Source organism: Bifidobacterium pseudocatenulatum DSM 20438 = JCM 1200 = LMG 10505, from assembly GCF_001025215.1.
GTDB classification, from domain to species: domain Bacteria; phylum Actinomycetota; class Actinomycetes; order Actinomycetales; family Bifidobacteriaceae; genus Bifidobacterium; species Bifidobacterium pseudocatenulatum.
Genome location: NZ_AP012330.1, coordinates 1,902,473 through 1,960,143 on the forward strand (window position 1 = coordinate 1,902,473; position 57,671 = coordinate 1,960,143).

Below are 57,671 nucleotides of genomic sequence, written 5' to 3' on the forward strand. Positions count from 1 at the left end.
CTCCGGACTTGAAGATGCCGGAACCGACGAACACACCTTCGGCACCCAGTTCCATCATGAGCGCGGCATCGGCCGGAGTGGCCACGCCACCGGCGGCGAAGTTGACGACCGGCAGACGACCGTTGTCGTGCACATACTTGGCGAGATCGTACGGCACGGCCAGCTGCTTGGCGGCCTCATACACCTCGTCGTCGCGAAGGGAGACGAGCTCGCGGATCTGCTTGTTCATGGTGCGCATGTGGCGCACGGCCTGGATCACGTCGCCGGTGCCCGGCTCGCCCTTGGTGCGGATCATGGAAGCGCCCTCGGCGATACGGCGCAGCGCCTCGCCCAGGTTCTTCGCGCCGCACACGAACGGCACGTCGAACTGGTTCTTGTCGATGTGGTACACGTCGTCGGCGGGACTCAGCACTTCGGATTCGTCGATGTAGTCGATTTCGATGGCCTGCAGAATGCGGGCTTCGGCAACATGGCCGATACGAACCTTTGCCATGACCGGAATGGACACGGCTTCCTGAATGCCCTTGATCATGGCCGGATCGCTCATGCGGGAAACGCCGCCGGCAGCACGAATATCGGCCGGAATACGCTCGAGAGCCATCACCGCGCATGCGCCCGCGTCCTGTGCGATCTTCGCCTGCTCCGGGGTGGTGACGTCCATGATCACGCCACCCTTGAGCATCTGCGCCAGATTCTTGTTCAGTTCGTTCCTGTTGTTGGCCATCGCCAGCCTTTCGTCGAATCGTATTCCACCCTGCTGCAGAGCGGATATCTCTTGACACAGATACTAACGATTTTTCGTTACAAAATCATGTGAACTGAATATTTGCACGTCTTAAAAAGTTGCTTTTCTTAAATTCTGACTATCATTTTCATGATTGTTTCATTTTCTTACGATTTCGATTCTGCCGACGATTCCGCAATTTCATTCGCTTTTCTTGCCTGATATGCGCCATTCGCTTTCGATTCGCGCGCACGGCTCCTTTCGACCGCACTTTCGATGCACGCTATAAGAAATACGAATGACGCATGATTTTCATACGACCACATTGCGGACGGGGGTGCAGATGGATTCGCGTATTGCGCACTACATACGCAGTATGCGATCAGCGATGCGCATGGTGGAATCGCGGTGCGACACCAGCACGACGGCGCTCCCCCGCTCGGCAAGATCATTGATCGACCCGAGAATCACCGACTCGTTATAGGCGTCAAGACGGCTCGTCGGCTCGTCGAACAGCACCAAATCGGCGTCGCGAAGGAACATGCGGGCCAATCCGATGCGTTGCTTCTCACCCTCCGAAAGGCGGCCACCCAGCTCGCCGACCCGCGTATCCAAGCCGTTCGGCAGCGCATCGACCAGTTCGAGCGCGGACGCCTTGGCGAGGGCTTCGCGCAATACGGAATCGGGAATGTCGTGCGCGAGATCCGAATCGGAGGAATCAGCGGAATTACCACCAGCATTACTGCTGGAATTACTACAGAAATTACTGCCAGAATTACTGTCAGAATCCGAAAAATCGGCGTCATTGCAGGCAATAGCGAGATTTTCGCGAATCGTTCCGTCGAACAGATACGTCTCCTGCCCCATCATCGTCTGCACGCGCCGACGCCATCCGGCGTCAACCTGCGGCAATGGAACATCCGACAGCGAAATCGTGCCGGAATCCGGATCCCAGTAGCGCATCAGCAGTTTCAACATCGTTGATTTTCCACGCCCGGACGGGCCTTGAATACCGAGAATGCCCTGCCGTGAAACATCGAGTGAAACATGGTCGAGCACCGGTTGCGAGGCGATGCCGGCACCTTGTTCGCCGGAGGATTGCGCTTCCGCGGGGCGTGCCGGACTCATGCCAGTCGCATGCTCCGACCGCCCGTTTGGCGTGCGTTCGACGGAAATACGGGCGCCGGATCCATAGCCGAATGTGACATCGCGCATTGTCATGCCCTGATATTCCGGGCGTTCGCTCCCCTGCTCGACCACAGCGGGAGCCTCATCCATCAACGCGAACAGGCGGCGTGCCGAAGCAAACGTTTGCGTCAGATTCGCCGGCAACGCACTCAACGCAAGCGTCGGCCCAAACGAGCTGGCGAGCAGCACGAAAGCCGCAACCAACGCTGGGGCGTTCGATCCCACGGAACCCATCCACATCAGGCCTTCCGACATATCGGCGGCAGTGGAAACCGCAGTGCACAACGTCATCGCAAGGAAAGCCGCAATCGCCGTGAACAGCATCACCAATACCGCGCCAAATCCTGCAAAATCGCCATTTTTCACGCTCAGACGCACACGTTTGACCCACAGCGAGCGCGTGCGACGCTGAATGGACGCAAGCCGGGCATCGCCTTGGCCGAAGCGGATGATTTCGCCGATGCCACGCATATCGTCAAGCATTTCGTCATCGAGGGCGGACGACTCCTTGCGCAGTTCCGGACCGATGCCGCGCACCGCGGATGCAAAAAGTTTCGGCAGTATGACGCCGATAATGAGGTGCGCGATGATGAGCGTCGCCGCGAGGGGCGGACTGAGGGTGAGTAGCGCGAGCGCGTAGACGACGGTAGTCACGATGGCGATGACGACCGGGCTGATGGTGTGTGCGAAGAAGATTTCCAGCAGTTCCACGTCGGTGGTGACCAGTGCGATCAGGTCGCCTTTGCCTTTGCCTGCAAGCTTGGCGGGGGCGAGACGGCGCAGGGCCGCGAAGGCTTTCGCACGGAATAGCGCAAGCAGACGGAACGCCACGTTATGGTTCATGAACTGTTCGGCGTAACGCATGCCGCCGCGGATCAACGCGCATACGGCCATGGCTGCGAGCGCCGCGAGAACGCTGAGGTTCCAGACCGGCGAGCCGACTGCAGCGAAGGCCGCCGCGATGCCGAACACCGGCAGGAAAGTGGCGGCGAGATGGCCGAGCGTGCCGCAGACGCACGCGACGATCATGTACTTGCGCTGCGGCCCAACTTCCTTCAACAGGCGCGCAATAAGGCGAGACGTGGGTATTGTCTTCGCGTCCGATTCTGCCGAATCGGACATCCGAACGCCCGTTTTCGCACCCTGTGCGTCCGTTTCTGCAGAATCGGACACTTGGAGACCCATTTCCGCACGCTGCGTGACTGATTCTGCAGAATCGGACGCTTTAAGTGCGTGGGATGCAGAGGTGGAATGGGTTGCGTTATTGCGTAGACCTATGTTTTCCACGGTTTGTTGGGCGTGGAACAGTTTGGCGTATGTTCCGTTGGCACGCATGAGTTCCGCATGCGTGCCTTGTTCCGCCACGCGCCCGTGTTCGAATACCACCACATGGTCGGCGTCGGCTGCATTCGCCATGCGGTGCGTCACCATGATCACGGTTTTGCCCCGATCCGCAAGCGCCCGAATGGTTTGCAGAATCAGGGTTTCGCTTTCCACATCGACGCTGCTGGTGGCTTCGTCGAAAATGTAGACGGCAGGCTCCCGCAGCAATGCGCGCGCAATGGCGATGCGCTGCTTCTGCCCTCCCGACAGGTTGCTTGCGCCCTGTTCGATGGCCAGGTCAAGTTCTTGCGATTGCGCACGCACGAAATCGCTGATATGCGCCGCTTCCAGCGCTTGCCACAGTTCGCTTTCGGTGGCATCCGGCTTGGCCATCAGCAGATTGTCACGCAACGTTCCTGCAAAAAGGTGGCTTTGCGCCGCCACTATGGCGATTTCCCTCGTAAGGGATTCGATGGAAAGATCGTTGATTTGGTACCGTTGCGTCGAGTTGTTTCCTGTGTTTCCGGATTGCAGCCACATACATCCTTCATATCCGGAAAGATTTCCGGAGAGCAGTTCGACGGCGGTGGATTTGCCGGATCCGGACGGACCGACGATGGCGGTCACCTGCCCGCGCCGCGCAGTGAAAGAGACGCCATGCAATGCGACGACCGAACCATCATCATCTTTCGACATGCCTGTTTTTCCAGCACCAACCACACCGGACTTTCCCCCGATTTGTCCAGTTTTTCCAGTTTCCATATCCGCCGTCACAGCCGTATCCGCAGCCACACTCACAGCCGCCGCAGCATCCGTATTCACGTCCACATATCGGAACGACACGTCATCAAAGCACACGTCCACACCGTTATCAGAAGCGCCGAATTCCGGCATTTCCTGCATCCCATGCGCAGGAATCGGCGTATCAAGCAATGCGAAAATACGCTTGGTCGAAGTCATGCCGTTCATCGCAACATGGAAGAACGACCCCAATTGGCGCAGCGGAATGAAGAAATCCGCGGAAAGAAGCACTATCAGCAGCACGCCGGCAAGCGGCAATGCGGCACCACTCGCATACTGCCAGATCGATACGCCCACGCCGGCCGCGGCACCCCCGTATGCGACGACGTCCATGGCGGTGAGCGAGCGCAGCTGAATTTGCAGAACATTCATGGTCATTACGCGGAATTGTTCCGCTTGCTCGCCCATTTTCTTGGCGGCATGCGCATCCGCGTCAAAAGTTTTCAGCGTTTCAAGACCTTGTACATTGTCAAGAAACACAGATCCCATGTCGGTGTATTTTCCCCAATATTTTTTGAATACTCGGGCTGCGCGCATTGCGACCATGCCAACAATCAATACAATCAAAGGCGCGCATACAAGCAATGTAACAGCCGTCGGCATATTAATCGGCGCAACTATAAAAAATAATGTTACCGGTGCGAGAATCGCATAAAACAGTTGCGGTAGGAATAATTCGAAGAAGCTTTGGATTTGTTCGATGCCTTCACCGGCAGATTGCACCACGTCGGCAGTGCTGATATGTTGCGAATATGATGGTCCGATCGCAAGCATTTTATTAAAAAGCTGTTCACGTAACGCGAGTTTGACACGCTCAGCCGCTTCCGCGCCGAAATAGGCCGCTGCGCGCATCATCAGAAAACGCAGTACCGCACAGACCACGATCGCCAGCACGCATCCGACGTATGTTTCCGCACTGAATCCGCCGTAGCCAAAGCCGATGAACAGGCGGGAAATCAGGCCACTATCACCCATGGAGAACATGGGGTCGAACGCCGATTCCACCACGGCAAGCGCCGGCGAAAGCATGACCACCACCGTCACCACGAACACGACGTTGGCCAGCAGTCCGACCCATTGGCAGAGCACTTTCGCCGCAACCAACCGCCCCACGCCGGGAGCGAGGGAAAACAGCCTCTTGTCAAACATAAACACCTTCCGTCCAATGAGCGCACTCGCGTTGCCAGCTCGCCTACGGCCCAAAGCGCAATCGCCATGCATCCAACAAACGAATCGCAACAGGCCAATACGGGAAAACCGGTGCGTGGCAAACCGTTTTCAGCCTATCCAAGGCAGCTCGCAATCGTCAAGGGCGCATTGCATACAGCGAACCGTCGCAATCGAATTGCCATAATCGACCTCAAATCAGCAACGTTGAAAAGAGAAAGGCTGGATGTTCGCCGTTGAGCAGGCAGCCCTCTGACGCAAGGGGTAAATTGCGTCACTCGTGAGTGTACTCGATAAAAAACGCTCGCACCACCATTTCTTCGCATTTCGCTGGTTTTACGGTCCTTTCGGGGATATATGGGAAGCATGGCGACTCCCCCGCAACCGTTACGTCAAGCCTTTTTTTCGAACGGATACAGCGCGACACCAAACACTTGATTTTTGACGGAATAGCACCATTTGTCAGTTCATACAAAGTTGATGAAATATTTCTTGTCGCTTCTCACAATGCAGACTTACGGCCCCGTAACTTAGAATGTGCAAGGTGCGCAAGGGGTAGGAAACGCGGACACACGGTTTGTATCGCTCCCGCACGCATCACAAGCAGAAATACGCGGAAACAACGCAAAAACCGCGAGAAAGAGAACGCTTCATGCTCACCGAGTACACCACCCCGGGCGAATCCGTTGAGGTGCGCGACGACGAATCCATCTATTCCCTGCTTACTGGACGCATAGCGCGCACTGGCGAAGATACCGTGATCGCGGAACACAAAACCGCCCCCGGCCAATGGACGAAGGTCACTACCGGCGAATTCCACAATGCCGTGCTCGCCGCCGCAAAAGGCCTCATCGCATTCGGCATCAACAAGGGCGATGCCGTCACCATCTTCTCCACCACCCGCTACGAGTGGGGCGTGCTCGACTTCGCACTGGCCGCCATCGGCGCGGTGAACGTGCCGATCTACGACACTGATTCCGCGGCGCAGGCCGAGCGTATCCTCAACGATTCGGATGTGAAACTGGCCATCGCCGACAATCGCGAGCGCTTCGACCGTCTCGACTCCGTAATCGACCGCTGCCCGTCTCTCAAGCACATTCTGATGCTCGATTCCAACGCCATGGGCGCGTTGGAAGGCTTGGGCGTCACCGTGTCCGACGAGGAGCTGGAAGCGCGCATCGATTCGGTGCATGCAGACGATCTGGCCACCATCGTGTACACGTCCGGTTCGACGGGAGCTCCAAAGGGTGCCGAGCTTTCGCACCGCAATTTCATATCGATCACGCGCGCAGGCAGTCTGGCGTTGCATGAGATCGTTCTCGAAGATCATCCGCGACTGCTTCTCTTCCTGCCGCTCGCCCACTGTTTCGCACGGTTCATCCAGTACGCGTCGATTGCTTCCGACGACGGCGTGGTTGGTTATCTGCCGGACACAAAGACGCTGCTGCCCGATTTGCGTTCCTTCGAACCGACATATCTGCTGGGCGTACCACGAGTGTTCGAGAAGGTGTATAACGCGGCCTCCCGCAAGGCCGGCACGGGTTGGAAGGGACGCCTGTTCCTCAAGGCTGCCGAAGCCGCACGCGATTGGTCGCGCATGCAGCAGGCCGGCGAACGCCCGACCGCCAAGCAGATCGCGCAGCATCTTTCGTATGAGGCTTCCGTATACCGTACCGTGCGTAGCGCTCTCGGCCCGCGCATCCGCTACGTGGCATGCGGTGGTGCTCCTCTGGACGTGTCTCTGGCGCATTTCTTCAACGGTATCGGCCTGCCGATGATTCAGGGTTACGGTATGACGGAAACCGCTGCGCCGTTCGCCGCGACCCGCGTCACCGACAATGTGATCGGCACTGTCGGCCAACCGGCTCCGGGATCGTCTGTGCGCATTTCCGATGATGGCGAACTTCAGGTGAAGGGCCCGAACGTGTTCAGGGGCTACCACAACCTGCCTGAGAAGACGGCGGAAGCGTTCACCGAGGATGGGTGGCTGAAAACGGGTGATTTGGCGTCGATTGACGACGAGGGACGTATTACGATCACCGGCCGTAAGAAGGACATCATCATCACCGCCGGCGGCAAGAACGTTTCTCCGATTCCGATGGAGCAGGAGATTGTGAAATGTCCGATTGTGGAGCATGTGGTAGTTGTCGGCGACAATCGTCCGTTCATCGGTGCGCTGATCACGTTGGATCCGGAAGGATTGGAGGCTTGGCTGCCTTCCATTGGACTGTCTGCCGATACGCCGTTGGATCGCGTGGCTGCGACCGCCGCCGTTCACGACGAAATCCAGAAGTACGTCGACAAGGCGAACGCGACCGTTTCCCGCGCCGAATCCGTACGTAAGTTCGTAGTGCTGGATACCCAGTTCACGCAGGAAAACAAGTGCCTGACCCCGTCGCTGAAAGTGGTGCGTCCGGCAGTGAACCGCGTGTTCGCACAGGTGATCGATCAGCAGCTGTACTCCGGCAAGCGCTGAATCGCATAATACATAAAAGCGTGGGGTACGAGAGAACGTTTGTATTCTCTCGTACCCCACGCTTTTGTTCTGTCTGTACAACTTTCAAGGAATGCAAACGAGCGCCGGTGATCGGAAGCGATCCGACCCGCCGGCGCTCATATGGCAGAGATTAGTGATGAATCCAGAATGGCTAACGACACTCCATCAGCCATTGTCAGTAAAGCGACAATCAGTGACGGTTCCGTCAGTGCATAACGCGTGCGGTAACGGTGCGACAGAAGGCGAACGAGGGTACGTCGAGTCTTCTGCTGTGCCGTTAACGCTCCGTTATGTTAGTGACGGTTGTTGAGGCGGTGGTACATTTCGGAGATCTCAAGGTCGCGCTCGAATTCTGCGGCCTTGGTGTTCGCGTCGATGGTGGCGAGTTCGACACCGGCGATGCGGGCGAAGTCTTCCCAAGCCTCGCGACCGACGGAGGTGGTCATGCAGGTGTGGTGGGAGGCGCCGGAACGCAGCCAGCACTCGGCGGAGGTCTTGAGGTCCGGCTGCGGCTTCCACAGGCCACGGGCGCACGGCAACTGCTTGAGCTCTCCGAGCGGCTCGACCACGTCGACCAGGTTCATGGTCAGGCGGAAACGTTCGCGCACGTCAGACATGGACACGACGACGGCGTCCTTCTTCGGGGCGACAGTGAAGACCAGGCGCACCGGATCGGCCTTGCCACCGATGCCGAGCGGGTGGATTTCCAGCTTCGGCTTGGCGATGGTGCCGACGGACGGGGAGACTTCGAGCATGTGGGAGCCCATGATCATCTCGTTGCCCGGGGTGAAGTTGTAGGAGTAGTCTTCCATGAGGGAAGCGCCACCTTCGAGGCCGTAGCCCATCACTGCGCCGATGCGCACGAGCACTGCGGTCTTCCAGTCGCCTTCGGCGGAGAAGCCGAAGCCGTACTCGGACGGGAAGCGCTGCGGGCCAACGCCCGGCAGCTGCGGGAGAGCACCCAAGTCTTCGAAGTTGTCAACGCCGGCGGTGCAGCCATTGGCGCGCATCATGTTGACCATGGCGGCTTCTTCCTTGGCCGCGATGAACAGGGAATCGTACTTGGCGTCGAGCAGAGCCGGATCAACGTCGTACTTAACCTTGTAGTCTTCGATGATGCTCTTGACCTGATCGTCCTTGACGGCTTCGTAGGCTGCGACGAGCTCGTTGACGGCCCAAGTGTTGATGGATGCGCCGAACACGCGCTCGGCTTCGGTCTTGTCGCCTTCGGTGACGGCCACGTTGCGCATGTTGTCGCCCCAACGCATGACCTTCATGTTGTTGGAAGCATCCCAGCCGGCGCAGGCGCGTGCCCAGGTGCCGATTTCTTCGGCAACGGCCGGATCGGTGTAGTGGCCGACCACGATCTTGCGGTTGATGCCCAGACGGGTCAGGATGTAACCGAACTCACGGTCGCCGTGTGCGGCCTGGTTCAGGTTCATGAAGTCCATGTCGATGGTTTCCCACGGGATTTCGAAGTGGTGCTGCGTGTTGAGCTGCAGCAGCGGCTTGGTGAGCACTTCGAGGCCGCGGATCCACATCTTGGCCGGGGAGAAGGTGTGGCACCAGGTGATCACGCCGATGACGTTCGGGTTGGCGGAGGCTTCGACCATGAAGGCCTTGACGCCGTCGGAGGACTTCAGGGTCGGCTTAAGCACCACCTTGACCGGAATCTTGCCGGTTGCGTTGAGCGCGTCGACGATTTCGCCGGACTGCTCGGCCACCTGACGCAGCGCTTCTTCGCCGTACAGATCCTGGGATCCGACGCCGAACCAGACTTCCTTGCCTTCAAACGGGTTTTCCATTGCCATGTGATTGTTCCTTTACTTCGTTGTTTATGGAGTTTTTAATTATTTATTGCGATTGCGAACTCGCGCTTCGCGTTGTTCTGTTGCGTAGCGCGAGTTCGTACGATTGTGAAATTATGTAGGATTACGGAATCGTAGGATTGCAGCTCAGTGCTGGCCGTAGACGTTGGTGTAACGATCGTTCAGCTTCGCGATATCCTCATCCGAAATCGGAATGATCTCACCCAACTGCCTCGCCGCCCACATCGTATGAGCGACCTCCTCCGTCATCGCCGCGGCCTTCACCGCCGACTCCGCGTCCTTGCCGATGGTGAACGGACCATGGTTCTGCATCAGCACCGCAGGAGACTTCGGATACTCCCTGAGCGTCTCGACCACGCCCTCGCCGATCGCCTCGGAACCGATCAGACGGAACGGACCCACCGGAACAGGACCGCCGAACTCGTCGCCCATCATCGTCAGACCGCACGGAATGTTCTGCCCCGTCGCCGCCCACGCCGTCGCATACGTCGAATGCGTATGCACCACGCCGTACACGTCCGGCATATGACGGTAGATGTACGCATGCGACGCCGTATCGGAGGAAGGAGCCTCCGAACCGTCCACCACGTTGCCGTCCAGATCGCACACCACCATGCTCGACGGCGTCAGGTACTCGTAACGCAGGCCCGACGGCTTGATCACCATCAGATCCGCCGTATGCAGACGCTGCGACACGTTGCCAGCCGTCCACACCACCAGGTTCCACTTGATCAGCTGCTCGTGCAAGGTCGCCACGACCTCGCGCACCTGCTTGACCTCGGCACGAACCTCAGGACCATAATCAGCCAAAGTAGCCATAATCATTTCCTTTCAAATTGAAATAAGTTTTTAAAATATTTATTTACTTGGTTTCCAGCGGAATGCTTTCGATTGCAACATGCTCAATCGGCAGTCCCTTGCGGAAGCGATCGAAGAATTCCTCGAATCCTGCGACATCGCCTTCATCCGGATTTTCCGTGGTCGAAGCGGCATCGGCGAACACACGAGCGTCAAGGAATTCGTCGAGCGGCTGGTCGGCGTGCCACAGGTAGTCGGCTAGCACGGCCATGCCCCATGCGCCGCCTTCGGCAGCGGTGGACATTACCTTGATCGGCGTATCGAATGCGGCTGCGAGAATCTTCTGGGCAACCTTCGGGGTGGTGAAGATGCCACCGTGGCCGACGAGGGAGTCAACGGCAACGCCTTCGTCCTTGGTCATCACATCCATGCCGATCTTCACCGGGGAGAATGCGCTGAACAGCTGGGCGCGCATGAAGTTGCCGAGGCTCATGCGGGCTTCCGGACCGCGCGCGAACAGCGGGCGGCCTTCGGGCAGTCCTGCGAGGAATTCGCCGGAGCGGAACGGGTAGTTGATGAGTCCGCCGCAGTTGGAGTCAACATCGTCCGCGATGGCGGCGCGGAACAGCGTGCCATACAGGGTGCCGGCGTCGACCGGAGTGCCGATTGCAGCTGCGAACTGTCCGAACAGACCAACCCATGCGTTGAGGTCGGAGGTGAAGTTGTTGGCGTGGCTCATGCCTGCGAGATCGCCTGCCGGAGTGGTGACGAGGTCCACTTCCGGGTGCAGGCGTTCCAGCTTGCGTTCGAGTACAACCATGGCGAAGATGGAGGTGCCGGCGGAAACGTTGCCGGTGCGCACGCGTACGGAGTTGGTGGCCACCATACCGGTGCCAGCATCGCCCTCCGGCGGAGCGAATGTGATTCCCGGCTGCAGCGTGCCTGTCGGATCGAGCAGCTTGGCGCCCTCTTCGGTCAGCGTGCCCGCAGGAGTGCCTGCAACCAGCGGTTCCGGCAGCAGGTCGGCAAGCTTCCACGGCTGGGCTGCGACTTCCGGAATCGCATTGAACTTCTCAATGAATTCGGTTTCGTAGGTGTGCGTGGTAGGGTCGATCGGGAACATGCCGGATGCGTCGCCAACGCCGAGCACCTTCTTGCCGGTGAGCTTCCAGTGCACGTAGCCGGCGAGGGTGGTGAAGAAATCGACCTTGCCGATGTGCTCTTCGTTGTTGAGCACGGCCTGGTACAGGTGTGCGATGGACCAGCGTTCCGGAATGTTGTACTGGAACAGTTCGGAAAGCTTCTCGTGTGCTTCGGAAGTGTTGGTGTTCTGCCAGGTGCGGAACGGCACCAGCAGTTCGCCATCTTTGCCGAAGGCGAGGTAGCCGTGCATCATGGCGGAGAAGCCGATGCGTCCCACGCGGGTGAGCTTTTCGCCGTAAGCGTTTTCGACATCTTCGGCGAGCGCCGCGTATGCGGTCTGCAGCCCGGTCCAGATTTCTTCCTGCGAATAGCTCCACAGGCCGTCTTCCAAGTGGCTGGCCCAGCCGTAGTCGCCGGCTGCGATGGTGGTGTACGTGTCGTCGATGAGCACGGCCTTGATTCGGGTGGAGCCGAATTCGATGCCCAGACTCGTCTTGCCAGCGCGGATTTTCTCGGCGGTCAGCGCGATGCGATCGTCAAGTCCCTGCTCTTGCGCCATAGTTTCAAACTCCTTGCATCCGAGCGCCTCACAACCACATTGTCGACGGAATGTTAGCGCTCACTGTTAACGCTCACTATTCTAAACAGAAAGTGGCGACTATACAAGTTCGACGTGTCACGCAATCGTAAACGTACTACCGGCAGATCGTCAGCCGATTTTCTTGATATACCGGCATTACGAAATCCGGCAATCGCAGCACATGCGGCAAAAAGAGATACGAGAATCACAAGAAATACAAAAATCGCAGGAAATATTCAGCGACGGCTGGCGGTGCCCAAAGAAGTGCGGCCGATCACCTTCGCGGGAATCAGGCCGACGCCATGCTGCGACGAGGCGAACGAATTCTCATCGCCCTCCCCCAGCAAAAACAGCGTCTCACGCATGGCGGCAACGCCAAGCTGTTCAAAATCCGGGCGAACCGTGGACAGCGGCGGGTACATGTTGTCCATGGCGGGCATGTCGTCGAAACCGACCAAGCTCACATCCTGCGGAATACGCATGCCATGTTCATGCAGCGCACGAGACACACCAACCGCCTGGCTGTCGTTCGCACACACCATGCACGTCGGCAGATTTCCGCCGGTACGACCGATGTTTTCGAGAATATGGTTCATCTTGCCATACGCTTCGGTCGATTCCCAGGTTTCGCATTGCACGGTGACGGAACTCACCGCATTGGCCGCACACAGCTTATTCCACGCCATCAAACGCGTGGCGGCGTCACGCCATTCCTTCGGACCTGCGAAATAAAGCACGGAACGATGCCCATGCTCGACCACCAAATGCATCACGTCGGCCATGGCCGACCATTGGTCCACTCCCACTACGGATACTCGGCGACGGTCGGCCGGTTTCATCAAGCGCAAACCATCCTGCACGCTGATGCTGCCGTGCGTGGAGGTGACGATGACGCGCGGCTGCGTGATCTGCGCACGGCAGGCGGCGGAAAACATAACATCCGTCGGCGTGAGGAAAATGAACGCGTCCACGTTCATCTCATCGAACGTTGAGCACAATTCGTCGAATTCCGCCTGCGAGCAGAGCGCCTCGTGCACCATGCTCACCGACATGAACAGTCCATGCTGCCTCGCCATCGCCTCAATCGAGGAAATCGCGGAAATCGGACCATAAAAGCGTTGCCCGCCCGCAACCAAGCCGATGGTGCGGGAGCGATGCGAAGCGAGGGCACGCGCGGAATTGCTGGGACGGTATCCAAGCGCGTCGATGGCTTTCTGTACTTTTTCGCGGGTGGCATCAGACACGTCGGGGGAATGATTGATGACGCGCGACACCGTTTGATGGCTGACACCAGCCATTTTCGCCACTTCGAACATCGAGGGGCGTTTGTTTGCCGCATTGCGCTTGCCTGCCATGCTCCGTCGCCTTCCGCACACTACCGTTGTTACTTTCGACTATTCTACACGCAACTTCGGTTAGCGCTAACAGACGCTATTTTTCAGCCATTTGAGCGAGTCGCGCAGCGAAATTCGGCCAGTCGGTACGCATGGCGGTCAACAGTTTACGATTGGGGACTTCCTCAATCGGCACCCATTCGATTTCCATGCTTTCGTCGTCGTTGGCCTTCGGCTCCACGCGGTGCCCCGGCTTTTCGAAAGCGAACACGGTGGTGTAGGCCCACGGTCCGTGGTCTTCGCAGTATGATCCGACCACGTCGATATCTTCCGGCGTGATGTTGGCTTCCTCGTACGATTCGCGCAGCGCGCCCTCGATCGGGCTTTCACCGTCGGCGGTGGCACCTCCTGGAATGCCCCATGTGCCACCTTCCGCGCTCCACACCGCGCGATGTTGCATGACAACGTGCGTCACTTCGCCGGTCTGTTCGCTTCGGCGGGCCAAGAGCACGCCGGACGCGCCGTTCGTGCCCCAATGCTTGCGGCCGCAATCGCAATCAATCCAACCATCACCCGGCTGATGCACGTTTTCCTTGGGAGGAAGCGGCTTCGCGGCACCGGTTCGCGAATCGTGTTCGACGTTCGGTTCTTGATCGGCTCGCGTCACATTCCACAGATCGGTCCATTCCACGCCGAGCTCGGCGGCCAAACGGCGCGCCAGCGGAAGGCTCAGGCCGATAATGCCGTGCGGATCGCCTTCGATGGAGTCGATGAATGCTCCGCCGAAGCCCTCAAGCGTGAAGGAACCAGCCACTTCCAACGGTTCTCCGGTGGCGATGTACCGTTCGATATCGGTGTCGGAATATTCGCAGAAGTGCAGCGTTGCCCTGCTCGCGCCTCGCGCGATACGCCCGGTGGCGAAGTCGATCAGGCAATGGCCCGTCCACAATTCACCGGTGGCGCCACGCATGGCACGCAGTCGTTCCCGAGCCACCTCAGCGCTATGCGGCTTGCCGTAACATTCGCCGTCAAGCAGGAACATGGAATCGCAGCCAAGAATCAGCGGACCGACTTTCGCACGGGTCAGGCTCGGCTTGCCATCAACGAAATCAGCAATCGATTCGGTGATCGTAGGAATGGTGACTCCCGAAAAATCGCGGGTCTTCACATCGGAGGCGGACTGCACTTCGTCCGCACGCAACGTAACACGATGATGTTCTAAAGATGCGGAATCCCCAGTATTTTCAGCATTATCCGAATGTTCGGAAGATTCGGCAACGGCTTTCAGCGGAAATCCGACCACACGATCGCCGTGCGCCGCCGCAGCGGTGGCGGCAACGTTCCGATACGCCTGATGTACGGCTTCGGCTTTGGCCGTAGCGAGAATCATCACCCGCTGTTCCACGCTCAGATCGCTTACGGCAACGCCCATGGCGGCCGCCTCACGTTCGAGCGCCGCCGGCTCGTCCACGTTCGATACGCGAATCGTGGGGCAAATGCCCGCCGAGAAAAGCACGTCACGGCGAGGCTTGGATTTGGAAGCGAGAATCAGCGGAATGGAGTTGTTCATGCGCGTTCCACCTGCACACCCTTGGTGTCGACGCCCAAATGCAGCACACGCCAATGACCGGAAGCGAGCTCTTCGGAAGCAAGCTGTCCCAGCTGTTCGCGAGCGTCGCCATGATGCAGCACGAGCACGCATGGGCCAGCGCCGGAAACCATGGAAGCAAAACCATGGGAACGCAGCTTTTCGATCAACGTCCACGACGGTTCCATCAAAGGAGCGCGATACGGCTGATGCAGACGATCCTGCGTGGCGGCGAACAGCAACGCGTTGACGTCCTGACGCTGACCAGTCGCCAGCATCGCAGGATTCATGGCGGCCGGCAGCAGGCTCACGCGAGACACATTGTGCACGGCATCCTTGAACGCCAGCTGGCCCGGCAGCGCCTGGCGTGCCTTTTCGGTGGACAGCTCATAATCCGGCACGAACACGGCGGCGGTCAGATCGTCGGCAACGCGATAGTTGATGGTATGGAAGCCCTTATGCAGCGGTTCGCCGCCCGGAATCGGCACGGAACCGACACCTTCGGGGGTTTCCATGTCCCAAGACATGGTGAGCCCGCCGTACACGGCCGGAGCCACGTTGTCCGGATGGCCTTCGATGGCCGCAGCAAGCTCAAACACGGCATCACGGTTGAGTTCGTCGTCCTGCGCGAAGGCGGCCGCGGCTGCGATGCCCGCCACAATGGCCTCTGCGGAAGAGCCCATGCCTCGTGCCTGAGGAATGTTGTTGTGAGCCTGAAGAATGAAGCCCACACGGCCCAGACCAAAGGTCTGGCATGCGCGGCGGAACGTGGAAACCACCAAGTGGGTTTCGTCACGCGGGAGAGTATCGGCGCCTTCGCCTTCGATCATCACCTGAGCCGCAGTGTTCACCGGATCGGCGCTCAGCGTGAATTCAAGTTCGTCGTGGTAGTCCAGAGCAAGTCCGACCGTATCAAAGCCAGAACCAAGATTGGCGCTGGTAGCCGGAACACGCACACGCACTTTACGAGTAACTGGAGTCATATCTCGTCGTCCTTCGTCACATCTTCTTTACAAATGTAGCACCGTATACCCGAAAGGGTACAAGAGTCAAATTCAAGCCCATAATCAGCGGGCGATTGAGTAAACAATCGGCAAGCAATTGCCCAACACAGCAGCCGGAATATGAATAAAGAGACGGCCGCCCAATCGCAACGATTTGAGCAGCCGTCTCATAACTGTTAGTTGAGCACGCGGAGGATGGAAGGCTCGCCAACCACGCAGTCGAGTGCGCACACGTCTTTCACGGTTTCACGCAGGGTAAGCTCGTCGGTCATGTGCGTGACAAGGCGCAGCTGCTGCAGTTCGCCGTCGTAGCCCGGATCCTTCAGCGTGGGCTTGAGATCCTGGTTCACACCATTGATGGACACGCCATGCTCGGCGAACCTGGCCGCAATGGCCGCAAGTACGCCCGGATTGTCGTGAATCACGAAACGCACCGCGAACTCGGCCTTGGAAGCCTCGATCGGAGCCTTCTTCAAATCCTTATACAACGGAATGGTCGGGCCAGTGCAGCCCTGTGCGATGTGACGCGCCTCGGTCACCACATCGCCGACCACTGCGGAAGCGGTCGGAGCGCCGCCAGCGCCACGACCGTAGAACATCAGATCGTCAGCCGCTTCGGCCTTCACAAACACCGCGTTAAAGGAACCATGCACGGAAGCCAGCGGATGCTCGTTGGAAATCAGCGCCGGATACACGCGGGCAGACACACCGGCCTCGCCATTCTCCACCACGGCCAGCAGCTTGATGACCTTGTTTTCGGCGGTTGCGGCAGCAATATCGTCGGCGGTGATCTTGGTGATGCCCTCAACGGACACATCATCGATGGTCACGTTGGTGTGGAAGCCGAGCGTGGCCATGATGGCCGCCTTGTTGGCCGCATCGTAGCCTTCGATGTCCCCGGTCGGATCCGCTTCGGCGTATCCCTTGGCCTGAGCGTCCTTCAGCACGTCGTCGAAATCAAGACCCTTGGTGGTCATTTCGTCGAGAATGTAGTTCGTGGTGCCGTTGACGATGCCGAGCATGCTCGTCACCTTGTCTCCGACGAGGGATTCACGCAGTGGCTTGAGGAACGGAATAGCACCGCCCACGGAAGCCTCGAAGTAGATATCGACGCCCTTGGCTTCGGCGGCGGCATAGATTTCTGGACCATACTTGGCCAACAGCGCCTTGTTGGCGGTAACCACGGAAGCGCCGGATTCGATGGCCGCAAGCACGAACTTGCGGGCCACGCCGGTTCCACCGATCAGTTCGACCACAATGTCAGCATTGGTGGCCACGCTCATGGTGTCGGTGGTCACCACGGACTTGTCGATCCACGGGAACGGGTCGGTTTCCGACGGATCAAGGCAGGCGACGCCGGTCAGTTCGATCGGTCGTCCGATGCGTGCGGCGAGCTCATCCTTCTGCTCCACCAGCAGGCGTGCGGTCTGAGAGCCGACCGTGCCCGCGCCCAACAATCCAACGCGAATCGGCGCAACATCTTCCTGTACCAAGGCATCCTCCCTTGAATGTGAAGTATTGGTGTAACCCTGCCTATTGTACGGTCCCGATATGACGTAAGACCGCGAAATCATACGAAAATGGACGGTTTCCGAGCTTTGCCCCGAAAACCGCCCATACTGCATCCACGCTGCATCCGTAATTTGAGACGAATCGCCATGAACAATACGAAACACGAGCGAAACGCCACGAATCGCTATTCGCTCACATCCCAATCCAGCAGATCATCGACCGTCTGACGGCGAATCATCACATGCGCGTCTTGCTCGGATACGGCAACAACCGCAGGAATCAGCGCCTGATTGTAGTTGCTGGCCATCGTGCGACCGTATGCACCCGTAACAGGCACCGCCAGCACGTCACCACGCTGAATATCGGCAGGAAGACGCACCTCGTTGACGATGATATCGCCCGATTCGCAGTGCATGCCGACCACACGGCACAGCTTGGTTTCGCTGGAACCCTCACGATTGGCGATTCTCGCAGTGTAATCCGATCCATACAATGCCGGACGAATATTGTCGCTCATGCCGCCGTCGACAGACACGTACACGCGTTCCGTAACCGGATTGCCAGCCTTGTCTTTCGCGGTTCCGGCAAGCTGCACCGGCTTGACCGTGCCCACACGATACAGGGTGACGCCGGTCGGGGCGACCGTCCAACGGCCCGGCTCGAACGAGATGACCGGAGCGGGCATGCCGAGCGCACGGTTCACGGTGGTGACCGCATCGGCAAGGCGGGCAAGTTCCGTATCGAGATCCATGGAATCCTCGCCATCGGTGTAGGCCACGGAATAGCCGCCGCCCAAGTCGACCTCCGGCAGGGTGTATGCGTCGGTGGCGTAGAAGGTCTTGCGCAGCAGCATCATGCGCTTCGCGGCCTGGATAAAGGCGTCCGCATCGTGAATGTTCGATCCGATATGCGAATGCACACCGACCAGTTCGAGCACGTCCTGATGGCGGTAGATCTCCTTCAATACGGCGAGCGCGGGGCCATCAGCCACCATGGTCATGGCTTCGGCGAGTTTGCGGTCGCCTTCGGAAACCTTCTCGTGGCTCATGTCATACGGGTATTTGATGTCGTACTGCAGTTGGCGTTCTGCGCTTTCGCCCGGAGTGGCTTCGCTTTCGCCTAGGCGTGCGTTCGACCCTGCGGGGGTCACGTCAGCCAAATCGTCGAGCACGTTCAGCTTGCTTGCATCGGCACCAACCGGCAGCAAGGCGACACCGAACTTCTGGTCCTCATGCGCGGTAGACACGAATTCGTGGCCGCCCGCATGAATGCCGGACGTAACACGCAACATCACGCGAGCGCGCTTGCCGAGACGCTTGGCGATTTCGGCGATGCGGGCCGGCTCGTTCGGCTCGTCCACCACGATTTTGGCGAAGCCTTCGGTAATGGCGAGTTCGATTTCCGCATCGGACTTGTTGTTGCCGTGCAGCACGAGTCGCCGTCCGGGAACGCCCGCGGCGAGCGCGATGCGCATCTCGCCCATGGTGCAGGTGTCGATCAGCATGCCGGATTCGGTGACGATACGGCAGATTTCCTTGGAAAGCAGTGCTTTTCCGGCGAAGCTGACGTGGGTTACGGTGTTGTTGAACGCATTTGCCGCGGATTTGACGAATTTGGCGGCGCGGGCTCGCACGTCATCGGTGTCGATGACGTAGAGCGGCGAACCAAATTCGTTCAGCAGGCTTTCGGCAGTGCGGCCATGGAACGTGATTTCACCTTGCTCGTTCACGTTGGAGCCGGCCGGCCAGATGGGGGTGACTGCCATGGCGATCACATCCTGTCTGGGGCTGCAACGCCAAGCAGGTCAAGGCCTTCGGCGATAACCGTCTTAACGGCGTCATTGAGCTTCAAACGTGCGGCTGCACGAGCCGGTTCCGGAGCCTTGGCGATGCGCAGGGCTTCAGCCTGTTCGCCGCGAGCTTCCGGATCGGTGAGCTCCATAGGCACCACGCGTTCCACGTTGTACCACTTGTGGTAGGTGGCGGCGAGGTCTTCCAAGTAATGGGCTACGCGATGCGGGGCGCGCAGGTCTCCGGCTTCGCGCAGCAGGGCCGGCCACTGGGCGAGCGCGGCAAGCACTTCGCCGTCGGCGGCGGTGTCGAGCAGGCTCACGTCGGCACCCTCGTAGGTGATGCCGGCAGCAGCCGCATTGCGATCCACATTGCAGGAGCGGGCGTGCGCGTACTGCACGTAGTACACCGGATTCTCGTTGGAATGCGAAGCGAGCAGGTTCAGGTCGATGTCGACCGGGGAATTGTAGTCGGTGCGTGCCAACGAATAACGGGAGGCATCCACGCCGATAGCGTCGGTCAGATCGTCGATGGTCACCACATTGCCGGCGCGCTTCGACATGCGCACTGCCTTGCCGTCCTTCAGCACGTTGACGAGCTGGCCGATAAGAATCTGCATGTTTTCGCCAGGTTCGTCGCCGAATGCGGCGCACATGGCCATCATGCGGCCGATATAGCCGTGATGGTCGGCACCCAGCATGTAAATGGCGATGTCTGCCGGATCGTTGTCACGATGACGCTTGTTGCGATAGTAAGCAATATCAGCTGCGAAATACGCGTAGTTGCCGTCGGACTTGATAATCACACGATCCTTGTCGTCACCATGCTTGGTGGATTCGAACCAGGTTGCGCCATCCTTTTCGTAAATGTCGCCGCGTTCACGCAGATCGGCGATCGCCTTGTCGACTTCACCATCGGAATACAAGCTGTTCTCATGGAACCACACGTCGAAATTCACACGGAAATCCTTCATGGATTTGCGGATTTCGTCGAACATCATCGGCACTGCACGCTTGCGGAATTCCTCACGCTGTTCGGAATCGCCCTCACCCAGCGGATTGCCATCGTTGTCAACGCCACCGTCGACGCGCGGCAGGTCGAGAATCGCAATACCGTCGGCATTTGCCTCATCGATGACGCGACGTGCGATCTCATCGATATAAGCGCCCTTGTAACCGTCGATCGGGGTTTCCTCACCGTGGGCGGCCGCGACCAGCGACTTGGCGAAACGGTTGATCTGCTCGCCGTGATCGTTGAAATAGTATTCGCGCACCACCTTGGCGCCGTTCGCCTCAAGCACGCGGGCCATGGAGTCGCCGACCGCGGCCCAACGGGTGCCGCCGATATGGATCGGACCGGTCGGATTGGCGGACACGAATTCAAGATTCAGGGTCTTGCCGGAAAGATGGTCGTTCTTGCCGTAGTTCGCACCCTCGTTAAGCACAGTGTCAACCACGGCTGCGGCGGACGCGGAATCAAGCACAATGTTAATGAAGCCGGGGCCGGCCACTTCCACGGACTTGATGCCATCGGCATTGGCGAGTTCCGCGGCGAACAGTTCGGCGAAATCGTGAGGCTTCATGCCGGCCTTCTTGGCCAGCTGCATGGCCGCGTTCGACGCCCAATCGCCGTGCGCGCGGTCCTTCGGACGCATGACGGCGAATTTGGCCTGCGGAGGGATGAGATCGGTGGTCAGGGTGCCTGCCTTGCCTTCATTCACAAGGTTGTTGGCAATATTGAAAATCAGTTCACTAAGCGCTTCTGGACTCATTCCTCCAAGTCTACCGATTATGCAGACAGAATCAGCCTTGCGTATCGCCCCGCGTATCATCCTGCAGTTCGCCATGCTTCCTGCGCCAAGCCACCGAAGCGTAATAGCCGATATAGCAGATCGCAACGAACGGAATCATATACAGCAATGTGGAACGCTGCGACGAATCGCAAATCACCAAAACCAACGCGCCGATGCACATCACAATCGCAGCAATCGGCACGAACGGGAAACCGGGGGCACGATACTTCAAATCGTCAGCCGAATGCCCTTGATCAAGCCACTGCTTGCGGAAACGCAAGTGGCAGACGGAAACCGACGCCCACACCACCAGTGTGGCCAAGCCGGAAACCGCAACCAACGCCAAATACACCGTCGAAGCGGCAACCACGGAAGACAACAACGCCAACAGCGATCCAGCCATGCTGAACAGCACCGCGAACACGGGCACACCATGGAAATTCGTCTTGCCGAGCACGCGCGGGATCATACCCTCCTGCGCAAGCGACCAGACCATGCGCGAGCACACGTACAAGCCGGAATTCGCAGCGGAAAGCACTGCCGTCAACACCACGAAATTCATCACATCGCCGGCAAACGGCATGCCGATCGACTGGAACACGAGCACAAACGGACTCGTGTCGACGCCTGACCGATGCCACGGAATCAGCGCGGACATCACCGCAATCGAACCGATGAAAAAAATCGCAAGACGCAACACCGTGGTATGCACGGCCTTCGGAATCGCCTGCGCCGGATCCTTCGTCTCCCCCGCCGCGACACCAACAACCTCAGTGCCCGAAAATGCGAACACCACCGTCAGCAGCGTCGAAAAAATCGGCAGCACACCATTGGGGAACCAGCCGTCATTATAGAAATTCTCAAACAGCGGTGCGTGATCGTAACCGGCAATCGGAATCGCACCAAACATGGCAAGCAAGCCGATCACAATGAACACGATAATCGCAAACACCTTAATGGATGCGAACCAGAATTCCGACTCGCCATACAGCCTCACCGACAGAATATTGAGCATGAACACCACCGCAATGAAGGCGGCGGACCAAATCCACGCGGGCGAATCAGGAAACCAACGTTGCATCAGCAGACCGGCTGCCGTGAATTCCGAAGCGAGCGCCACCGCCCAATTCAGCCAATACAGCACGGCGATGGTGAACGCGGTGCCGGGGCCGATGAAACGCTTCGCATACAGGTGAAAGCTGCCCGCATACGGCATGGCCACCGACAGTTCGCCAAGGCTGAGCATCACAAAATACACAAGCATGGATCCGATGCCATACGCGATGATCGCGCCAAGAGGGCCGGCTTGGTGAATCGTGTAGCCGGAGCTGAGGAACAAGCCCGTACCGATCACACCACCTAGCGAAATCATGGTCAGATGGCGGGTTTCCATCTTGCGTTCAAGACCGCCCTGCTTGGCTTCAGCGGATTCAGCGGCGTCAGTGTCTGCAGTGGATGCGTTGACTTGCGATTCGGCCATGCGCGACTGCTCCTTCATATTTGGATGGGCGCGTTCTTGCGTTCTTGCGTTTGCATGCGTTTGCACAATACCCAATCGCATTACTATACGGAAATCGGTGGAATCATGTTGCCTGCCGTTCACTTTTAGCGGCAATCCTGAGATTGCATAAACAAAAACAGGCTCGCATGCAGCGTAAGAAACCGCATACGAGCCTGAAAAAGGATTTTCTGGAGATTTGCAATCAGCGCACTGAAATCAGAGCACAGCGATGGCGTCGATCTCAACGAGAGCGCCCTTCGGAATGTTGTTGCCGCCGAACGCGACGCGGGCCGGCTTCACGGAGCCGATGAAGGTCTGCGCATACACGTCGTCGATCTCGTGGAAGTCTTCGACGTTCTTCATGTAGATGGTGGCGCGGCAGACGTGTTCGATGCCGGTGCCTGCGGCGTCAAGAATATGCTTGATGTTCTTCAGTGCCTGGGCTGCCTGCTCGCCGGCGGTTTCGCCAGCCAGTTCGCCGGTGACTGGGTCGATGCCCAGCTGGCCGGAGACGAACACGAAACCGTTGGCCTTCACGGCCTGGCTGTATGCGCCCAGCGCCGCCGGGGCTTCAGAAGTCGCAACCGCTTCCATCTTCTCGCTCATAATGTTCTCCTTTGAAGAATGTGTTATGCATGTTGCTTGCGTTCAGGCCGCGGCAAACCACGACAACGCAATCTCAAGCAATCACTGTACCCATGGAATCGACACGCATTGTCCCATGTTCCAAATACCGGCTCCCTGCCCCGGCTCTTCACTTGTCTTTGTGGTGGGCTTGATGGGGATCGAACCCACGACCTTCTGTTCCGGAGACAGACGCTCTATCCACTGAGCTACAAACCCGTGCGTCAAACTACTTTACACTGCCTTGAGATGAAAGCGACACTTTTTACGGAAAAACGATCTTCGAATCTCGGATCATTATTGCGAAAACATAGCTACGGCGGGTCTTTCGACAGCACACCCAACCCTAGAGGGGAAATAACGGGCATAGAACGGGGAAGGAACGAGAGATAGCGTGCGCCACAACGAAATTTGTAGCAACATAACACCATTTGAAGCGTCTTTTCCACTAAACTGAAAATATGGTTGAGGATTCAGGCAGAAATATAGGCGATTTCGAATACACGCGCCGTTTTTTCTGCCGTGCCCTGCCGACGCAGTTGGATGATAACGACAGTCCGACGCTGATCATACAAAGTTATTACGTGCATCAGGATAATTACGCGCTGCGCGTGCGATTGAAAACAAAGTCCGTCCGCATTGCCATGACTCCGGACCTCGACCCGCTGGCTGTGCTCGAAAAGTATCGCGACGAATTCCGGCTTGGATCAGTCACCGTGAAAGGGCCGTCCGTGGGAGGCACGCGATATGAGGCGAGCCGCGATTTGGATTCGCGCATCGCAGGGGAGCTCATCAAACGCGGCGGACACGTGACCATCAAAAACCGTTTCACCGACTGGATCGATGAGGACGGCTGGAACATCGACGTGTTCGGAGGCACCAACGCTCCCCTGATCATTGCGGAAGCGGAACGTATCGGGCCGGTCACCAATCTGGTGATCCCGAAATTCTGCACCACCGAAATCACCGACCAATCGCGGTTCAGCAATGAAGGGCTTGCCGCGAATCCATATTCACGATGGAAATCCGAATTCGAAGACGAACTGGAAGCAGACGGACCGCAATTCCTCGACTATTTCGGCACCAACCGTATGGAATAAGTCTTTTTTAAAAAAAAACAACCGTAGGCCGTAAAGAACGATGTAGTTGCGCAGCCTACGGTTGAGCGGTACCTAAACGGTACCTAAAGTCAATAAACGAGTCAGTACATGAGCGTGGCGAGGCGACGGCGGGCGCGCTTCAAACGCTCGTCGGTCGGCTCAGGAATCGTGAAATATTCCAGCAGACGCTTGCGCACCGGTTCAATATCGGCCTTATGGCCGGCCGCAACGAAATCCAGCAAACGATCGAACGCATCCTGAATCTGACCGCCGATCATATCAATGTCAGCGACGGCAAGCTGTGCTTCAACATCATCGGGATTGTCGGCAGCGGCGGCACGCACCTCACGCACGTTCGCATTGGCGGAACGGGCCAACAGCAACGCCTTCGCACGCTCGCGGGCGGCACGCGCATCGTTCGGATCGGCTTCAAGCACCTTCTCGTACGCGGCTGCGGCGCCAGCGTAATCGCCCTGCTGTGCCAGCATATACGCCTCCTGATGCTCCGGAGGCACCTGCTCCTGGGCGCCGGCAGCGGAAGCCGAGTTTGCCGCATCGGAATTCGGATCGCCGGAATACGGCGCGGAACCGGTCACACCGGCCTGCTGCGCGGCTGCGACCAGATTCGGAATCACCGTATCCACGATCTGCTGCATTTCCTCAGCGGACGGCAAGCCCTGCAAAATCGGCATCGGACGGCCGTTGATCAACGCGAACAATGCAGGCGCGCCCTGCACTTGGAACGCCTGCGCGATCGACGAATTCGACGCGATATCGATACGAGACAGCTGAATCTGGCCGTTCAGCTGGTTCACGGCATCGCCCAGCTGGCGTGCCATGTCGAACAGGCGATCATCGGTCGGCACCCACAGCAGCAACAGGATCGGGAACGTGGCCGACGTCTGCACCATGGCCTGGAACGTGTTCTCCGTGGTGTCGATCACATAACCGCCTGCGGCCGGAGCGCCTCCAGCCTGCCCCGGCTCAGCCTTCACCTGATGCTTCAACGCTTCAAGATCGACGGCTCCCGCCAAGGAAACTCCCGGATTAAACGGCCTTTGACCTGCCATGCTTGCCTCCTAGATATCAACAATCAACAACATTAAGCGCCCGGCGTAACACGCATTGCAAACGTTCGCCCCAAGCTTACGCGCATTCGTGCGACTGCCACGATCACAGTGCCTCAACACGAACCGGCTGGCGCTCGGAACCGACTGCAGTGATCTTCGCGTCAGAATTTGCCGGAGGCACGTACAGCGCGACCACATTCACATACGTGGTTTTCATGGTGCTGGTGGCCTGACCGTCGCCAAACAGCGCTTTTTCCGCATCGGAAGCGGGCTGCGACTCACGGCCGGAGCCAGCTGAACGCGTCCATTCGGAATTGATCTGCGCCACCACCAGATCGCCACCATCCGCGGAACGCATAACGCTGATGGCATCGTCAACCGGTGTGAACACCTGCTGCTGCGATCCCTCGTTCAACTCCATGGCCTTCTGCACCTGTTCGGTCAGATCGGCAAGCTTCGTACGCAAATCGTCGTCGGCAAACTTCTGCGCATACTGGCTGGACGCACCATTCTGCAACACGTCGGCATACGCGGCGACCGCATCCTTCGGGGTCATGACCAGACCGGTGTCTTTTTCCGTTCCCTGCTCGCTACCGGTTTTGGAAATCTCAAAACTCGGCATTTTCACGCCCGAAAACAGTCGTGCCACACCCCACAACTTGTAGTTCTGACGTGCGGAATCCTGGCGGAACACCAGCAGACGCTTGGACTGCTGGTCATCCGTGGTGGAAGTGATGGAAAACACCGAACGCGGCCATCCACTGTCCGTGGAAATCACGGCCTGCGCAAGATCAGTTGGAATCGTGGTCTTGCGGTCAAGATTGCCCGTGACCTGCGCCACATGAAGTTCGCTAGTGCGAATCTCAAGTTCCGGCCCCTCCAAAATCGAACCGAGGGCGTCGATATTGCGATCGTTATTGCACTGGTCAAGCGTTTTGAGAATATTCGTACGGATGGTTTTCTCTTGCTTGGCGGTCAGATTCGGCGCATCTTGACGTTGCGTGGTTTTCGGCTGCGGCAGCTGCCCCTCGCATCCGCACATGCCAACGACCATTCCCAATGCGAGTACGGCCGCCGCGATTACGTTGAAACGCTTCTTCATCACTTGGCCTCCTCGTTGTCAGGTTCGTCGGACTTGTCGTTGTCGGATTCGTCGTTTTCGGATGTTTCGTTGGATCCGACCGACTCGGTCGTTACGGCCATTTCGTCAACTTCGTTGGGCACGTTGATTTCATCGGATACCGCGAATTCTACAGATCCCGAGGCCGCTGCGGCCGCACTGCTTTCCTCTTGTGCGAGACGTGCGAAATATGCGGCAAGCTCGTCTTGCGAAATCACGGAAGTCTGTTCGAAATCGTCGTTTTCTTCAACACCATCAGCGGCAGCGTTCTGCTGATCGGCAACGAGATTGCGCGCGCCGGGATCGACAATCGTAGGCTGCGCAACTTCGTTTTGGCTATTTTCCGAACCACTCGCGCGATGCCCAGCATGACGGCGACGCTTACGCTTCGGCCCGCTCTTTTCGCTACGGGCGGCACTCGCTTCGGCGTTCTTCACCCATGCGGCAACCTCGTCATCGTCACCCTGCGTGGAACCGATGCCGTCAACCATGGCAAACGCGCGCTTGTTGCGACGCTTATGCGGAGGCATGGCAAACACGGAAGCCGAAAGCACCGCAAGTATTGCCAGCAATCCGCCGGAAAGATAGAACGGCATGGCGAAATTCAGCATCGAACGACGGTTCCAATCAAGTGTGACCGAACCTCCCTTGCGATTGCCATAATCGATAATCGCAACGGAATCCTCGGCATTATTCGTATTAGCACCCTTGAACTGCATATCAACGGAACCGGCATTGCATTTGACGGTGCGCCACATGTCGGAATCCTGGAAGGCGACCTGGCCTTCGGAATTATCGGCGGTGCCCTGAGCCGTGGTCTTCAGCGTGGACAGGGTGGACCAGTCGGACAGTCCGGTGACGCGCGTGTATTTGGATCCCGCGATCCATCCGGCGATATCGCGGGCGGAACCGATGGCGATGCACACGTTCGCGGATTTGTCGCGCGACTTCGCCGAAATGGTGACGCGATCGTCAACCAATTGCAGCACATTCGGATCGGTGACCACATACTGCGATCCCGTAACCGAGGCGGACGCCGTGACCTGTGCCGAGGGCTTCCAAATCGTCGCGTTCAAGACGCCAAGCACGATGCAAGCAATGGCAAGCAAGCCGAAAATAGGCGTGACAATGCCGCGCATAATCTTGGCGTGTCGCGTGGGACCCGCCTTGGACTGCGGCTTTTCCTGTTCTTCCTGCAATAAAGTCATAGCATTCACTATTCTACATTGCCTCTCTGCAAAAGCCTGAAAAAACTATGAAAATCAATGATTGCCACTAAAGTGGAACCTATGCGCAAATCTACTCTTTTCAAAGCCGTCGCAGCCGCCTGCACAACGATCATGTGCTTGGGTTTCGCGGCATGCGGAAGTTCCGACACGAAGTCTGATTCCTCCTCCGATTCATCTTCGTCTTCTTCCGATTCCTCGTCGAAGATGAATCAGATCGCCGGTGTGACCGCCACAGGTGAGCCCGGTGAGAAGCCGACCGTCTCCTTCAAAACCCCTATGACGGTGGAAGACAACAGCTACGTCGTATTGCAGAAAGGCAATGGCGACCAGATTGAAGACGGCGACCGCATATGCACGCAGGGTATCGCCATCAATGTCAAGGATGGTTCCGAACTCATGAGCACCTGGGAGAAAAACACCCCCGATTGCTCTACGATGGTCACCTCCGACACCAGTCAGATGACTGAGGATTATTACAACATTTTCAAGGATCAGAAGCTTAACGCCACGCTTGCGTTCGGTGTGAACGATTCGAATTCCGCTGGCACCTCCTATTTGATGGTGCTCACGATCGTGTCGAAGTCGAAGGATCTGACGAAGGCAACGGGCACGAAGGTGCTTGACGTTCCTGCCGATCTGCCGAAGGTGACGCTTGCGAAGGATGGCAAGCCGTCGATCGATATGAACGGATACAAGGGTTCCGACACGTTGATCTCGCAGGATTTGATCAGGGGCGAAGGCGCCGAGGTCAAGGATACGCAGACCGTGATCGCGCACTATACCGGATGGCTGCTTGACGGCACACAGTTCGATTCCTCGTGGGATCGCGGTGCTTCGTCGAGCTTCTCGCTTGATGAGGTGATCACCGGTTGGAAGCAGGGCTTGGCAGGGCATACCGTCGGCTCGCAGGTGCTGCTGGTCGTGCCGCCGGACCTTGGCTATGGAGACAAGGATTCCGGCAAGATTCCAGCGAACTCCACGTTGGTCTTCGTAGTCGACATCCTCGCCGCCTACTGATCTACATCACGATTCGCTTATAAAAACTCCCTGCATAACAACAGGGAGTTTTTTATAAGCTAGAAGAGTCGTAGGGAGTCGTCTTCGGCACCTTTCATTTCGTCATAGTCGAGGATCAGGCAGTCGAAGCCGCGGTCCTGAGCGAGCACGCGGGCTTGCGGCGTGATGGTCTGCGCGGCGAAAATGCCACGCACGGGGGCCAACAGCGGGTCTCGGTTCAACAGCTCGCAGTAACGGGTGAGCTGCTCCACGCCATCGATGCCGCCGTTACGTTTGATTTCGATGGCAACATGCTTGCCACTGCCGTCGATGGCCATAATGTCGACCGGTCCGATGGCGGTCGGGTATTCGCGGCGCACCAATGTCGCACCTTCTCCGATGCGTTCGATCTGTTCGGCCAGATACTTCTGCAGATGGTCTTCGACACCGTCTTTGATCAGCCCCGGATCTTCGCCCAAATCGTATGTTTCGTCGGAATAAATATGCTGCAATGTCACTTCGAGCACGTCATTGGATTTATCCGCCGAAGCACGAATGACTTTCTGCGGAACCTCCGTAGTCACGTCGTCGTCGGCATGTTCCGGAGTGATGTCTTTGATGGTGCAGGGCGCCGCCATCCAGTTGAGTGGCTTGTACGAACCAAGTTCGGAGAAAATCAGCAGACTGTTATCGGCTTTGATAAGCAACACACGCTTGGCGAGCGGCAAGGACGCATTCAAACGCCCGGAATATTCGGCAGAGCAATCAGCAACAATAATTCGCACGAGGCACTACCCTACCATGATTGTCGTAAGCCATGAATCCCACGATATGTACAATCCTATTTTTGTTTTGATTAATCTTTTTTGAAAAAAAACAGTCCGTCTGCTGCAACTACAGAATCGCAATCATATGCAATTGCTGCAATCGCAACAGACGGACCGTCAGAAGTATGCTACCGAGTGCTACTCTGCCATCTTGACGTCACGTCCACGCTCAACCGCAACGGTGAGCTTGTTCGAATCGAAGGAGATGAAACCGTCGGTCACTTCGAAGGAGCGACGGCTGCCATCCGGATCCACCACAACGATGGTTCCTTCCTTGATTACGGTCAATACAGGCTCGTGGTTGGGCAGGATGCCCATTCCGCCTTCAAAGGCAGGAATGGTGACGGACTTCGCCGTACCGTGCCACACGGGGTGGTCGGCGGCGACGATGTTCACCTGCATTGTCAATCCGGCCATCACGCACCGTATTCCTTCTGCATGTCGTGCCACTTCTTCTCGAGATCGTCGATGCCGCCGATACCGGAGAATGCCTGCTCCGGAACGTCGTCGTACACGCCGTCGCAAATGCGGGTGAACGCTTCGATGGTCTCATCGGCCGGCACGTAGGAGCCCGGACGACCGGTGAACTTTTCAGCGACGTAGAAGTTCTGGCCGAGGAACTGCTCGATCTTACGAGCGCGGTTCACGGTGGTCTTGTCTTCTTCGCCGAGTTCGTCGATACCGATCAGAGCGATGATGTCCTGCAGCTCCTTGTTACGCTGCAGAATCGCCTTGACGCGGTTCGCGCAATCGTAGTGAGCCTGGCCCACGTAACGCGGATCAAGGATTCGCGAGGTGGAGCTCAGCGGGTCCACTGCCGGATAGATACCCTTGGAAGCGATGTCACGGGAAAGCTCGGTGGTTGCATCCAAGTGGGCGAAGGTCGTTGCAGGAGCCGGGTCGGTGTAATCATCGGCCGGCACATAGATGGCCTGCAGCGAGGTGATGGAGTGACCGCGGGTCGAAGTGATGCGCTCCTGCAGGGCACCCATTTCGTCAGCCAGGTTCGGCTGGTAGCCCACTGCGGACGGCATACGGCCGAGCAGGGTGGACACCTCGGAACCAGCCTGGGTGAAACGGAAGATGTTATCGATGAACAGCAGCACGTCCTGATTTTGCACGTCACGGAAGTACTCTGCCATGGTCAGTGCGGTCAGCGGCACGCGCAGACGGGTACCCGGCTGCTCATCCATCTGGCCGAAGACCAGTGCGGTCTTCTCAAGAACGCCAGCCTCATCCATTTCGCCGATCAGATCGTTACCCTCACGGGTACGCTCGCCGACGCCTGCGAACACGGACACACCGCCGTGGTTCTGGGCGACTCGCTGGATCATTTCCTGAATAAGCACGGTCTTGCCGACGCCTGCGCCACCGAACAGACCGATCTTGCCGCCCTGCACGTACGGGGTCAGCAAATCGATGACCTTGATACCGGTTTCGAACATCTGGGTCTTGGATTCCAGCTGATCGAATGCCGGCGGGTTGCGGTGGATAGGCCAACGCTCGGTGACCGTGATGGTTTCGTCATCCTTCTTGTTGAGGATGTTGCCGGACACGTCGAACACGTGACCCTTGGTGACATCGCCAACAGGAACGGAGATCGGACCGCCGGTGTCGAGCACGGTGGCGCCACGAACGAGGCCGTCGGTCGGCTTCAGCGCCACGGTACGCACGGTAGAGTCGCCAAGGTGCTGTTCGACCTCAAGCGTGATCTTCTTCGTGGTTTCGCCCTCTTCGTTGGCGGTGTTGGTCAGCTCAACGGTAAGTGCGTTGTAAATGTCGGGCAGGTGGCCCACCGGGAATTCGACGTCGATAACCGAACCCTGGATACGCGTGACGCGTCCAGTGGTCGGCTCTGCAGCCGTCTCGGGAGCCGCTGTGGTCTGATTCTCAGCCATATGCGTTCCTACTCTTCCTTCTTATTCAGCGCGTCGGCGCTGCCGATGATTTCGGTAAGTTCCTGGGTAATCGAAGCCTGTCGCGAAGCGTTGAGCTTGCGGGTCAGGTCGTCGATCAGGCTGCGGGCGTTGTCTGTAGCCGTATGCATGGCGTTCTGTCGGCTTGCAGTCTCGGATGCCGCCGCGGTGAGCAGGCATTCATGAATACGGGACTGGATGTACTTCGGCAGAATCGCGTCAAGCACTTCGTCGACGCTCGGCTCGAACGCATAAAGCGGGGTCGCGGCATCGGCATCGGATTCGGGCACAGGGCCGGAGTCCTGCTGTTCCGGAAGCACGAGTTCAACGGGCAGCATACGCAGCACGCGCACCTTCTGAACGACCATATTCACGAATTCGGTGAACACAATGTAAAGTTCGGAAACTCCACCTTCGCTCGCCGGCTTCATGTAGGCGTCCATCAGTGCCTTCGAGATGGACTCTGCGACTTCCACGCCGGGCTGGTCGGTATCGCCTTCCCAAGTACCGGCAACATCACGATTGCGGTACTTGTAGTACGTCACACCGCGACGACCATACACATACAGTTCCGGCTGCTTGCCTGCCGCATCGAGGCGGGCCAGCAGCGATTCCGTTTCGCGGATGATCGAGGAGGTGTACGGACCCGCCATACCACGATCCGAGGTGAGGGCGAGGACAGCCACGCGAGGGTTGTCCTCGTCCTTCTTCACGATCGGATGGTCGATATGGGTGTGGGCCACCAGCGCTTGCACGGCGTCGAAAATCGCATCGGTATACGGCTTCGCGTTCAAGGCGACGTCACGTGCCTTGGCGATATGCGAAGACGCGATCATCTCCTGCGCGTTGAAGATTTTCTCCAACGACGCGGTGGAGGCGATCCTAGATTTCAATGCGAGTTGCGAGCCCATGGATCACTTCTCTCCTGCGACGATCTTTTCCTGCTCGACCGGGGTGGCGTTCTTGACGTTAGGCTTCTTCTCGACCAGCGGCTTGCCCGCGCTGGTCACGAAAGTCTCACGGAACGCTTCCACAGCCTTGTCGAGGGCAGCCTCGGTGTCGGCGGTGAAATCTTCGGTCTCGCGGATGGTCTTGAGAATATCGGTGTTGTGGTCCAGGTAGTCCAGCATGGCCTTCTCGAACGGCAGCACGTCGTTCAGCGGCAGATCATCCATCTTGCCATGGGTGCCGGCCCACACGGAGACGACTTCCTGTTCCATGGAATACGGGGAGAACTGCGGCTGCTTGAGCAGCTCGGTCAAGTGGGAACCACGGTTCAGCTGGGCCTTCGAAGCCGCATCCAGATCGGAAGCGAACATGGCGAAGGATTCCAGGGAACGGTACTGGGCCAAGGAGATCTTCAGCGTGCCGGAGACCTTCTTCAACGCCTTGGTCTGTGCCGCGCCACCAACTCGGGACACGGAGATGCCGACGTCGACAGCCGGACGCTGGTTCGCGTTGAACAGGTCGGACTGCAGGAAGATCTGACCGTCGGTGATGGAGATCACGTTGGTCGGAATGTATGCGGACACGTCGTTTGCCTTGGTTTCGACGATCGGCAGGCCGGTCATCGAACCGCCGCCGAGGTCATCGGAAACCTTGGCGCAGCGTTCGAGCAGACGGGAATGCAGGTAGAACACATCGCCCGGGTATGCCTCACGTCCCGGCGGGCGGCGCAGCAGCAGGGAGATCGAACGGTAGGCTTCAGCCTGCTTCGACAGATCGTCGAAGACGATGAGCACGTGCTTGCCGTTGTACATCCAGTGCTGTCCGATGGCGGAACCGGTGTACGGTGCGATGTACTTGAAACCTGCGGAATCGGAAGCCGGGGAGGCCACGATAGTGGTGTACTCCATGGCGCCGGACTCTTCGAGGGACTGCTTCACCGATGCGATGGTGGAGCCCTTCTGGCCGATAGCCACGTAGATGCAGCGGACCTGCTTCTTCGGATCACCGGATTCCCAATTACGCTTCTGGTTGATGATCGTATCGATTGCGATAGCGGTCTTACCGGTCTGGCGGTCGCCAATGATGAGCTGGCGCTGGCCACGGCCGATAGGCGTCATTGCGTCGATGGCCTTCAGACCGGTGGACATTGGCTCGTCAACCGGATGACGATGCATAACGTCAGGTGCCTGGGCCTCGAGAATACGACGGCCTTCGGTCTTGATCTCGCCAAGACCATCAATCGGGTTGCCTAGCGGGTCCACGACGCGGCCAAGGTAGCCGTCGCCGACGGGCACGGAGAGCACTTCGCCGGTACGACGCACTTCCTGGCCTTCCTCGATACCTGCGAAGTCGCCGAGAATAACCACGCCGATCTCGCGGGCGTCAAGGTTGAACGCCAGGCCAAGCGTGCCGTCTTCGAAGGTCAGCAGCTCATTGGCCATGCAACCAGGCAGTCCCGTCACGTGCGCAATGCCGTCGCCAGCAGTCGCGACATAACCGACTTCCTGAGTCGGGGTATCCGACGGCTTGTACGACTCGACGAACTCATCGAGCGCCTTGCGTATCGTGGTGGGATCAATGGTAAGTTCTGCCATGATCACTCCTTATTGTTGTTTATAAATTCAGTCAAGTCTTGTTTCAGGCTTGTTCACCGTGCGGCGAACCGTCAGGCGGTTGCCTTCACCGTGCGCTGAAGATGCTGCAGCTGTGCGACCACCGTGTTGTCGGTGACCTCGTCGCCCACCTGGATGCGCATGCCACCCATGACGGTCGGATCGACCACCGAGTTGATGTGCACCGGATGACCGGTCTTCGCCGAGTAAATGGCGATGAGCTTTTCCACCTGCTCCTTGCTCAACGGCGTTGCCGTGGTAACAGTGACCATCGATTCGCCCATATGGCGGGAGAATTTGTTGATCAGCCACTGAATGGTCTGCAAGTAGCGGCGATTGCGCAGATTGCAGGTCGCGTGTTCGGCCAGGCGCTTGGTCACCTTGGTGAAATCCGCGTCTCCAATCAGGCTGTACAGCAGCTTGACACGGGCTTCACTGGAAACGGTTGCGTCATACAGCTTGGTACGCACGACCGGAAGGTTGAGCAGTGCGGAATGCAACTCTGCAAGCTCGATGGAGACCTGCAAAGTCGTATTGGTGTAATCCGCGTAGTACATCATGCCATCAACGCCGAAATCCTCAACGGCATTGGCGATATCAGACACGCGGCTCCAACGGCGAGACACCAGATCGGACATGATCTCCATCACGAGCGGATGGGCCTGGTCTCCGATCAGAGTCTTGACTACCGCAACCTTGTCTTCGACTGGGCGCGACGGGTCGGTGAGGGCACGTTCAAGCTGGATATTGTGGTCAAGCGCGCTGGTGATCGTGAACAGTTCGTTCCCGATACGCCATGCGTCCTCACCGCTGTCACGCAGCTTGGGGGCCAGCGAGTCACGCGATACGCGGTCTGCGATACGCGATGCTTCTCCTCGCATTGGTCACCTCCCTTTCTTGAAGGTTTCGATCACTTCTTGTCGCTGTCCAAGTCGGCGATCATCTGGTCGATCATCGACGACTGCACATCGTCATTCTCGAGCTTGCTACCCAGGATCTTGCCGGCCAGTGCCGTTGCCAGCACGCCGACCTCACCCTTGAGGCTCACCAGAGCCTGCTGCTGCTGCGATTCGATGGAACGCTGGGCGGTGGCGGTGATCTGCGCCGCATCGTTTTCGGCACGAGTGCGCGCGTCAGCGATGATATGCGATGCCTCCGTACGTGCGTCGTCACGGATCTTGGATGCCTCGACGCGAGCTTTGCTCAGCTGAGCCTCATACTTCGCCTTGGCTTCATCGGCATCTTTCTGGGCCTGTTCGGCCTTGGCGATGCCACCTTCGATCTTGGCAGCGCGCTCATCGAACACGGCCTGGAACTTCGGCAGGAAGAACTTGTAGAAGAACACGGCGACGATGATCAGAATGACCAACGACCAGAAAATGTCGTAGCTTTTCGGAAGGAACAATTCCATTTCGCTAGCTGCGGTCACCATAGTGTCTTCCTCCTTTCATGTTCGTTTGCGTCTTCGGTGTTACCTTGAATCAAGTCTTACTTGATGAAGGCGAGCACGAAGCCGAGCAGTGCCAGCACCTCGACGAATGCCAGACCCAGGAACATGAGGGTCTGCAGACGGCTGCCGAGCTCAGGCTGGCGAGCGGTGCCTTCGATGGTCTTGCCGATCAGGATGCCCAGACCGATGCCAGGGCCGATGGCGGCGAGGCCGTAGCCAACGACGTTCAGGTTGCCGGCAACCTCAGCGAGGGTAACGATATCCATGATTGTTTCCTTTCTGGTTATTGCTTGACAAGAAGCAACAATTAAAAAGCCGGCGGTCAGTCGATCTCCGGATAGCTCATATTGATGTATGCGGTGGTCAGGATGGCGAAGATGTAAGCCTGCAGGCAAGCGACCAGCGCTTCGAACAGGAACATGAACATGCCAGCCGCGAAGGTGACGACGCCGAATGGCATGAACACCTTGTTCACCACATCAATGAGGAAGTACTGCGTGGCCGAAAGGCACAGCGCAAGAATCAAGTGGCCCGAAACCATGTTGGCGAACAGTCGGATCGTCAACGAGAACGGACGGATAATCAGCAGCTCAAGCAGCTGAATCGGGGACAGCAGAATGTAGATCGGGGCCGGAACACCCTTCGGGAAGATCTCATCCCTCAGGAAGTGGCCGAGGCCCTTTTCACGAATGCCTGCAATCCAGTATTGGCAGAAGCACCACATGGCGAATACCAGCGGCAGCGTAATGGTTGCGCTTGCCGCGATATTGAAGCCTGGGATGATGCCACACAGATTGAAGACCAACAACGTGCAGAACACGGTGGTGATCATCGGCACATAACGCTTGCCGCGCAGCTCGCCCATCACCTGATAGACGATGTTGTCACGGACGAATTCGATCAACCATTCGACTGCTCCCTGCCAACGGCTGGGGATGAGCTTTGCACGGCTTGCCGTAATTCCGAGAACCAGCAACATGATGACGGTCGCAAGGATGCGAACGAGGATGATGCGGTTGATGGCGAACGGCGTGCCCTGAAAAACGAACGGATCGGGAAGGAAGTCATCGACACTGGGCATTTCGGGACCATCAGCGATGGTCAGCATGCCCTTTCCCAATGCACCAATCATTCACGCCTCCTGCTCTTGTGTCAGCTGTTAGTTTAACCCAACAACCGAGTCGAATGTGACGTTCTGGTTACTTAACCAAAGCGTACTTCGAAGTGCGCGTCGACGCGAACGGAGTCCCGTGCGACGCATTCGACTCCGAATGGCTGGATAGGATTATTAGCCCGTGTCTAGACAACATCCACACACTTGGGCTTTTCCATACTCCCATTTGGTTTTACCGGCGTTTCGCAGCAAGCTGTACTAACTAGACACAGCTTTGTGAATCGTCGGATAGCCGACGCAACCAATAGTTTGTTTTACGAAAACAGCATATTGATAAAACGTTTCACCAAGTATATCACATATAACACAGGTGCTGTATATAAAGAAAGAGGGGCCGCATACGCAAGCCCCCACCAGTAAACAGCCGTAAAGTCACGCGCCAATCACGGCCGCACGTCAATCACATCAATATGCGGATCAATCCACAAATCAATCGTGAATCACGCCATAACCGTCACGCACGAACGGCGCAAACGCGTCGACACGCGGCGAACCCGGCTGATGACGAATCGAACGATCCGTGCCAAGACGCTTCTGCGCACGAAGCTGCGGAACCTCGCTCAAATCGTATGGCGTGGTCTGATACACCCAATTCAGCCAATTGCGCCACAGGAGATTGGCATGGGCGCGCCACGCGAACACCGGCTCCAACTGCGGATCATCATGCGGGAAATAGTTTTCGGGGAACGGCACATTCGTCATGCCCTTCTTCATATCACGCTCATACTCCTCGGCCAAGGTGTACTTGCCGTACTCCCAATGGCCAAGCGCGAACACTTCCGAAAAATCACGGGTGGCGATCAGCCCAGGACCGGACTTCGGACCCCACGTGAGCACCTGCAACTCCGGATTGCGCGCGATATCACCCTCGTCCACCCCCGCAAGGCGAGAATGCGGCTGCAGGCAAATCTCATCGAAGCCGTTCGTCAAAAAGCAGTATTCATCCTGCAAATACTGCGGAAACACGCCAAAAATCTTCTCTGGCAAATTCTCTTTACGCACGTTATAGCGATAATTGAGCGCACCCATCGCGCCCCAGCACAAATACATAGTGGAGAACACATGCGCGGAAGCCCAGTCAAGAATCTGCTTGAACTCATCCCAATAATCGACCTGTTCGAAATCAAGATGCTCAACAGGGGCACCCGTCACCACGAAGCCGTCGTAATAGTTGTCTTGGAACGCCTCAATGGTCTCATAGAACTTCACCAGATGGTCGGCGCTCACATGCGTACCCTCGTGCGTGGAGGTCTTCATGAAATCGATCTCCACCTGCAGCGGACTTTTCGAGATCAAACGCAGCAGCTGCGTTTCCGTCTCGATTTTCTTCGGCATGAGATTTAAGATCACCAGCTTGAGCGGACGCACGCGCTGGCGCTCCGCTTCAGGCTTTTCAAGCGCGAAAATACGCTCGGAGTCGAGAATGTCTCTGGCCGGAAGGCCGCTGGGGATCTTGATAGGCATGCTTCTATTATGGTGCGGGCTCGGATATGGCGCACTTCCCTGCCCCCACGATCAGCCGAAACCGTTATAGGAAAAATGAATAACGCGCTATTTGCAACGCGGTTTTGCATGGCCGGACTGATGCGACACGCCGATTTGACATATTTGGAAGTAATCGTAAAGTTAATAGAGCTGTCTTAAAGACAAGCCGACGCGGGGTGGAGCAGCTCGGTAGCTCGCTGGGCTCATAACCCAGAGGTCCATGGTTCAAATCCATGCCCCGCTACTGATGAAAGCTAGGAATTGCAACAATTCCTAGCTTTTTTGTTTTCCGTCAAATCTCACCAAAACCAATTTCCGGACAAAATCTGGACAAAATCCGACAAAAACCGGGTATATCAGCCGAGTTCATCAATCGCATGTGCCGAAAGTATGGAGAAAATGCGCCGGATCCGCCAATCGCATGTGCCGAAAGCGAAGATTGCCGCTCAAGGCTGAAAATCCAACGTTCTCCAAGGTTGCACGCGCTACGTTGACCTCGCCAACCACATATCACCAGATATAAGGAGAACAAGGCAATGCATTATATGAATCAAGCGAACGCGCACAACGCGACGCAGGACACCACAATGCAAGACAGCGCAACGCACGATACGGCAACAAAGGCAACGCAGGACACCGCGCCGCTGAAAGGCATCACCGTGATTGACTGGACGCAGGTGCAGTCCGGCCCGTCGTGCACGCAGATGCTCGCATGGATGGGCGCCGACGTCATCAAGGTGGAGAAGGTGCAGGGCGGAGATCCGACACGTAATGAAATGAACGACGTGGATGGCTCGTACTCCCTGTACTTCCTTCAGCTCAATGCCAACAAGAAATCCATCACGCTGAACATGAGAGATCCGGAAGGCAAGAAAATCCTCGCCGAACTCCTGAAGAAAGCCGACGTGTTCGTAGAGAATATCGGCCCGGGAGACGTGGAAAAGCTTGGTTTCGGATGGAATGACGTACATGCGATCAATCCGCGTCTGATCATGGCGTCGCTGAAGGGCTTCAACAAGGGCAGCCGGTTCGAGCATGTCAAGGCGTTCGAGCCGGTCGCGCAGTCCGCGGGCGGTGCCGCTTCCACCACCGGCTGGTATGACGGCGAGCGCAATGTGCCCACGCAGTCCGGCGCCGCATTGGGCGATTCCAACAGCGGAATGCATCTGCTGATCGCCATTCTTTCGGCGCTGTTGCAGCGCGAGCATACCGGTGAGGGTTGCTATGTGTACCAGTCGATGCAGAATGCGGTGCTGAACTTGTGCCGTGTCAAGCTGCGCGACCAGTTGATTCTCGACCGTTTGGGCAAGCTTTCCTACTATGACTGCTACCCGAATTATGAGTGGGGCAAGCAAGGCAAAGCCATTCCGCGCGCAGCGAATGCGGAGGGTGGTTTGGTGCTTGGCTGGTGCTACCGCGCGAAAGGCTGGGAGCATGACCCGAACGCTTACGTATATATAGTGGTTCAACAGTCCAAGAAGGGCTTCGAGAATTTCTGCCATGCGATGGGATTCGAGGATTGGCTGACCGACCCGCGTTTCAATACCGCCAATGCGCGTGACGAGCATAAAACCGAGGTGTACCAGCGTGTTGAGGCGTACACCATGCAGTTCGACAAGTACACGCTGACCAAGGAATTGGGTGCGAAGGGCGTGCCGGTCGGCCCGGTGTTGGATTGGTATGAGTTGGAGAACGATCCTGATTTGAATGGGGATGGCACGATTGTGACCATTGACCAGCAGGATGCGCGCGGCGATTTCAAGACGATCGGCATGCCGTTTACGATGAGTAATTTCGTGCCGGATTACCAGCGTGCGCCGAAGCTGGGCGAGCATAACCGTGAGATTCTGCATGCGTTGGGATATGACGACGATCAGATCGCTTCGCTGCGTGATTCCGGTGTGATCGGCGGCAACGATGGCGTGCAGGCTGATTTGAAGTAACGCACGTTAGCGCGCACTGGCGCACGAATAAGGGCGGATCACAAGATTCGCCCTTATTTGTTATGCGTCACATCCATTGCAGTCCACGCCCCGCACTTCCGCACACAACCACATGTCTTACGTCTTACGGTTTACCGTCACAAAAAGCGCATGCAGTAACGGAACGTTGGAATTTCAACGTTCCGTTACTATATGCGCTTCGTGAGCTACAGTGAGGATACTGAATCAGCCCACGCAGAAGGGGACGAGCCAGATCCACAGCAGACAGGTGGCCGCGAATGCCACCGTGGCGACGGCCGTGGTCGAGGCGCCTTCTTTTACATAAATGTTGTAACGGCTGGAAATAATGATGCCTGAGAACGCCGGCGGCAACGCGACCGCCATCACCAGCATCGAAATCTTGTTCATGTCACCGCCCATGCCACACAACAGCGCCACGCCAAGGAACACTGCAGGCGTCAGAATCAGGCGGAAGAACGTGTTCCAGATGGTTTCCCAACCGAGCGAGAATTTCACCGTGGAAAGCGCGAGGCCCGCGGAAAGCACGGCCACACCGGAATTCGCTTTGGCGATCAGATCGAAGGTCGGCGCCACCTGGCTTGGCACATGAATGCCCACCAACACTAGGAAAATGGCCAATAACGACGCCCAGCAGATCGGTTGCTTCAGTGCGTCGAGCAACGCCTGCAGATTGCCGTTGCGGTTCTTTCCCGTATTCGACGTGCCATGCACCATAAGTTCGGCGGTTTTGTCGGTTGCGGCATCTCGCGCCGGGTCAAGCGTGATATCGCCTTTTGCATTGGCCTTTGCATTGACCGCGTTTTCGGCCTGCACGCTAAACTTCGCTCGGTCTTTGGCCTGGCCGAGGTTGATCAGATACATGCCGATCGGAATGGTCACCACGTTGACCACGATGGAAATAATGGCTATGACGAGATTCGTGCTGACGGTGTTGCCGTAAATCGGATCAAGCACAGCGAATCCAAGGAAACCAATCGTCGGAGATCCTGCGATCAGAGCACAGACGGCCGCCTCCTGAATGCTGCGGTGGAACAGCAACCGGCACAGATAATAGCTCACCATAAACATGACGATGACGCCGATGAAACTGATGGCGGTCAATGTTGCGTCTTTCGCAAGCATTGCACGGGTCGATTTGATGATGGACACAAATAACGCCGCAGGAAGCGCGATATTCAACACAAGTTTATTAAGTCCCTGCCGCTGATCGTCATCAAAATAACTGAATTTTCCACAAATATACCCTAATGCCATAATGACAATAATTGGCACGATGTCGTCAACAAGTATGTTTATCACTGTCGTTCTTTCTTTATATTTTTTCTATCTGCAATCTTCTGCAATATTGTTTGATTGCTGATATTGCAGATACGTTGATCGGATCATTGGTTTTCAGGCAGAAAAAGTGGGCGCACGCATTCCACCGTTCGCACGCCCACATGTCATACCGACAACCGATGCGCTACATGCGAGCGCCGGTCGCGTAGTCGTACATGGTGACTTCGGAATCAACGAGGGCTCCGACCACCGGCTTCGGATTCAACGCTCCGATATTGCCGGATTCCTTGCCCGCATACTGCGCGATCTGCACATGCACGAAGCTTGGCTTGCCTGATTCGACCGCCTCGCCGACCATGCGTTCGACTTCTTCCGGAGTGCTGGCATAGTAACCTTTACCCCCGAACGCTTCGAGGACCTTCTCGTAATGCGCGTTGTAAGTAAGCGTCAGCGGCGACGGATCACCGTCCGCTCCAAGGTTTTCGAAGTCGCCGCGGTAGATACCGCCGTTGTTGAGCACCACGAAGGTGATGGGCAGCTGGTAGCGGCAGGCCACCTCCACTTCCATACCATCGAAGCCGAATGCGGAATCGCCGCCGATGTACAGCACTTTCTTGCCAGTGGAAAGCGCCGCGCCAATCGCATAGCCGGTGCCGCAGCCCATCACACCCCACGTGCCGCAGTCCAAACGATGGCGCGGTTCGAGCATGTCGATGATGTTGCGGCAATCATCGAGCGAATTGGCTCCCTCATTGGTGAGAATGAGATCTTCATGGTGTTTGTTGTACACCTTTTTGATGGCTCCCAAGGCGTTGAAATGGCTCATGGGCAGCTGATCGGATTGTTCGCGGGTTTCAAATTTCGCCACGTTTTTCGCGCTGGCTTCCTTCAGCATGTTCAGCCAGGTTTCGTCAGCTTTGAACGGGTATTCTTCCAGAGATCCGTTGAGCAGCGTCATGGCGGAACGAATATCCCCCACGATTGGTACGTCGATACTGCGCGTGTTTTCGATTTCTTCCGGATTGATGTCGATTTGGATGAATTTCACATGTTCGTTCCACGTTTTGCCCTGGCCGAACGACAGCATCCAGTTGAGTCGCGCGCCGACCAGCAATACCACGTCGGCGTTGCGTAGCGCGATGGAACGGCAGCTTGCCGTGCTGTGTGGGTCGGTATCGGGCACTACGCCTTTGGCCATGGACATTGGCTGGAATGGAATATCCGTTTTCTTGACGAATTCGCGGATTTCCTCTTCGGCGCGGGCGATTGCGGCGCCTTTGCCGATCACCATGAGCGGACGTTCGGCCTGCCGCAGCAATGCGAGCGCCGCGTCGATGGATTTGCGTGCCGGCACCATGGCGGGGGCCGGGTCGGTTGCCGTCCACATCAGGCGGTCGGCTTCGCTTTGGCTCAGGGTCTGCGCCACGGTGTCATCGGGGAAATCGATGTACACCGCGCCTGGGCGTCCTGAAGAGGCGATATGCATGGCACGGGCCACCGCGAGCGGAATATCTTCGATGCGGTCGATGCGCAGCGAAGCCTTGCAGAACTGCTTGGCGTAGTTCATCTGGTCGAGGCCTTCGTATTCGCCTTCCTCAAGGTCGACCACATGGCGGGTTGAGGAGCCGCCGATCATGATGACCGGATAGCCGTTCACCGTGGCTTCCAGCAGTGCCGGTAGACCGTTGAGGAATCCTGGAGCGGATACCGTCAACGTGACAGCCGGCCGACCGGTGATGAATCCGTCGGCCGCGGCCGCGTTCACAGCGTCCTCCTCATGGCGCATGCCCACGAATCGCATACCCATGCCCTGCGCGATGCGCGCGAAATCGGTGACGGGAATGCCGACCACGCCATACATGTTTCGTATGCCGTTGGCCATCAGCACCCGCGCCAGATAATGCGGCGCATCGGTGACCTTCCGATCATCGGCTCCCTGCCGTTCGGCATCCGCACGCATGCTCGCGACCATCGTTTCATCTGCATGTTCTTCTGTCATCGCAACCTCCATTCGTATCGACGACGCCATGATTGTAGATACGTGAAAATGGGAGTTCGTCAGCAGAAAAATATGTTCGTCTGCGGCTTAATTTCAACGTTTTCAGCATGATATAGCCGTATTCTCACGCACATGCGGAATATATTGCAGCTGAAATATCGCAACTCTCATCGAGAAGCATCACCTCCGCGAGACGACATCATCGCCGCATATCATCGTCGCCGTACCGCATACAGCATGAACGCCCCGCAGCACATCACGGCAGCCGCCAAACCCAACACCAGCCCCATCGGACTTCCTGTCTGCGGCATTTCCTGCTCGGGGGCATAAAGGTTGTCGACATTGAACGTCAGCAGGCTATCCTCACGTTCCACCACATCGTTCAGCACCATCATTTTCTGCGCGGTGACGGCCTCATCCAATCCCACGGACTGGTATCCGACCTTGATATTGACCTCGCCGGCACCCGTTGCATGCCAATACACGGTGGTTCCCTCCAGTTCGGCCCAGCCGACTGCCGTGGGCTCGTCGTCCTCGTCGAACACGGCCGGACCTTCGATCGTCGCCGTGAATACGCCCTCGATCGGCTGTCCACTCGAATCCAGCAACTGCACGAACAGGCTTCCGGACCGCAATCCCTGCCGATCATCACGCGTCACCCTCGAAGAAACCGGCAGCTTGTTCGCGGCCTCCTCCCAAAGCTCGTTGACCTTGCTTTCCAGCCCGTCCATCACCGAGAAGAGGTATTGCTCATGCCTGACCCACACCTTTTGGTCGTCATAGTTGCGGTGCACCAGCACGCCGATCGCCGCATACGTGAGCACCGGTTCCCCGTCATGTTGATATTCGGACAGCAGCCATGCGAGGCGCCGCGCCGCTTCCGTATTTTCCACGGTGGTGGTTTCGGTGACCTTATAGTCGGTCATGCTTTCGATTTGCCGGCAATAATAGAATTTGCCCGATCTCGATTCCGCGTTCACCCCGATCACATACGGTTTTCCATCGAGAAAATAGTTGTAATGCTTGCCGTTCGCGCGCAGCAGCTGTTCGGCGGCCAGCGCGGCCGGGCAGGTCATTCCCACGATTATGATGCAGGCCGCCAATACCGCGGCCAGAATCGCAAGCGTATGTCGTTTCATCGCATTCATCGCATCGTCCTTTCGATATGCACATCGTTGTTGTCGTAATTCAACAGGCTTGCATACTTGCGATTGCCACATGGCCTTTTTCAAGGGTTGTGGTCGGAGGACGTTCTTTTTGCCGTTTTTGTGGACAACTTCGCTTGTCAGCAAACGTAACTTATCCACAAAAAACGTTTTACCAATCGTAGGTAAACAAGTTATCCACAAAGGGTGGAAATCGCTGGTCGGAAGATAGTTCACCCAAATCCACCTTTTCTCCTCTATAATCGGCGGTATGGCAGAAGAAGATAAGAGCGCGGAACCGCGCACCACCGCAACCAAGCAACCAGCCGTCAAGAAGACGACCGCCAAAAGCGCGGCCGCCAAAACGGCATCGGCAACGTCTCAGACGCCTAGCAAGCGCACCGCCGCAGCCAAAAAGTCCACGGCATCCACCGCTCGCAAGCGCACCACCAAAGCGAAGGCCGCCGCACCGCAAACGGTCGGCGAAGCCCCAGCCCCCGTCATCGAACGCACCAGCCCCGAACAGTTCGGCCGCGTGAACGTGCTCGACATCACCCCGAACGTTGAGAACGGCCTGTTCCCGGCACGCGTGGAGCTCGGCGAAGCATTCAACGTCACCGCCCAAGTGTTCATCGAAGGCCGCACCAAGGCAGGAGCGACCGTGTCCGTGCGTAACGCACGCGGCCGCGAGGTTGAACGTTTCGCCATGACCTGCACCAATCCGGGCCTCGACCGCTGGGAAGCCATGGTCAAGATCGGCGAACACAGCGATCTGAAGCCGTGGGATGCCGATTATGCCGCCGTCAAGCGTCAGCTGGGCAAATGGCAGATCGTGATCGAAGGCTGGGAAGACACCTACCAGTCTTGGCTGCACGACGCCGCCATCAAGGTTAAAGTGAATGACGACGTGGAGAATGCGCTGGAATCCGGCGCACAGCTGCTCGCACGTTGGGCTGACGCGAAGGATTCCAAGCTTTCCGCAGCCGACAAGAAGGTGCTGCGCGACGCCGCCAAGACCATGGAAAACAAGTCGCTGAGCGCCGAAGAGCGTCTCGCCGCAGTCCAGAGCAGCGACATCGAGCAGCTGCACGAAACCAACCCGTTGCGCGACGGCCTGTCCGAGTCGAATCCGCAGCGTTTCCGTGTGGAACGCCCGAAGTCCAGCTTCGCCTCCTGGTATCAGTTCTTCCCACGTTCCGAAGGAGCCTACTACGGTGAAGACGGCAAGATCGTTCCCGGCAACCTCAAGACGTCGATCGCCGGCTTGGAACGCGCCGCAGCCGAAGGCTTCAACATTGTGTATTTGCCGCCGATCTTCCCGATTGGCGTGACCAACCGCAAGGGACGCAACAATTCCCTGGTAGCCGGCCCGAACGATCCGGGCTCCCCGTTCGGCATCGGCTCCGAACTGGGTGGCCACGACACCGTTGACCCGCAGCTTGGCACCATGGACGATTTCAAGGCATTCTGCGAGCGCGCCCACGAGCTGGGCTTGGAAATCGCGCTTGATTTCGCTTTGCAGTGCTCGCCTGACCATCCGTGGGTCAAGGCGCATCCGAACTGGTTCCGCACCAAGCCGGACGGCACCATCGCATTCGCAGAGAATCCACCGAAGAAGTATCAGGACATTTACCCGATCGACTTCAATGCCGACATGGAAGGCATCGAAAAGGAAGTCGAACGCATTATGGATCTGTGGGTCAAGGCGGGTGTGACGATCTTCCGCGTTGACAATCCTCACACCAAGCCGGTGCGTTTCTGGCAGGATGTGATTGCCGCCGTTACGAAGAAGCATCCGGAAGTGCTGTTCCTTGCCGAGGCGTTCACCCGCCCGGGCATGATGCGCGCGCTGAGCTATGTGGGCTTCACGCAGTCGCACTGCTACTTCCCGTGGCGTAACACCAAGGAAGAGCTCGAAGAGTACCTCGAAGAGACCAACGGCAATGGCGGCTTCTACCAGCACAACACGTTCTGGCCCACCACTCCGGATATTCTCACCGCCTACGTGCGCGACAACGGCATTGCCGGCCATGCGGTGCGTGCGGTGCTCGCCGCTATGGGCAGCCCGAGCTGGGGTATTTACAACGGCTACGAGCTGATCGAAAACAAGCAGCGTCCGGGCTTCGAAGAGCAGATCGACAACGAGAAGTACGAAGTCAAGGTGCGCGATTGGGACAGCACCGAAAAGTACGGCATCGCCGAACTGCTGACCTCGCTCAACAAGATCCGTGACACTCACCCGGCTTGCCGCAGCTACCACAACCTGCACATTCTGCCGAGCGACGACGCGGGCGTGATCGCATTCCTGCGTCAGACTCCGGCCGAACTGACCGGTACCGGCAAGGCAGATACGATGATCGTGATCGTGAACCTCGACGGACACAACGCGCACCAGTCCATTGTGCACATCGAGCTTGGCGACTTCGGTTTCGCCACCGACAAGCCGCTCAAGGTGCATGATGAGCTGACCGGCCGCGACTTCGAATGGGGTTACGACAACTACGTTTCGCTCGCCCCTTGGGCCGACGTGGCACACGTGCTCACCGTAGTCGAAGACTGATTGAGTCTCAATCGATCTGATTAATCTCGGTCAGCTCGACTAGAAATTCGTTTCGATTCATACCACAATACCGGTTCCACTTCGGTGGAAAGCGGTATTGTGGTTACTGATAATGCAAACTGCCCAATCTCAAGGAGAAATGACATGGCAGAAACCTTCAACGTCGTGGTGGAAATTCCGCGCGGCTCCAAGAACAAGTACGAAGTGGACCACGAGACCGGCCGCGTGTTCCTGGACCGCACCCTGTTCACTTCCATGGGTTACCCGGATGACTATGGCTACATCGACGGCACTCTGGGCGAGGATGGCGATCCGCTCGACGCGCTCGTCATGATCCCGAACTCCGTGTTCCCGGGCTGCGTGGTGGAATGCCGCGCCGTTGGCCTGTACCACATGGTCGACGAGGCTGGCGGAGATGACAAGGTGCTGTGCGTGCCGGCTGACGTACGTTTCGACGACATCAAGGATGTCGAAGACGTTTCCGAGTACCACAAGGCTGAAATCAAGCACTTCTTCGAGCAGTACAAGGCTCTGGAGCCGGGCAAGGAAGTGCTGCCGGGCGATTACTGGACCGGTGCCGCCAAGGCCGAGGAAGAAATCGTGGCCGCCCGCAAGCGCCTCGAAGAATCCGAGAAGTGATTTCCACGCCTTTCTAGATAGCTTTAGGTAGCAATCCGAGGAAAGCCCGTTGACGTACGCACTCGCACACGTCAACGGGCTTTTGCATACCTTCCAACGTCCAGATTCCGCCAGTCACTGGAAGAAAATGCCCGCAAATCAACTTCTCAGCGGGCAGATTCCTCCACCGATTGGAGGAAAACGGACAAAACCATACCCTCCAAGTGCCCAGATTCCTCCAGCGAGTGGAAGAAACAGCCCGCAGACGGGATACACTCATACTGCACGCGCATATTCGCCGGGGCCGCTATAGTGGAACACGTAATTCACGGCATGCGAACAGTATTCGCAGAATTCAAAGCCCGCTGGCTGGCGCGGCAGTTCTATGTCGGTACCCCTAGGCGTAGGCGGACGTGAGACTCCGTCGAGGCCCATCCCGTGGGAAACCGGCGGGATGAACCTATATACCAGCTATGTTGATTCAAACATTACTTATTGCCGTTTCCGTATCGATGGACACATTCGCCGTTTCCATCGGCAAAGGTCTCACCGTCAAAAAACTACGCGGCCTCGACGCGTTCAAAACCGCCCTCTGGTTCGGCGGATTTCAGGCGCTTTTCCCACTGCTCGGCTATTTCGCCGCCTCCACGTTCAGCAAATACGTGACCGCCGTCGACCATTGGATCATTTTCGGCCTGCTCGCCCTCATCGGCGGCAACATGGTGCGTGAAGCATTCGAAGAGGATGAAGAGAACGCCAAGGAAACCGCTGATTTCGATTGGAAGCACATGCTTCCGCTCGCCGTGGCCTGCAGCATCGACGCATTCGCCGTCGGCGTCAGTTTCGCATTCATGTCGTTGAACATTTGGATTTCAGTGATCATCATCGGCATCACCACCGGCCTGTTCTCCGCAGCCGGTCTGTATATCGGTCGCGCGTTCGGCTCGCGCTGGCAGAAGCCCGCACAGATCGCAGGTGGCGTCGTGCTTATTCTGATCGGCGTGAAAGTATTGCTGGAACATCTCGGATTCCTCGCATAATAATCGCAAATCAGATATACAAATAAATATACAAACTTACAGTAAAAGCCCGTAATCGCACATGATTATGGGCTTTTACATTACCGCTTGCCGCAAATACTTGCGATTATTTTCCTGCGCTTTCGCGTTTTCTCGCGATTGCAGGAATCACACTATTAGAACATGACGGTCGCGTACGATGCGATACCGACCACAATTCCGGAAATCATAACCGGCAGCAGCGCAATGCCGATCCACGGATTCTTGGATTGCGGATCGGGATCGGCATCACGATTCCACCAATACGAACACGCGTCAAGCGCGATAATCAGCAACAACGCCACAATCACCGCAACAGCCCACGCCGTCGTCGAGCCATAATCGGTGGAAGCCGCGTTTTCGCCGGAACGAATCGGCAGCAGCGTCGATAGGAAGCACCAGCCCGCGCTGCCAATCATGGCAACGCCTTCCACAACATTGTGCGACAGCGAACGAATCAGATGCGTACGGTTCTCACGCGCCATCTGACGCCCGAACGAAACCACAATCAGCAGGATCAGCAGACCGCCGACGCCGGCGATCCAGCCTTCCTGCATCCAAAACGTGTCTTCGTCACCCAAACCGGCAGGGAAAATCGCACGTCCGAGCATCATCGTCGTGGCACACACCACGGAAAGCAAGCCCGCAATCACGGAAATCGCATGCCCCGCAACACCATCGCGGAACGGGTTGAACACGGCAAGCAGCGCAATCATCGCCACGGAAGCCACAACCGTGAACGACACGATTGCGGGCTCTTCCGCATTCCCATAGGAAATGCCGGGAATCAGAGCAAGCACAACCAGCACCACATATGCGGCGATTTGGACGGCAAACACCTTGCCGAACGAGGCTTTCTGAGCCGACTTGACGGCAACTTTTTCAGAGGCGGTCATTTCGTCCCCTTTTCATGATTTTCCATAATGTGGTCATTACGTATGCGATACCATTAAATGTAGCCGCAAGTGTCCACATAGTTCAGATAAAATTAATGAAACGCCGACAACACACAACAAGAGTACAATCGCGGCAACGATACAAAACCAGTACAAGAGACAAAGGGAGCTAACGTGACGGATCTGACGCTTATGACGTTCGCTAGCGACCCAGCTACCGTGCTTCCTTCTCTGGCGCTGCTTTCCCACCGCGTACGCGTGCTACCAATGGACGCGGCAAGTCTGGTGAAAATGCCGGAAAACACCATTCTTTTTCTGGATGCGCGAGATGATCTGGCCACGGCGAAAACATTGTGCCGCCTGATTCATGCATCCGGACTGTCCACGCCGATCGTGCTCGTCCTCACCGAGGGTGGCTTCACCGTGGTCAATTCGCAGTGGGGCATCGCCGACGTGGTGGTGGCGTCCGCTTCCCCGGCCGAAGTTGAGGGGCGTCTTCGCTTGGTATCCGAGCGCGGCAACTCGCCGGTCAATGCGGTTTCCGGTTCCGGAGAATCGGGCGTGCAGAACGAAGACGGCATGATCCACTCCGGCGACCTGGTGGTGGACACCAACGGCTATACGGCAAGTCTGCATGGGCATCCGATCGACTTGGCATACAAGGAGTTCGAGCTTCTCAAGTACCTCGTGCAGCATCCGGGACGCGTGTTCACCCGCGCGCAGCTGCTGCAGGAAGTGTGGGGCTATGACTATTACGGCGGCACCCGCACCGTCGACGTGCATATCCGTCGTCTTCGCGCCAAGCTGGGCGGCGAATACGAGCATGTGATCGGTACCGTGCGCAATGTCGGCTATCGTTTTGATCCTCCGGAAGAAGAGGAAGGCGAGGCGGCAGCCAAGGACGCCGCAGCCCACAACGCTTCGAGCGAAAACTGATTGTCGCACTATTCGCATTGCAAGCATTGCCTGCGATTTGCGATGCTTGCGATTGCCACGATACTTGCGATCTGACTGTCGGCTATCTCACTTTCGTACGCGCGATTGCATATTCATGCGACGGTAGACTGGTGCCATGCCCCGGGAATCGAAACAAGCGCGACTGTCACGCATGCATCAGGAATACGCCGTATTGTGCGAGGAGATTCCGCATCCGAAATGCGCGCTGAATTTTTCAAACCCGTTTGAGCTGCTGGTGGCGACCGTGCTAAGCGCGCAAACCACCGACAAACGCGTGAATATGGTCACACCGGAATTATTCGGCGAATATCCGGGACCGGCCGCACTTGCGAGCGCCAATCCCGAACACGTGGAAAGCATCATTCATTCCATCGGATTTCATCATACGAAGGCAAAGAACATCATCGGACTTTCTTACGCATTGTGCGAACGGTTCGACGGCGAGGTGCCGCAAACCATGGATGCTTTGACAAGTCTGCCCGGGGTCGGGCGCAAAACCGCGAACGTGGTGCTTGGCAATGCTTTTGGCGTGCCGGGATTCCCTGTCGACACGCATGTGATCCGTGTGACCGGGCGGCTGCGCTGGCGTTCGGACTGGGCGAGCGGCTCCCCCGACCCCAAAGCCATCGAACGAGAGATCACCGCCTGCTTCCCGCCCGAAGAGTGGACGGACCTGTCTCACAGGCTGATATTGCATGGTCGTGCCATATGCCATGCGCGCAAGCCCGACTGCCTCAACTGCCCCCTTAACGACACCTGTCCGAGCGCATTCGCAGCGTAACGCGCATGCCCGCTGTAGCCTGTGCCAACTAGACTCAGCACCATGGAAGACACCATGGAAGAAGAAAACGGGCGGGAAGCCAAGCTGAAAGCCGAAATCACGCGATGGCTGATCTTTTTCGGCGTCGCCATCATGCTCAGCGTCATGACCTGGCTGGGCTGGTCGCTGACGAACCGCAAAAATCCGATTACCTCCTTCACCACGCTCGTTTCCGACTCCTCCGTGGCCATCGGCATTCAGGGCAGCGCGCCGGAATCGCTCGACATCCGCACCGAACAGGGCACCGCGCTGGAGCAGGCGCTGCTCGAAAACGTGTACGAAACCCTGGTGTCACGCAGCGAAACCAACAAACTGCAGCCGTCAATCGCGAAATCATGGCAGATTTCCGACGACGGACTGACCTACACGTTCACGCTCAACAGCAACATGACCTTCGCCAACGGACACAAGCTCGACTCGTCCGACGTGGTCTGGTCGCTGCAAAACGTCATCAACAACAATTACGTGGGATCCGACCAACTTGGTAGTCTCAAGGAAATCACCAATCCCGACGAAAAAACGGTGGTCATCACCCTCAATCAGCCGAATCCGTGCCTTCTGCGCGCGTTGAGCGGGCGTGCCGGCATTGTTTACGATGAGGAAAGCACGGCGAATTACGGCAAGAAAGCCGTGGGATCGGGACCGTTCACCGTGGAAGCCTCGTCGAAAACACAGATCGTGCTGCAGCGCAACGACTCGTATTGGGGCACCAAAGCCGCCGCATCGCAAATAACGCTGTATTACTACGCTTCCGAAGATTCGCTGGTCAGCGCCATGGAAGCCAAGAAAATCAGCATGGCATTGCCGTTGAGCGCGTCTGCCGCCGATGAGCTCAACCAGCAAAGCGGCATCAACTCCGACAGCGGCATCAGCTTCGACAAAGTGATGCTCGCCTTCAATAACGGCACCGAAAGCCCGTTCTCCGACGAGCAGATCCGCAAAATGACGAGATACGCCATCGACGCGCAGACCATCGCCAAAGACGCTCCGGACGCCTATTCGCCGCTCGGAGGCCCGATAAGCCCGCTGGAAGACGGGTATGAGGATCTGAGCGAACTGTTCCCCTACAATCTTGAGCAGGGCCAGCAGATGCGCAGCTATTTCGGCGCATACTATATCGCCGATATCGATCTGCTGGTGCCCAAGGAATATGAGCAGATCGGCAACACCGTGAAATCGGCGATCGAACAGCTCAATATCGGCGTCAATCTGGAAGTGCTCGATTCCGCGGCGCAAGTCACGGAACGCATGAACGCGGGCACCTACAATATCGCGCTCACCACCATGAGCGGCGAAAACGATGCGAGCGTATTCACCGACGGCCAGAGCGTGTTCCATTATGAGAACGGCGATGTGCAGCAGGCATATGCGGACGCGATGGCGGCCACCAATGATGACGATTATCAGGCACGCATGCGCACGTATGCACGCGCCGTCAGCGAAAACGCGGCAAGCGACTGGCTGTACACGCGCAAGAATTTCATGGCGGTAAGCGACCAATTGCAGGGATATCCGAAAAATCTGACCGACCGTCTGCTGCCGTTGAGCAGAGTGAAGTTGCAGTGATTTTCCCGCGATTGTCAATCAATCGCCGAACACTGCGGACAATCCGTGTGTTGCGCTGATTTTCTTGCGATTTCGGCATTCGGCTGCAGTTCCGTAAGTTGTCACATTCGCTTTCTAGACTAGCGTTTATGACTGAAAGCCAAGATAATACCATCAACGCGAACCTCACGCCGCTGCCCGACAAGGTCGGCGTGGACGGTCTCGAAGACAAGTGGCGCGAAGTCTGGGACGAAAGCGAAGTCTACAAGTTCCAGGGCACCCGCGACCGCAAGGCCGTGTATTCCATCGATACCCCGCCGCCCACCGTTTCCGGCCACCTGCACGTGGGCCACGTGTTCTCGTACACGCATACCGATGTGATCGCGCGATTCAAGCGCATGAACGGCTACGACGTGTTCTACCCGATGGGCTGGGATGACAACGGCCTGCCAACCGAACGCCGTGTGCAGAACTATTACGGCGTGCGTGTGGACACCTCCCTCAAGTACGATCCTGATTTCGTGCCGCCGTTCGAAGGCACCGATGGCAAGAAGATCGACGCCAAGGATCAGGTTCCGATCTCCCGTAAGAACTTCATCGAACTGTGCGAGAAGCTCACCGCCCAGGATGAGAAGCAGTTCGAGGCGCTGTGGCGTTCCCTCGGCCTGTCCATCGACTGGACGCAGACCTACCACACCATCGGCGAGCACCCGCAGCGCGTGGCCCAGAAGGCGTTCCTGCGCAATCTGGCCCGCGGCGAAGCGTATCAGAAAGACGCTCCGGGCCTGTGGGATGTGACCTTCCAGACCGCAGTGGCCCAGGCCGAGCTGGAATCCCGCGAATATCCGGGCTTCTACCACAAGGTGGCGTTCCGCTTCGAAGACGGCACTCCGATCTACATCGAAACCACCCGTCCGGAACTGCTGGCAGCCTGCGGCGCACTGATCGCGCACCCGGATGACGAGCGTTACAAGCCGTATTTCGGCCAGTACGTCTACTCCCCGCTGTTCCACGTGAAGGTGCCGATTCTGGCGCACAAGGCCGCGGAAATGGACAAGGGCGCAGGTATCGCCATGTGCTGTACGTTCGGTGACGTGACCGACGTTGAGTGGTGGCGTGATCTGAACCTGCCGCTGCGTTCCATCATCCAGCGCAACGGACGCATCGTGATGGACACCCCGGACTGGATCGAAGACGAGGAAGGCAAGCGCATCTTCCAGGAAACCGCCGGCAAGACGACATTCTCCGCACGCAAGATCATCGTCGACGCACTGCGCGAATCCGGCGATCTTGACGGCGAACCGACTCCGACCAAGCGTATGACGAACTTCTACGAGAAGGGTGACAAGCCGCTCGAAATCGTCACTTCCCGCCAGTGGTACCTCAAGAACGGCGGCACCGATCAGAAGCTGAACGCCGAACTGATCGAACGCGGTCGCGAACTGAACTTCCATCCTGATTTCATGCGCGTGCGTTACGAAAACTGGGTGAACGGCCTGAATGGCGATTGGCTGATCTCCCGTCAGCGCTTCTTCGGCGTGCCGTTCCCGCTGTGGTATCCGGTGAAGGAAGATGGCACCGCCGATTACGATCATCCGATCGTGCCGAGCGAGGACCGCCTGCCGATCGATCCGACCGACGATGTGCCGGAAGGCTACAGCGAGGACCAGCGCGACGTGCCCGGTGGCTTCACCGCCGAACCTGACATCATGGATACGTGGGCGACCTCGTCGCTCACCCCGCAGATCGTGACCCGCTGGGAAGAGCCAGGCGAAGAGAACCAGGCGATTTTCAACGCCACCTTCCCGATGGATCTGCGTCCGCAGGGTCAGGACATCATCCGCACCTGGCTGTTCTCCACCGTGGATCGCGCGCATCTCGAGAACAAGTGTCTGCCGTGGGCCAATGCCACCCTGTCTGGATGGATTCTTGATCCGGATCACAAGAAGATGTCGAAGTCCAAGGGCAACGTAGTTGTGCCAGACAAGCCGATCAAGCAGTTCGGCGCCGACGCGGTGCGTTATTGGGCCGCTGCGGCACGTTTGGGCCTGGATGCCACCTACGACGAAGGCCAGATGAAGATCGGCCGCCGTTTGGCCATCAAGCTGCTCAACGCCACCAAGTTCGCACTGGCCATCGGCCGTGAGGATGAGAACCACCATGTGGGCGCTCCGGCAACCGCAAGCTGGAACCCTGCCGACGTGACCGAGCCGCTGGACCGCGCAGCCATGGCCAAGATGGCCCTCGTAGTGCGCGAAGCCACCGAAAGCCTCAACAACTACGAGCATTCCAAGGCTTTGGAAGTCATCGAAAACTACTTCTGGCAGTTCTGCGACGATTACATCGAGCTGGTCAAGAACCGTGCATACGGCACCGCAGACTCCACCGGCCATGTGCCGAGCGAGAAGGCCGTGAAGTCCGCTCGCACCGCGCTGGGACTGGGCTTGGATGCCTTCGCACGCCTGCTGGCACCGTACCTGCCGTACGCCACCGAAGAAGTGTGGAGCTGGATGCATGAGGGCGAAGGCTCCGTGCACCACGCCGCATGGCCGAAGGCTGAAACGTACGATGCGGCCGCAGCAGCCGTCTCCCCGGAGCTGCTCACCCATGCCGGTGAAGCTCTGGCCGCGCTGCGTGGCATCAAGTCGAAGGCCAAGGTTTCAATGAAGACCCCGATCCTTTCCGTGCAGCTGGGCGTTTCCGATGAAGCGCGCGAATCCATCGAAAGCGCATTGGGCGATATCGCCGAGGCCGGTCGCGTGGTCGGACGCATCTCCTTCATGGGAGCGGCCGCCGCACTGAAGGCCGTCAAGGAAACCGCCGAAGCAGCCAAGGAAGCCGTCAAGGAGGCCAAGGCTGATGCCGAAGCCGCCATCGACGTGATTGTGGCCGACAGCGAACTTGGAGAGCCGCCGGCTAAAAAGCCGAAGAACTAATGGCAACTGTAGGTGAAACCGGCAGCCTTCGTGGCAAAGCCGTTCACTTCACCTACAGACAGTCCACAGGACTGTCTGCTTAACGGCTCAGCCGGCTAAAAAGCCTAAGAGGGGATCTTCCGCGATTGGAAGGCCCCCTCTTTGTGTATCTGGATCCTATGTTCATACTTTTTTATAAAACGGGAACTGCAAGCAGATATTGAGATTGCGCGGCCTTAGCAGGCTGCGATTGCACAGGCATATCCGGATACAGCTTCTGCAAAGCCTGCTGCAATATTTCGGCAGCGGCCGCAATTTCAACGGTCTCGTCAATCAAATCGCTATTATCAGGCACAATCAACGTGCGATTTCCGGAACCAGCAATGCCGTATGCTGCAATCGGCAACGCACTTGTCATCAACATTTCGGAAGATGCGGTTTTTCCTGTTGTTCCAGTATTTTCAGATGCGGAATCTACCGAATCGCCATCGCTGGATTTCTTTGATTCCACTCCCCCGACTTTCGCAACGTTCTTCGACGTGGTATCGGCAGCCGCGCCAAATGACGATCGCAGGCCGCCCGCGTAGCTCATCACATCATCCATGCTGATGGCGTTCTTGTCGTCCACCAAGCTGGCCGCAGTACCGTCGGAAGCGTTCTGCTGATTGGCCGCATCCGCCTGCGCGCGTTCCTCTTTGCGTTGGGCCTTGATACGCGCCCGCTCGGCACGGCCCGCAAGCGACGTCTCCGAAGCCGAGGCAAGTCCCATAGACCCCTTCAACGTAACTTCCGAACCATCGACAGTATCGTCGGAACTGGTCGAATCATCACCTGCATCAAGCTGATCCGCAAAACGAAGCACGATCTGGTGGAACGCACTGGCCTGACCCGTGTGCTCGCTCGCATCCGCCAACGCCTGCATCGCATCGTCAACCCTGCTTGAAGCCGACTTCAACTTCTCATTGCCGTCAATGCTGTTGCGCACATCCGCAATCGCCTGAGATTCCAAGTTTTGCGCCGAACCTGCGGAAGCCCCCAATTCCTTAAGCCGAGCGGTGTACGCGTCGGTGAAATCCATGGAATACGGAATCATCGCCGAAGAAAGCTGCGACTGGCCGGCACTGTAATCCTTGGCGCCACGCTGCTGCTCCTCGCCCGCACGCTTGTTGAGTTCCGCCACCAAACCGGATGTGCCACGCTGTTCGATGGTGCGAATCACCTCGTTCACCGCGTCGGCGGCACCCGTATGTCGGTATGCGGCGCTCACATCGTTGACCGCGTTGGCCAGATCGACCACGGACTGCGCCACCGCAGTATCGCCGTTCAATTCGGCCGCGGTGCCGAGAATGGCGGTAAGTTGCGTGGTATCGCCAATCGATCCGGAAAGATGCGTCGTATACGAGCCGACGTACGCGTCGATATACCCGTTGAACGCCTGCTCATGTTCCTGCTCACGCTGGGCGATGGTCGTTTCGGCAAGCTCCTTTTCATGATCGCGCAGTTGTTCGAGCTGCGCGATGAGCTCATGGTTGCGTTGCGATCCGACATTCGTCAAACCATCCACCAATGTGGATGCGCGATCGGTCAAACTGGTGAGATTGCCATAGCAGCCAGTTCTTTCGGAATCGCAGGCAACAGCGGCGACAGACAGCGAACTCATGGTGAAGTTTTTCGCAGTCACATACGTATGAATCGTAAGATCCTCACCCGGCTTGCCTACCGCAGCGACCAATGTCGACGAATTGCCGGCAGACACAAGCACGCCTTCGTCTGAGGTCGCGTCATTGCCGACG

General features: G+C 57.5%; 42 protein-coding genes, 2 tRNA genes and 2 pseudogenes (2 of these 46 running past the window's edge). 13 read left to right on the top strand and 33 right to left on the bottom strand.

The genetic code is table 11. The features are described 5' to 3' along the window. Both pdxS and BBPC_RS07835 read right to left on the bottom strand, forming a co-directional pair. Positions 1–724: the 5' portion of a pyridoxal 5'-phosphate synthase lyase subunit PdxS gene (pdxS, locus tag BBPC_RS07830; RefSeq protein ID WP_004223372.1), read on the bottom strand. Its footprint begins 152 nt before the window's first position; only the first 724 of its 876 coding nucleotides appear in the window; its start codon is at positions 722–724; the stop codon falls past the left edge of the window. A 363-nt stretch (positions 725–1,087) separates the two neighbouring features. Beyond that, positions 1,088–5,185 carry an ABC transporter ATP-binding protein/permease gene (locus BBPC_RS07835; protein WP_033524298.1) on the bottom strand — a complete coding sequence of 1,366 codons (4,098 nt, stop codon included), beginning with the start codon at positions 5,183–5,185 and terminating at the stop codon, positions 1,088–1,090. A 66-nt stretch (positions 5,186–5,251) separates the two neighbouring features. Between BBPC_RS07835 and BBPC_RS09870 the strand changes: the two genes are divergently transcribed. After that, complete coding sequence (locus BBPC_RS09870; protein ID WP_004223368.1) at positions 5,252–5,443, top strand: hypothetical protein; 192 nt, start codon at positions 5,252–5,254, stop codon at positions 5,441–5,443. 412 nt (positions 5,444–5,855) lie between these two features. Continuing rightward, positions 5,856–7,679 carry an AMP-dependent synthetase/ligase gene (locus BBPC_RS07840; RefSeq protein ID WP_004223362.1) on the top strand — a complete coding sequence of 608 codons (1,824 nt, stop codon included), beginning with the start codon at positions 5,856–5,858 and terminating at the stop codon, positions 7,677–7,679. 314 nt (positions 7,680–7,993) lie between these two features. Here BBPC_RS07840 and araA read toward each other — a convergent pair whose 3' ends face one another. The 13 genes and pseudogenes from araA to BBPC_RS07900 form a co-directional block, all read right to left on the bottom strand. Further along, entirely contained in the window at positions 7,994–9,511 is a 1,518-nt protein-coding gene (araA, locus tag BBPC_RS07845; protein WP_004223359.1) for an L-arabinose isomerase, read from the bottom strand. Between the two features lie 144 nt (positions 9,512–9,655). Continuing rightward, positions 9,656–10,348: an L-ribulose-5-phosphate 4-epimerase gene (locus BBPC_RS07850; RefSeq protein WP_022245565.1), complete on the bottom strand. Its 693-nt coding sequence runs from the start codon at positions 10,346–10,348 to the stop codon at positions 9,656–9,658. Positions 10,349–10,391: 43 nt separating this feature from the next. Further along, the gene (locus BBPC_RS07855) at positions 10,392–12,029 is read right to left on the bottom strand and encodes a xylulokinase (RefSeq protein ID WP_004223353.1); all 1,638 of its coding nucleotides are present in this window, start codon (positions 12,027–12,029) and stop codon (positions 10,392–10,394) included. A gap of 257 nt (positions 12,030–12,286) precedes the next feature. Further along, a complete protein-coding gene (locus BBPC_RS07860; protein WP_004223347.1) occupies positions 12,287–13,405 on the bottom strand; it encodes a LacI family DNA-binding transcriptional regulator in 1,119 nt (372 codons plus the stop codon). A 76-nt stretch (positions 13,406–13,481) separates the two neighbouring features. Continuing rightward, a pseudogene (locus BBPC_RS07865) lies at positions 13,482–14,552 on the bottom strand (Maf family protein); the annotation flags it as partial. A gap of 110 nt (positions 14,553–14,662) precedes the next feature. Next, a pseudogene (locus tag BBPC_RS10290) lies at positions 14,663–14,954 on the bottom strand (Maf family protein); the annotation flags it as partial. Next, the gene (gene thrB / locus BBPC_RS07870) at positions 14,951–15,955 is read right to left on the bottom strand and encodes a homoserine kinase (protein ID WP_004223341.1); all 1,005 of its coding nucleotides are present in this window, start codon (positions 15,953–15,955) and stop codon (positions 14,951–14,953) included. The pseudogene BBPC_RS10290 and the gene thrB, both read right to left, overlap by 4 nt. Positions 15,956–16,152: 197 nt before the next feature. Next, a complete protein-coding gene (locus BBPC_RS07875) occupies positions 16,153–17,469 on the bottom strand; it encodes a homoserine dehydrogenase (RefSeq protein ID WP_033524299.1) in 1,317 nt (438 codons plus the stop codon). A 203-nt stretch (positions 17,470–17,672) separates the two neighbouring features. Continuing rightward, entirely contained in the window at positions 17,673–19,253 is a 1,581-nt protein-coding gene (locus BBPC_RS07880; protein ID WP_033524313.1) for a diaminopimelate decarboxylase family protein, read from the bottom strand. 5 nt (positions 19,254–19,258) lie between these two features. Beyond that, positions 19,259–21,049, bottom strand: coding sequence for an arginine--tRNA ligase (gene argS / locus BBPC_RS07885; RefSeq protein WP_033524300.1), 1,791 nt, complete (start codon positions 21,047–21,049; stop codon positions 19,259–19,261). Between the two features lie 31 nt (positions 21,050–21,080). Then, positions 21,081–22,463, bottom strand: coding sequence for an amino acid permease (locus BBPC_RS07890; RefSeq protein WP_095279597.1), 1,383 nt, complete (start codon positions 22,461–22,463; stop codon positions 21,081–21,083). Positions 22,464–22,787: 324 nt separating this feature from the next. Continuing rightward, positions 22,788–23,177 carry a Rid family detoxifying hydrolase gene (locus tag BBPC_RS07895; RefSeq protein WP_004223323.1) on the bottom strand — a complete coding sequence of 130 codons (390 nt, stop codon included), beginning with the start codon at positions 23,175–23,177 and terminating at the stop codon, positions 22,788–22,790. A gap of 161 nt (positions 23,178–23,338) precedes the next feature. Then, positions 23,339–23,414: transfer RNA gene (locus BBPC_RS07900), tRNA-Arg, on the bottom strand. Between the two features lie 242 nt (positions 23,415–23,656). Here BBPC_RS07900 and BBPC_RS07905 point away from each other — a divergent pair. Continuing rightward, entirely contained in the window at positions 23,657–24,295 is a 639-nt protein-coding gene (locus BBPC_RS07905) for a CYTH domain-containing protein (protein ID WP_004223320.1), read from the top strand. A gap of 101 nt (positions 24,296–24,396) precedes the next feature. On the opposite strand, the gene BBPC_RS07910 is transcribed toward BBPC_RS07905, so the two are convergent. The 3 genes from BBPC_RS07910 to BBPC_RS07920 form a co-directional block, all read right to left on the bottom strand. Then, on the bottom strand, positions 24,397–25,365 hold the full coding sequence (locus BBPC_RS07910; protein WP_004223317.1) for a tetratricopeptide repeat protein: 969 nt from the start codon (positions 25,363–25,365) through the stop codon (positions 24,397–24,399). Positions 25,366–25,468: 103 nt separating this feature from the next. Then, positions 25,469–26,467 (bottom strand): hypothetical protein, encoded by a 999-nt coding sequence (locus tag BBPC_RS07915; RefSeq protein WP_004223315.1) that lies wholly within the window; start codon positions 26,465–26,467, stop codon positions 25,469–25,471. Continuing rightward, positions 26,467–27,693 (bottom strand): hypothetical protein, encoded by a 1,227-nt coding sequence (locus BBPC_RS07920; RefSeq protein WP_004223306.1) that lies wholly within the window; start codon positions 27,691–27,693, stop codon positions 26,467–26,469. Before BBPC_RS07920 ends, BBPC_RS07915 begins: the two co-directional genes overlap by 1 nt. Positions 27,694–27,774: 81 nt before the next feature. Between BBPC_RS07920 and BBPC_RS07925 the strand changes: the two genes are divergently transcribed. Then, the gene (locus BBPC_RS07925) at positions 27,775–28,731 is read left to right on the top strand and encodes an FKBP-type peptidyl-prolyl cis-trans isomerase (protein ID WP_022245573.1); all 957 of its coding nucleotides are present in this window, start codon (positions 27,775–27,777) and stop codon (positions 28,729–28,731) included. Between the two features lie 59 nt (positions 28,732–28,790). Here BBPC_RS07925 and nucS read toward each other — a convergent pair whose 3' ends face one another. From nucS to BBPC_RS07975, 10 genes are all read right to left on the bottom strand, one after another. After that, positions 28,791–29,495: an endonuclease NucS gene (nucS, locus tag BBPC_RS07930; RefSeq protein WP_022245574.1), complete on the bottom strand. Its 705-nt coding sequence runs from the start codon at positions 29,493–29,495 to the stop codon at positions 28,791–28,793. Positions 29,496–29,675: 180 nt separating this feature from the next. Beyond that, on the bottom strand, positions 29,676–29,954 hold the full coding sequence (locus BBPC_RS07935) for a F0F1 ATP synthase subunit epsilon (RefSeq protein ID WP_004223302.1): 279 nt from the start codon (positions 29,952–29,954) through the stop codon (positions 29,676–29,678). Then, complete coding sequence (gene atpD / locus BBPC_RS07940) at positions 29,954–31,435, bottom strand: F0F1 ATP synthase subunit beta (RefSeq protein WP_004223301.1); 1,482 nt, start codon at positions 31,433–31,435, stop codon at positions 29,954–29,956. Before atpD ends, BBPC_RS07935 begins: the two co-directional genes overlap by 1 nt. 8 nt (positions 31,436–31,443) lie before the next feature. Then, positions 31,444–32,364 (bottom strand): F0F1 ATP synthase subunit gamma, encoded by a 921-nt coding sequence (locus BBPC_RS07945; RefSeq protein ID WP_004223300.1) that lies wholly within the window; start codon positions 32,362–32,364, stop codon positions 31,444–31,446. A gap of 3 nt (positions 32,365–32,367) precedes the next feature. Next, positions 32,368–33,996 (bottom strand): F0F1 ATP synthase subunit alpha, encoded by a 1,629-nt coding sequence (gene atpA, locus BBPC_RS07950; protein ID WP_004223299.1) that lies wholly within the window; start codon positions 33,994–33,996, stop codon positions 32,368–32,370. Positions 33,997–34,067: 71 nt separating this feature from the next. Continuing rightward, entirely contained in the window at positions 34,068–34,895 is an 828-nt protein-coding gene (locus BBPC_RS07955) for a F0F1 ATP synthase subunit delta (RefSeq protein ID WP_004223298.1), read from the bottom strand. A 29-nt stretch (positions 34,896–34,924) separates the two neighbouring features. Continuing rightward, positions 34,925–35,446 carry a F0F1 ATP synthase subunit B gene (locus BBPC_RS07960; protein WP_004223295.1) on the bottom strand — a complete coding sequence of 174 codons (522 nt, stop codon included), beginning with the start codon at positions 35,444–35,446 and terminating at the stop codon, positions 34,925–34,927. Positions 35,447–35,502: 56 nt separating this feature from the next. Then, positions 35,503–35,730, bottom strand: a complete 228-nt coding sequence (atpE, locus tag BBPC_RS07965; protein WP_003809874.1) for an ATP synthase F0 subunit C — start codon at positions 35,728–35,730, stop codon at positions 35,503–35,505. Positions 35,731–35,786: 56 nt separating this feature from the next. Continuing rightward, on the bottom strand, positions 35,787–36,596 hold the full coding sequence (gene atpB / locus BBPC_RS07970; RefSeq protein WP_003833854.1) for a F0F1 ATP synthase subunit A: 810 nt from the start codon (positions 36,594–36,596) through the stop codon (positions 35,787–35,789). Positions 36,597–37,067: 471 nt separating this feature from the next. Further along, complete coding sequence (locus tag BBPC_RS07975; protein ID WP_004223292.1) at positions 37,068–38,102, bottom strand: homoserine O-succinyltransferase; 1,035 nt, start codon at positions 38,100–38,102, stop codon at positions 37,068–37,070. Between the two features lie 191 nt (positions 38,103–38,293). Here BBPC_RS07975 and BBPC_RS07980 point away from each other — a divergent pair. Both BBPC_RS07980 and frc read left to right on the top strand, forming a co-directional pair. After that, positions 38,294–38,367 (top strand) — tRNA-Met (locus BBPC_RS07980). A gap of 343 nt (positions 38,368–38,710) precedes the next feature. Beyond that, entirely contained in the window at positions 38,711–40,066 is a 1,356-nt protein-coding gene (gene frc, locus BBPC_RS07985; RefSeq protein WP_047749771.1) for a formyl-CoA transferase, read from the top strand. A 225-nt stretch (positions 40,067–40,291) separates the two neighbouring features. On the opposite strand, the gene BBPC_RS07990 is transcribed toward frc, so the two are convergent. The 3 genes from BBPC_RS07990 to BBPC_RS08000 all read right to left on the bottom strand — a co-directional run bounded on the left by BBPC_RS07990 (position 40,292) and on the right by BBPC_RS08000 (position 44,512). Further along, a complete protein-coding gene (locus tag BBPC_RS07990) occupies positions 40,292–41,386 on the bottom strand; it encodes an AEC family transporter (protein WP_004223270.1) in 1,095 nt (364 codons plus the stop codon). Positions 41,387–41,549: 163 nt separating this feature from the next. Beyond that, the gene (gene oxc, locus BBPC_RS07995) at positions 41,550–43,325 is read right to left on the bottom strand and encodes an oxalyl-CoA decarboxylase (RefSeq protein ID WP_033524315.1); all 1,776 of its coding nucleotides are present in this window, start codon (positions 43,323–43,325) and stop codon (positions 41,550–41,552) included. A 251-nt stretch (positions 43,326–43,576) separates the two neighbouring features. Beyond that, positions 43,577–44,512 (bottom strand): hypothetical protein, encoded by a 936-nt coding sequence (locus tag BBPC_RS08000; protein WP_004223259.1) that lies wholly within the window; start codon positions 44,510–44,512, stop codon positions 43,577–43,579. A 268-nt stretch (positions 44,513–44,780) separates the two neighbouring features. Here BBPC_RS08000 and BBPC_RS08005 point away from each other — a divergent pair, with 268 nt between their 5' ends. The 3 genes from BBPC_RS08005 (at position 44,781) to BBPC_RS08015 (ending at position 48,727) form a co-directional block, all read left to right on the top strand. After that, complete coding sequence (locus tag BBPC_RS08005; RefSeq protein WP_004223256.1) at positions 44,781–47,069, top strand: maltotransferase domain-containing protein; 2,289 nt, start codon at positions 44,781–44,783, stop codon at positions 47,067–47,069. A gap of 144 nt (positions 47,070–47,213) precedes the next feature. Continuing rightward, positions 47,214–47,708: an inorganic diphosphatase gene (locus BBPC_RS08010; protein WP_004223253.1), complete on the top strand. Its 495-nt coding sequence runs from the start codon at positions 47,214–47,216 to the stop codon at positions 47,706–47,708. 452 nt (positions 47,709–48,160) lie between these two features. After that, positions 48,161–48,727 carry a manganese efflux pump MntP gene (locus BBPC_RS08015; RefSeq protein WP_004223251.1) on the top strand — a complete coding sequence of 189 codons (567 nt, stop codon included), beginning with the start codon at positions 48,161–48,163 and terminating at the stop codon, positions 48,725–48,727. A 155-nt stretch (positions 48,728–48,882) separates the two neighbouring features. On the opposite strand, the gene BBPC_RS08020 is transcribed toward BBPC_RS08015, so the two are convergent. Next, entirely contained in the window at positions 48,883–49,641 is a 759-nt protein-coding gene (locus BBPC_RS08020; RefSeq protein WP_004223246.1) for a hypothetical protein, read from the bottom strand. 174 nt (positions 49,642–49,815) lie between these two features. Between BBPC_RS08020 and BBPC_RS08025 the strand changes: the two genes are divergently transcribed. The 4 genes from BBPC_RS08025 to valS all read left to right on the top strand — a co-directional run bounded on the left by BBPC_RS08025 (position 49,816) and on the right by valS (position 55,899). Next, complete coding sequence (locus tag BBPC_RS08025) at positions 49,816–50,577, top strand: winged helix-turn-helix transcriptional regulator (RefSeq protein WP_022245579.1); 762 nt, start codon at positions 49,816–49,818, stop codon at positions 50,575–50,577. A 136-nt stretch (positions 50,578–50,713) separates the two neighbouring features. Continuing rightward, positions 50,714–51,379: an endonuclease III gene (gene nth, locus BBPC_RS08030; protein WP_033524301.1), complete on the top strand. Its 666-nt coding sequence runs from the start codon at positions 50,714–50,716 to the stop codon at positions 51,377–51,379. A 54-nt stretch (positions 51,380–51,433) separates the two neighbouring features. Next, positions 51,434–52,984 carry an ABC transporter substrate-binding protein gene (locus BBPC_RS08035; protein ID WP_033524302.1) on the top strand — a complete coding sequence of 517 codons (1,551 nt, stop codon included), beginning with the start codon at positions 51,434–51,436 and terminating at the stop codon, positions 52,982–52,984. 128 nt (positions 52,985–53,112) lie between these two features. Further along, on the top strand, positions 53,113–55,899 hold the full coding sequence (gene valS / locus BBPC_RS08040) for a valine--tRNA ligase (protein WP_004223236.1): 2,787 nt from the start codon (positions 53,113–53,115) through the stop codon (positions 55,897–55,899). 172 nt (positions 55,900–56,071) lie between these two features. Here valS and BBPC_RS08045 read toward each other — a convergent pair whose 3' ends face one another. After that, positions 56,072–57,671, bottom strand: the 3' portion of a protein-coding gene (locus BBPC_RS08045) for a hypothetical protein (protein ID WP_004223234.1). 461 nt of this gene lie beyond the right edge of the window; 1,600 of the gene's 2,061 nt are visible here — the last part of the coding sequence; its start codon lies off the right edge, out of view — the gene reads right to left on this strand; the stop codon is at positions 56,072–56,074.

Excerpts from the sequence above, each read along its gene's own strand:
- BBPC_RS07905 (WP_004223320.1), top strand. The coding sequence starts at position 23,657 with ATGGTTGAGGATTCAGGCAGAAATATAGGCGATTTCGAATACACGCGC.
- BBPC_RS07835 (WP_033524298.1), bottom strand. The coding sequence starts at position 5,185 with ATGTTTGACAAGAGGCTGTTTTCCCTCGCTCCCGGCGTGGGGCGGTTG.
- BBPC_RS07925 (WP_022245573.1), top strand. The coding sequence starts at position 27,775 with ATGCGCAAATCTACTCTTTTCAAAGCCGTCGCAGCCGCCTGCACAACG.
- BBPC_RS08020 (WP_004223246.1), bottom strand. The coding sequence starts at position 49,641 with ATGACCGCCTCTGAAAAAGTTGCCGTCAAGTCGGCTCAGAAAGCCTCG.
- BBPC_RS07880 (WP_033524313.1), bottom strand. The coding sequence starts at position 19,253 with ATGGCAGTCACCCCCATCTGGCCGGCCGGCTCCAACGTGAACGAGCAA.
- nth (WP_033524301.1), top strand. The coding sequence starts at position 50,714 with ATGCCCCGGGAATCGAAACAAGCGCGACTGTCACGCATGCATCAGGAA.
- BBPC_RS07850 (WP_022245565.1), bottom strand. The coding sequence starts at position 10,348 with ATGGCTACTTTGGCTGATTATGGTCCTGAGGTTCGTGCCGAGGTCAAG.
- frc (WP_047749771.1), top strand. The coding sequence starts at position 38,711 with ATGCAAGACAGCGCAACGCACGATACGGCAACAAAGGCAACGCAGGAC.
- BBPC_RS07975 (WP_004223292.1), bottom strand. The coding sequence starts at position 38,102 with ATGCCTATCAAGATCCCCAGCGGCCTTCCGGCCAGAGACATTCTCGAC.
- argS (WP_033524300.1), bottom strand. The coding sequence starts at position 21,049 with ATGAGTCCAGAAGCGCTTAGTGAACTGATTTTCAATATTGCCAACAAC.
- valS (WP_004223236.1), top strand. The coding sequence starts at position 53,113 with ATGACTGAAAGCCAAGATAATACCATCAACGCGAACCTCACGCCGCTG.
- BBPC_RS07960 (WP_004223295.1), bottom strand. The coding sequence starts at position 35,446 with ATGGTGACCGCAGCTAGCGAAATGGAATTGTTCCTTCCGAAAAGCTAC.
- BBPC_RS07860 (WP_004223347.1), bottom strand. The coding sequence starts at position 13,405 with ATGGCAGGCAAGCGCAATGCGGCAAACAAACGCCCCTCGATGTTCGAA.
- BBPC_RS07890 (WP_095279597.1), bottom strand. The coding sequence starts at position 22,463 with ATGGAAACCCGCCATCTGACCATGATTTCGCTAGGTGGTGTGATCGGT.
- oxc (WP_033524315.1), bottom strand. The coding sequence starts at position 43,325 with ATGCGTGCGGATGCCGAACGGCAGGGAGCCGATGATCGGAAGGTCACC.
- atpA (WP_004223299.1), bottom strand. The coding sequence starts at position 33,996 with ATGGCAGAACTTACCATTGATCCCACCACGATACGCAAGGCGCTCGAT.
- BBPC_RS08000 (WP_004223259.1), bottom strand. The coding sequence starts at position 44,512 with ATGAATGCGATGAAACGACATACGCTTGCGATTCTGGCCGCGGTATTG.
- atpD (WP_004223301.1), bottom strand. The coding sequence starts at position 31,435 with ATGGCTGAGAATCAGACCACAGCGGCTCCCGAGACGGCTGCAGAGCCG.
- BBPC_RS07840 (WP_004223362.1), top strand. The coding sequence starts at position 5,856 with ATGCTCACCGAGTACACCACCCCGGGCGAATCCGTTGAGGTGCGCGAC.
- BBPC_RS08010 (WP_004223253.1), top strand. The coding sequence starts at position 47,214 with ATGGCAGAAACCTTCAACGTCGTGGTGGAAATTCCGCGCGGCTCCAAG.
- BBPC_RS07935 (WP_004223302.1), bottom strand. The coding sequence starts at position 29,954 with ATGGCCGGATTGACAATGCAGGTGAACATCGTCGCCGCCGACCACCCC.
- BBPC_RS07920 (WP_004223306.1), bottom strand. The coding sequence starts at position 27,693 with ATGACTTTATTGCAGGAAGAACAGGAAAAGCCGCAGTCCAAGGCGGGT.
- BBPC_RS09870 (WP_004223368.1), top strand. The coding sequence starts at position 5,252 with ATGCATCCAACAAACGAATCGCAACAGGCCAATACGGGAAAACCGGTG.
- araA (WP_004223359.1), bottom strand. The coding sequence starts at position 9,511 with ATGGCAATGGAAAACCCGTTTGAAGGCAAGGAAGTCTGGTTCGGCGTC.
- atpB (WP_003833854.1), bottom strand. The coding sequence starts at position 36,596 with ATGATTGGTGCATTGGGAAAGGGCATGCTGACCATCGCTGATGGTCCC.
- BBPC_RS07915 (WP_004223315.1), bottom strand. The coding sequence starts at position 26,467 with ATGAAGAAGCGTTTCAACGTAATCGCGGCGGCCGTACTCGCATTGGGA.
- atpE (WP_003809874.1), bottom strand. The coding sequence starts at position 35,730 with ATGGATATCGTTACCCTCGCTGAGGTTGCCGGCAACCTGAACGTCGTT.
- BBPC_RS07955 (WP_004223298.1), bottom strand. The coding sequence starts at position 34,895 with ATGCGAGGAGAAGCATCGCGTATCGCAGACCGCGTATCGCGTGACTCG.
- BBPC_RS07910 (WP_004223317.1), bottom strand. The coding sequence starts at position 25,365 with ATGGCAGGTCAAAGGCCGTTTAATCCGGGAGTTTCCTTGGCGGGAGCC.
- BBPC_RS07895 (WP_004223323.1), bottom strand. The coding sequence starts at position 23,177 with ATGAGCGAGAAGATGGAAGCGGTTGCGACTTCTGAAGCCCCGGCGGCG.
- BBPC_RS07855 (WP_004223353.1), bottom strand. The coding sequence starts at position 12,029 with ATGGCGCAAGAGCAGGGACTTGACGATCGCATCGCGCTGACCGCCGAG.
- BBPC_RS08005 (WP_004223256.1), top strand. The coding sequence starts at position 44,781 with ATGGCAGAAGAAGATAAGAGCGCGGAACCGCGCACCACCGCAACCAAG.
- thrB (WP_004223341.1), bottom strand. The coding sequence starts at position 15,955 with ATGACTCCAGTTACTCGTAAAGTGCGTGTGCGTGTTCCGGCTACCAGC.
- BBPC_RS07945 (WP_004223300.1), bottom strand. The coding sequence starts at position 32,364 with ATGGGCTCGCAACTCGCATTGAAATCTAGGATCGCCTCCACCGCGTCG.
- BBPC_RS08035 (WP_033524302.1), top strand. The coding sequence starts at position 51,434 with ATGGAAGAAGAAAACGGGCGGGAAGCCAAGCTGAAAGCCGAAATCACG.
- BBPC_RS08015 (WP_004223251.1), top strand. The coding sequence starts at position 48,161 with ATGTTGATTCAAACATTACTTATTGCCGTTTCCGTATCGATGGACACA.